The organism is Pseudomonas sp. ME-P-057 (genome assembly GCF_030208975.1).
Classification (GTDB): Bacteria; Pseudomonadota; Gammaproteobacteria; order Pseudomonadales; family Pseudomonadaceae; genus Aquipseudomonas; species Aquipseudomonas lutea.
Window position 1 is genome coordinate 1 of sequence record NZ_JARVSX010000014.1, and the last position, 56,994, is coordinate 56,994.

The following is a 56,994-nucleotide window of genomic DNA, read 5'->3' on the forward strand; positions in this document are numbered from 1 at the left end:
TTGGCCTCTTCCCGGCTGAAGCCAGTCCTACTAACACCGCGCGAACCCTGTGGGATCGGCTTTAGCCGGGAAGCCGTCGGTTGTAACACCGCTAAATCCTGAGTGCCCATATTGACGAATTCCCGGCTGAAGCCAGTCCCACTAACACCGCGCGAACCCTGTGGGACCGGCTTTAGCCGGGAAGACGTCGGTTGTAACACCGCTAAATCCTTTGTGCCCATACTGACGAATTCCCGGCTGAAGCCGGTCCCACTAACCCGGCGCCTGGCCACCTGAAACAGCCTCACTAACACCGCGCGCATTCTGTGGGACCGGTTTTAGCCGGGAAGCCGTTAAGCGCTTAGTCGGCTCACTCGGGCTTGAACCACCGGGGATGCAGGGTCGGGAAGTGCTCGCGCAGCCAGTCGGCAAAGGCGTGGACCTGAGGCGCGAGGTGGGTGCGGCTGGGGTAGAGCACCGAGACCTTGCGCTGTGCCGGGCGATAGGCCTGGAGCACTTCGATCAGTTCGCCGCTGGCGAGAAACGCATCCACGGTGATGCCTGGCGCCTGGATGAGGCCAAAACCTGCAACCCCGCAGTGAACGTAGGCGTTGGATTCGTTGACCGTGATCGCCCCGCGGCTCCGGTACGGCCGGTCCTCGCCGTCCTCATGAAAATACCAGGGCAGCGGCCGGTTGCTGTGCCCCGACAGGAAATCAACACCGCGATGCCGAGACAGGTCTGCGAGCGTTGTCGGCTCGCCGTGTGATTCAAGGTAGGCGGGTGCGGCACAGGTCACCATTTCAACCGTGCCGATCTGCCTGGCGATCATGCTTGAGTCCCGCAAATCGCCAATGCGCAGCACGCAGTCAACGCCCTCCATCACCAGGTCCACCGCGCGGTCGGTCACGCCCACTACCAGTTCGAGGGCGGGGAAAGCATCGGTGAACTGCTTCAGGCTTTCGATGAAACCGCGTTGCGAGAACGCGGTGGGAATGTCGACCCGCAGCCGCCCGTGCAGGGTGGCGCCGCTGCGATCGAACATGGACGTGGTGGCCGAAATGTCCGCGAGCAGCCCCTTGACCCGCTCGTAGAACTGCTCGCCCTCAGCAGTCAGCTTCACCGAGCGCGTGGTTCGCTGAAACAGCCGCACACCCAGCGACGCCTCCAGGGTCTGGATCGACCGCGTGATGTGTGGCCGCCCCAACTGAGTGGCTTCAGCCGCTTTGGTGAAACTACCCAGCTCTGCCAGCCTCGCGAACACCTGCATTGATTGCAACAGGTCCATGGGTTCGCCCTCGTACTACCTAAAAAATCAGCATGATTGTTGCGGCGCAGGATAACAATCCTTTGCCCTGACGAGCATTTATCCGCCCAGGCAGACGGGGAACAATGCCGCCCAACACGCCTGCGGTCGACTTCGACCCGGCGGCAATCACTGGAGATAACACATGAAAGCATGGCTTCTGAAAGACTTCGGGCTGGACAACCTTGAACTGGGCGAAGTGCAAACGCCCGTCCCGAAGACCGGCGAGCTGCTGGTGAAAGTCGGGGCCGTGTCCCTCAATTTCCGCGACAAGGCGATTGTCGACGGCATTTACGAGCCCCACACCGTCCCCAAGCCGCTGATCCCGGTCAGCGATGTGGCGGGCACGGTGGTGGCAACGGGCGAGGGCGTCAGCCGCTTTGCGGTGGGCGACCGAGTCAACTCGCACTTGTACTCGCGGTGGCTCGACGGCATGCCTGCCCACGATGAACCGGACTACTGCTTTGGCTCACCCTTGCCGGGCGGTCTGGCGGAATTCATGATCATCCATGAAGACAGCGCGGTGCGTGCCCCCGCCGACATGACCGATGAAGAAGCCTCGACACTGCCCATCGCCGCCTTGACCGCCTGGTACTCGCTGGTGGATTACGGTCAGGTTCAGCCCGGCCAAACGGTGCTGGTGCAAGGCACCGGCGGCGTGTCGATTTTCGCCGCACAGATCGCCATGGCGCTGGGTGCCCGGGTCATCATCACGTCCAGCCGCGACGAGAACATTGCCGCGGTCGTCAAGCTGGGCGCAATGGCGGGCATCAACTACCGGACCACGCCGGACTGGGCCGGGGAAGTCATGAAGCTCACCGAAGGCAAGGGTGTCGATCTGTTGCTGGACGTGGCGGGTGGGGAGGGTGTCAACGCCTCGGTTCAAGCCACCAAGGTGGGCGGTCGTATCGCTCAGATCGGCTTTCTGACGGGGCAAACCACCGGCTTGAACCTCATGCCGCTGATCTTCCGGCAAACCACCTTGCGCGGCATCGCGGTTGCGCCGCGCAGCGCTTTCGACCGGATGAACGCGTTCCTAGACGGCCATCGCATTCGCCCAGTCATCGACCACGTGTACCCCTTCGAACAAGCGCGCGAAGCTTATGAGCATCTGGCGCGAGGACCGTTCGGCAAGGTCGTGATCAAAGTGAGCTAAAGTTGCAGATGGCATCGAGCGCCCAGCCCGGTGCCACGCCACTTTGCACGCTACTCATCGGTCTTGAGTTTGACTTTGATCCAGCCTTGCTCATGCAGGTCGAACGCAGCGAAGGCGCTGATTGCGTCCGTCAGCGGCTCGCACTGGGTGAGCACGCTGGCTGGATCGACCTTGCCGGCCAGGGTCAGCTCGATGAGTTTGGGAATGTACTTGCGGTGGTGGCAGTTGCCCATGTTCATGCGCAGGTTTTTGTTCATGGCCGCGCCGATGGGGAAGCTTTCAAAACCCTGCGGATACACGCCGATGATCGACAGTGTGCCGGCTTTGGCCAGGCCTTCCACGGCCCATTTCAAGGCTTGCGAGGGCGCATCCCCCGGCTGCCATTGCTCATGACCGTGAGGGTGCCCGCCGTGGCCGTGATTGGCGTCAATGCCCACGGCGTCGATGGCACGGTCAACACCGATGTCATCGGTCAGCCGGTTGAGTGCCGCGATGGGGTCTTCCTCTTCGAAGTTGATGCATTCTGCGCCCAGCTCGCGGGCTCGATCGAGGCGATCACTCAGGCCATCGATGGCAAATACCCGACCGGCGCCCATCAATCTGGCGCTGATGATCGCGAACAGGCCAACCGGGCCGCAGCCAAATACCGCAACCGTATCGCCGTCCTCGATCTCCGCCATCTCTGCACCAAACCAGGCGGTGGGAAAAATATCCGACATGGCAATTGCCTGGTTGTCAGTGATGCTGTCCGGCAACTTAATGAGGCCGACATGCGCATACGGAATGCGCGCTTTCTCCGCTTGCAGGCCATGGAAAGGCCCTGTGGCTTTCGGGCCTCCGAAGAACGAGGTGCCGGCTTTCTTGCCGTTGGGGTTGGCCACGTCACACTGCGCAAAGTAGCCGGCGCGGCAATATGCACAGTTGCCGCAGGCGATGGTTGACGGGATCAGCACCCGGTCGCCAACCGCCAGATTGCGCACTTCCGGTCCCAGCGCCTCGACGATGCCGACGCCCTCATGGCCCAGTATCGTGCCGCTCTGCATGTCCGGCGCGCTGCCGCGAATAAAATGCAAATCCGTCCCACAAATGGCCGACGCGGTAATGCGCACGATCGCGTCAGTTGGTTCCTGAAGGGTAGGTTCCGGCACATCATCGAGCCTGATGTCGCCGACTCCGTGAAACACCACTGCTTTCATGGCAAGTCTCCCAACTAGGTGATTGATGTTGGGTGGAGCCTGTCGCGTGGCCCGTGGTTTAGCCGAACTCTCGCCGGGCAGACAAACGGCACGGGTGCTCCTCACCCGCCACACGCAGGCGGTCTGGGGCGGGTGGTGATTGAACGCTTTGGCGCGCCACCGCACTAAGCTGTAGCGGTCGACTGGCGACTTCTTAAACGGACATCAAGCCCTTATGTCTTCATATGATCAGGAAATGCAGGACCGGCAGCACCCGGTGGACGAAGACATTGCGCTTCAGCGCCGGATCTGGAAATTCGAACGCGTGGGCTGGTATGTGTTGCTGCTGGTCGTGTTGCTGACACTGGGCGGTTTGTTTTCCCGGGGACTGCTCAGCGACGCTACGGCGACCTCCGCGCAGAAAGACCTCACCGTCGAGTATCAACGCTTCCACCGCAGCGGCGGGGTCGACGCAATGGTGATTCATAGCCACGGCCAGCCCGGCAAGCCGCACACGGTTTTTGTCGACGCCGCCTTGCTGGAGGCGTTCAGTGTCGACTCCATGCAGCCTCAGCCCATCGGCTCCGCCGCCAATCGTCAGGGCTTGAAGCTGACCATGACCGGCGACGAGCGGGGCGACAGTTCGCTGTACCTGACATGGCGCAACGACGGTCTGGGTCTGGTAGCGGGTCATATCGCGGTGGAAGGCGGCGGCGAAGTGTCGCTCAATCAGTTTATTTATCCCTAGGTAAAACGTATGGATGCGGTGTTGCGCGCAGGCGCCATTTACTTCGTGTTGCTGGTGTTGTTTCGTGTCTCGGGTCGGCGGTCTTTGGGCGAGATGACCTCCTTTGATTTCGTCTTGATGCTGATCATTGGTGAAGCGACCCAACAGGCATTGTTGGGAGACGACTTTTCAGTCACCAATGCCGTGCTGGTGATTGTCACGCTGCTCTGTATCGACATCGGCTTTTCTCTGCTCAAGCGTCGATCAAAGCGCATCGGCAAGTTGATCGACGGTGGCCCGACAATAGTGGTGGAGAACGGCACCTACCTGCGCCAGCGGATGCATGAGGCCCGCGTGCAGGAAGATGACATCATGCAGGCGGCGCGGCTGGGGCAGGGCGTTGAAACCGTAGAACAGATCAAGTTTGCAATCATCGAGCGCAACGGCAAGATCTCCATCATCGTCAAATGACAACTGCGGTGGCGCCGATTATTGCCGGTCGATGACGGGCGCTGGTCATTGCACTACTATCAAACCCTCAATCGGGTAACAGGAGCTCCAGATGTCTCGTCTCGCAGAATTCCGCAAACTTGAACAACAGCTTGCCGCGCAACTCGCCGAACTTGAAACATTGAAAAACGACAGCGGCCTTCAGAGAGAAATCGAATTCGAGACGAAGTTGCGAGAACTCCTGCAGACTTACGGTTTCGGCTTGAAGGACATTGTGGGCATGCTTGACCCGCGCTCGCAGAACACCCGGACGAACAGTTCAGCGCCCCCCGAAAAGAAACCTCGCAAGGCCCGCGATGTGAAAGTGTATAAAAGCCCACTGACCGGTGAAGTGGTCGAAACCAAGGGCGGCAATCACAAGTTGTTGAAAGCCTGGAAAGCCCAGTTCGGTGACGAGGTCGAAAACTGGCGGGTTTATCACTGACTGAGCTCAGTAAAAGCCGCCGAAATGCGGCTTTTTTTATTGGGCCGGCAGAGCGGGTCTGTCGCTTTGATTCAAGTGGGCCCTTGTTTGAATGAACCCCGCATCCCGGATACCTGTAAAACGTCGAACCTTCCGCCCGGCAGACCGCTCAGATATCAGGCAAGCATTCTTCTCACATGCCAGGGCCTCGCCCCTCGGAGCGCACCATGACTGACGCGAAATCACCCGCCGACGCGACACGCGACCCCCATGCCGCAACGCCCGCTGAACAGGACAAGCCGGACACCCTGCCGGCTCACTCGCCTGATCAGGAGTCCGGACGGCAGAACGGCTTGACGCCTCCCGATTACGATGAATACGGTAACGAGCCTCAGCAGGACGACGATCGGTAAACGCGGATCCACCGCATGCTGCATTGTTCCTGTGGGACCGGCTTCAGCCGGCAAGACGTCGGCGATCATGCCCCAACAATCAATGGCGCCAGGCTGGCCTATTCCCGGCTAAAGCCGGTCCCACAGGATGCAGTAGTGGCCTATTTCCGGCTGAAGCCGGTCCCACTGTAAGCAGTGGTTGCCGGTCTGTATAAGGACCATCCCGCGCTGATCGCCGCCCCTCATGCACGTCACTGATGCGATTGATCAGTGAGTGTTGATCCTGAGTGCGCTGGCTCGCTCGTCGATGGCGGCATTGAGTTCGACACGGCAAGCCTCCCATTCTTCTTTGGGAACATTGGACCGCTTCATGACTTCCACCATCTTGCGGCACGCTGCCTTGTAGCGGGCTTGCGCGGCATTGATCCGGGCGAGAAATGCCGTTCTCGACCAGTCCCTGGCATCGATCGCGGGAAGCACAAGACCGGTTCGGCCACGCGAAGTCCGTTTTGGCCAGGCGCGGACGGCCTGATGCATGCCTCTGGATTCGATGAGAAATTGACCGCGCCTCTCACCCCAGTCGAGCGCCTGCTCGACACTTTCATCGGGGCAGTCTGCGTAATATTCCTCGGCAAGGGCCAGGCCATTGGCCTGGTAGGCGCCGACGAACAGCTGCGTCACGGCCCGGCGTGACGTCCGCGCGGACACCTCAATCTGTGCGCCCCCGTCCGTAACAGTCTTGCGCGTGGTGGATTGCAGCAGGCAATCGGACCAGAGCCAGTATTTCTCGCCTCGTTTTGTCATCGCCGCACCTTTGGACGGATCGGATTTTCGGCCTCAATGCCTTGAAAATCGGCGTCATGACTTATAGCTGACGTCTCGCTTTCCTGCCAAGTGCAAAAGGCGCTGCCGCTGAAAACCTTCCAAACTTTTGCGGTGGTGCGACCGTCACTATGCTGATGGAGAGACTCACAGGGGAAGGGCATCGACATGAGCATCTGGTCAACCACAATGGAGGCGTTCTGCGAGCAGGTTGCTTCTTCGGCGCCCGTGCCAAGCTGCGGTGCGGCCGCTTGCGCGAGTGCAGGGTTTTCACTGGCGCTGCTACTCATGGCGCTGCGCAAGTCGGCGGGTGGGGAGCAAGATCCCGAACTGGCAGGCCGGATCGCCGAGACGGAGGCGCTGCTGGCGGTGATCAAGGCGCACGCCGACAACGACATGAAAACCTTTGGCGCATTCATCGAAGACTGCGCGTCATCGAGCTCCGGCCATGACCCTCAGTTGTCGCTGGACGTGACGTTGGGATCGCTGGCTGCGGCGAGGTCATGCCTGAAGGGCATTGAGCTCGCCGCGGCGGCCATGCCCCGTGTGAAAAAAACCCTCAAATGCGACGTGACGTCCTGCGCACTCATGCTTCATGCCAGCCTCTCGGCGTTGTTGATCAACGTCGACGCCGACGCGGACAACCTGTCCGGTTCCAGGCAGGGTGCGCGCGTGATCGGCGACCGCGCCGAGATTCAGCGCGCAGCGGATGACTTGCTGGCTTCGCTGAGGGTTACGCCCTGAGCGGACCGGCATGCCGGTCAGGCGCCATGAGTGCCGCCACTTGGGCCACCGGCAGCGGGCGTCCGAAGAGGTAACCCTGGGCAAAATCGCAATCGTGGGTGGTCAGCCAGTCGGCCAGTTGCTCATGCTCAACGCCCTCGGCGGTAATCTGCATGCGCAGGCTCTTGCCCAGTGCCAGGATGGCCTTGACCATTTCGCTCTGATTATCCAGCGAGGTGTCGAAAAAGGACCGGTCGATCTTGATCTTGTCGATCGCCAGCTGGGTCAGGTGGTACAGCCCGGAGTAGCCGGTGCCGAAGTCGTCAAGCGCCACGCTGACGCCCATGGCACGCAACCGCTCAAGGTTGAGCCGCGCGCTGCCCACATTCGCGACCAGCGCGTTTTCCGTGACCTCGACTTCGAGATGCCCAAGGGGAAAATCGCCCGTGCGCGCCAGTTCCGCCAGCCAGTCGGGAAAGTCGTCGCTCTCGATCATTGACGACGAGACGTTGACCGCCAGTAACAACCCCGGCGGCCATTTGCGCGCCTCGGCAAAGGCCTGTATCAGCAGCCCCTCGGTGAGCGATTTGATCAGCCCCAGTTGTTCGGTCAGCGGGATGAAGTCCTGAGGCATGATGACCCCGTGCTGCGGGTGCATCCATCGCGCAAGCAGCTCAAAGCCTACCAGTTGCTGTTCCGGGAGGCTGACGATGGGTTGGTAATACGGCTGGATCTGCCGTTGCGCAATGGCCTGACGCAGTTCTGCCTCCAGACGCATGCGTTCACGCAGCGCATTCTCGAAGCTGGCTTCGTAAAAATGGAACACCGCGCGGCCGTTGTTCTTGCCGCGATACATCGCGCTGTCGGCGTGCTGCAACAGGGTTTCGGCGACCATACCGTCCACCGGCGATACCGCAATCCCCATCGTCGCGCTAAAGGCCACGCCTGGCAGCCCGGTCGGTGCCGCGGCGATTTTGGCGAGTATGGTTTCGGCCAGCGTGGCCAGGTCAAGACGGCTGAAACGGCCCGTCACTGCCAGGGCAAACTCATCGCCGCCCAACCGTGCCACGGCGGCCTGCCATCCGGCCGTTGCCTCTCTCAGCGTGTCGGCAACGGTGCAGATCGCGACATCTCCGGCGGCATGGCCATGGGTGTCGTTGATCTGCTTGAAACGGTCGAGGTCGATCAGGAACACCGCCGTGCCCACGCCGGGTTGATCCAGACGGGTCGCCAGCTGTTCGTGAAATACCCGGCGATTCAACAGGCCGGACAACGGGTCATGACGCGCCAAAGAGTCGCTCTGCGCCTGCGCGACGACGAGGTTGTTGTAGCTCTGGTGCAAGCTGCCAATCAGGCGCTTGAGCAGCACGAAGGGGACGACCATTGCCAGCACGGCAAAGCCGGTGGAGGTCAGCACGAAGCGCCAGCGCTCAGCCACTTCGAAGTCGCCATCGTAGGGCAGGTCCAGGACCCCCATGGCGACACCTTCCAGCTTGAACTCCCACGCCAGGGCAAGCAGAAAGATGGAAAACAGGTAAAAGACCAGTAATGCATACAGATGGCTTTGCACCAGGTGCGGGTTGCGAATGAATGACATGGGGGAGGCGCTCAAAGGGCCGTCGGCAGTGCGGCCACTCTGTTGTTATCGGTCATTTGGCGCAGTGCTTGACCCGCTCCCGGCAATTATCTTCGTGCGGTTGCCAGGGCTCGCCTCCCTCGACGGCCGGTACTGGCCGGGTGCTCGCCGGATGCTTCGCGTCGTACGCGAGGACAGGTATGCTGCGCGTCTGATCACCAGGCAGCTATCCGGGTTTGTAGATGAATCAACACGACAGCGATGTTCCCGCTCCACTGCACGCCGCTCAGGAGTTCCCGACGGACACCTCGGAGCGTTTGCAGCTTGCCCTGGACGCAGGTGCCATCATCGGCACTTGGGTATGGGACATCGCCGGGGACACCGTGACGGCGGACGAAAGGTTTTCACGCACCTTCGGCTTGTCCGCCGAGCGCTGCAGGGCTGGGGTGCCCATCGCCGAAGCGTTCTCCTCGATCCACCCCGACGACGTGGACCGGGTAGCGGCCGATATTCATGAAGCGATGCGTCGCGGCGGCCCTTATCGCTGTGAATACCGGGTCCGGCACCATGACGGGCTCTATCGCTGGGTGGAAGCCAATGGCCGTGCGGAGCTCGACGTGCAAGGCCACGCGGTTCGCTTTCCCGGGGTGCTGATGGACATCGAATCCCGACGCGCTGCCGAGGCCGAGCGTGACCGGATGTCCGCGCTGCTGGCGACCTTCACAGCAGCCGTTCCCGGCGTGGTTTACGCCAAAGACCTCGCCGGCAGAATGCTGGTGGCCAACCATGGCACGACCGAACTGATTGGCAGGCCGCCCGAGTTCTACATTGGCAAGACTGACCTGGAGTTTCTCGAGGACAAGGATCAGGCGCGTCTGATCATGGAAACCGATCAGCGCATCATGCGCAGCGCCAGGGCCGAGCAGATCGAAGAGCACGTCAACATGCCGGACGGCACCGCTGCGGTGTGGCTGTCTTCGAAAGCCCCGCTGCTGGATGATCGCGGCGCCGTGATCGGCCTGATTGGCTCGTCCATCGACGTCACCGCGCGCAAAAAAGCCGAGTCGGCGCTGCTTGAGCTGAACAAGACGCTGGAGGCGCGCATCACCCAGGCAATCGCCGAGCGTGAAATGGCCGAGGCCGCCCTGCGCCAATCGCAGAAGATGGAAGCGATCGGGCAGCTCACCGGCGGCATCGCCCACGATTTCAACAACCTGCTGGCAGGCATCACCGGGAGCCTGGACCTGATCAAGCTGCGGGTGAGTCAGGGCCGTTCGGCAGACGTCGCGCGTTACGTCTCCGTGGCTTACGGTGCCGCGCAGAGGGCGGCAGCGCTGACCCATCGGTTGCTGGCCTTCTCGCGCCGGCAGACGCTACTGCCGAAGAACACCGACGTGCACGTGCTGATAGCCGAGATGGAGGAGCTGATCCGCCGCACAGTGGGGCCGGCGATCGAGCTGAAGGTTGAGCTCAACGCTCGGGCCGCTACCTGCATGGTCGACCCGGCCCAGGTCGAGAACTCGCTGCTTAACCTGTGCATCAACGCGCGGGACGCGCTGGGCGAGGGCGGGCTTATCTCCATCGCGACCTGCAACCAGCAACTGGATGAAAAGCCCGGGCTTGACCCGGAGTGGGTGCCGGGCAATTACCTCGCCATATCAGTGACCGATAACGGCACCGGCATGAACCCCGAGGTGCTGTCCAGGGTATTCGAGCCGTTTTTTACCACCAAACAAGTGGGCGCGGGGACCGGCCTGGGGCTGTCGATGGTTTACGGGTTCATCAAACAATCAGGTGGCCAGATCCAGATTCAATCCGAACCGGGTCAGGGCACCTGCGTCTGCCTGCTGCTGCCGTGTCACGCAGCCGCGCCCGAGGTCATTGACGCACCGCAGGAGCAGGCCAGTGTAGAACCCGCTGCGGCGGGTGAAACCATCCTGGTGGTGGACGACGAGCCGACCGTGCGCGTCTTCGTTGCCGAAGCCCTGACGCATCTGGGTTACACCGTGATTGAAGCGGCCGACAGCCAGGCGGGCCTTCAACTGCTGCGGTCGGACACGCCGATCGACTTGCTGGTCACCGACATCGGCTTGCCCGGAGGGATGGACGGGCGCCAGATGGCCAGCGCGGGGAGGGCGTTCCGACCGGATCTGCCGATTGTGTTCATGACCGGCTACGCCGAGCCGGCCGGCGACGGACAGGCGCGGCTGGATGGCAGCATGGCCTGGATGCACAAGCCTTTCCCGCTGGAAGCGTTGACGTCGAACGTGAGAGCGTTGCTCGGGGCAGATATCAGGCTTCAGCCGTAAAGCGGGCCGTTGATGGCATTGGCCTGAGCCGGGATGAAGACCAATGGTGGGACCGGCTTCAGCCGGGAAGAGCACTATTTGTGGGACCGGCTTCAGCCGGGAAGATCACTATTTGTGTGACCGGCTTTAGCCGGGAAGAGGACCTTATGCACACCGTCAATTTCGCGGAGGCAATGGTGCCGTCTTCCCGGCTAAAGCCGGTCCCACAGTGGAACACTGCGGCGGATGTACCGGCCCCTTCGCGGGCAAGCGCGCTCCTGCACCGGGTCCGCGCCGCCGTCGGCGCCAACGCATGGGTTGCAGGCCGCCGGGTTCGCCAGCAAGCCGGCTCCTACAGTGATCATGTCCGCCGGGCGCAATCGGTATCGGGCCAGGCCCTCATCAAGTACACAGGTTGGCCGGGCAACACCGACCTCAAGCCAAGCCAAGACCACCTGTAGGAGCGCGCTTGCCCGCGAATGACGTCGGGTCAGGCAGACACGCGTCGCGACGACAACTCGACGTAATGCGGGGTGCGAAACGGGGCTTTGGTGGGACCGGCTTTAGCCGGGGAGGGGACTTTATGCACACCGTCAATTTCGCGGAGTCAATGATGCCGTCTTCCCGGCTAAAGCGGGTTCCACAGTGGAACAGTGCGGCGGATGTACCGGCCCCTTCGCGGGCAAGCGCGCTCCTACACCGGGTCCGCGCAGTACCCACCCTCGGCGGCGGCGCATGGCTTTTGCATCGTATGCGCCCTCGGCGGCAACGCATCGGGTCTGCGCCGTGCGCGCCCTCGGCGGTTGAACAGGCCTGATGATTTTGGACATTTCAACCGGGCGCCATGACGGGCCGGCTTAGCTCAAATCGTGCAGCTCGCGCTTCAGAGCAGGGCCCAGGGCCCACTCTGAAAAGCGCACCTGCAACCCCTGGCGCTGTGGCGTGCAGCAAAAAGGGCCAACCTCATAAACGTCTGCATCGGGGAAGGGGGCGAGCCGAAGCAAGGGCCACTTCACGCCATCGCTGGAGTACTGCAAGCGCAGGACACCATCGGCGACGGTAACCCTGAGCCAAAAATCACGCGGATCACCGCTAAACGAGCCCGGCGCCCAGTCGGACCGGCCCTCGGTGAGCACGCTGCTGATCATCGGGTCGCCGTCGTTGAACTCGATGCCGGCTTTGATCCACGTCCGTTCATCCAGCCTGACCATGAGCCCGGCCTGATCGTAAAGCTCGCGAAAGTCGGCATTGATCCTGACCTGCGCAGTGAAGCCACCGGCTGCCTTGACGCCGAAGAAGTGCCCGCTGTCGCGCACAAAACCGTAGTGGGTTTCGCGCCAGAAATCGGTCTGCAGTCCGGTGGTGACCTGCAATGATCCGTCCGGGTGCGCGACCCAGTGATCAGGTTGATTCAGCCAGGTGAATGCGTCCCAGATGGACGCCCCGACCTGCTGAAGGGGCGGATGGCCTTGCGATTCTGCTACCACGGTAGTCTCCCTGGCTGATGGGCCTTCATTGACGTGATTGGACGTCTGGCAACGTCGTCCCGTTCCAACCGTCGCAGGCGTTATTAGCGCTCTGTGAAACGTTGTGAAGCGCCTCATAAATAACCTGTCGGCGTGCTAGCGTTTTGTCCGGAGCTTCGTCAGCGGGACGATGCCCACCTCACTGACGGAGCAGCGCCGATGTCTACCCCCATAACCCCTGCTGGAGGCTCACCAAGCAACCCGAAGTCATCGACTTCCGCGTTCGACGCCAAGCTGGACATTGCCCGGTCCAGCAAAATCGTCGCCGATTACATGCGCCAGACCGGCAAGTCCGCCATCACCTTGCAGGAACTTGCCAAGGTCGCTGACAACACATCAGGCAAGGTGCCGGCCGAAGTGTCTGATGCAGCGAAGTACCTGCAGCGCCACCCGGATGTCTTCACCGCCATCGAGACCCACGACATGGCGGGCGTCGACAACCTGTCCGGCGTATGGAATTTCGACTGGGCGGCCAACGGCGGGCTGAAAGGCACGGCGACCGAAGCCATTGCCAGGATGCAGGACACCTTCGATCTGGCGATTGCCAAGTCGGCGCAGATCACTGAGATCACTACCGGCAAAAAGGCTGAACTGGACTCGACCAAGCAGCGGCCGAGTAACTGACTTCCAGCAAGCGCTGGTGGACGAGGCATAAAAAAACCCGGGCATTGGCCCGGGTTTTTCGTGACGCAATGCCTGATCTTATGACGTCCAGGTCTCGCCGCCCGGCCAGTCCTTGGTCGGGATGTCGCTGATGGTGCCGTCTTTTACCCCGTCAATCCCGTAGCGCTCGATCGAATCGCCCAACACCTGGGCGAAGTCATCGGCCTTGGCCTGCTGCTGACCTTCTTTGACCAGCCCCGGGATGATCGCCCCCAGCACCGCAACCCCAGCGCCGAGGAAACCCAGCACGCCCGCCGCCGACGCGACCGCCGGCATAAATCGGGTGATGCCCAGCAGCGCCATGCTGCCCTCGACCGCCGAGGCCGAGCCTGCGAGCACGCCCAGCGACCCGGCCGTGATGTTGAAGCCGCCCGTCAGCGCGTCGCCGCGACGGATCGCCTGAACGCCGTCGAAGATGCTGTACGCGCCCGCCGCAATGCCCGCCAGGCCACCGATGCCTTTGGCGCTCTCCTCGAAGTTCTTCGCCACCGCCTTGTAGTTCTTGCCGTCCTTGACGTTTTCCTTGGCCTTGTCCAGCAGGTCACTGGGCAGCTTGCCGTCTTGCATGTCCTTGATGGTTTTCTCGCCGTTGGCGATGGCCCCGTCCAGGTATTGCTGATACGCCTTCGACCCGCCTTCGATGAGTACCGTGGCGGTTTGCACGGAGCCGGTGGTGATGTCAACGACGTTTTTGGTGGAGAGCTTGCCGCCGTTCTGCGTCCCACGCGCGATGGTCACACCGGCCAGGAACAGCCCGCTCACGACATGCAGGGTGCCGCTGCTGTAGGCGCCTTTGGCATCACCGGTGGTGTCGAAATCCGAGAGCTTGTCCATTTTGTCCAGGGCTTTGGTGCCCTGGCGGAGCATGTCCCAATTGCCACGGAAGCCGGCCACCACTTGGTCGGTGGTCGCAACGGTGCCGTCTTTGTTCATCATCAATTCAGGAGAGTCGCGTCGCACCTGATCAATGCGCTCGCGCAGCTTGTCTTCGTCCAGATCCGCGCCGCCGTCTTTGCCGTAAGCGGCTTTGAGGTCGTCGAAGGTCGCGCCGGTGAACGCGTTTTCCTGGACGATGCTGGAGAAGTTGTCGTTGAGCTGTTTGTCGAATTGATTGGTGAACTCCGGGTCCAGCGCGCCGTTGTACAGCGCCACTTCCAGGCTGAATGTGGCCCCGGCGGCGTCAGGCGTCTGGGTCTTCAGCAGTTCACGCAGCCGCTCGCCCGAGGCCAGCGAATCCTTGTAGTACGTCTTGAAGGCTTCGTTGTGTGAAGATTTGCCCACCGCCGCCTGTATCTCGGCGTTGTCGTCGATGCCCAGCATCAACTGGTAGCTGTTGGCGGTGGCGTAGAAACTGGCCAGCGCTTCTGGCTGATTGGTCTTGCCGTCTTTGGTCGCGGCGTCCCAGGCCTGGTCGAGCGCCTTGCCGGACTTGATCTCGTCCTCGTAGGTCTTGGTCACCGCATCCTTGAGGCCGGGACTTGCCTCGAACAGCGACTTGACCGACTCGTCACCCTTGGTCTTGATGAACTCGGCCGTTGGCGCATCCTTCTGCAGAATGGCGATGTGGTCGTTGATGTCCTGCAACACCTTGTCCGGCTCCCAGAACGCGCCGGACCCATTGGCAATCGCCACCTTGCCGTAGTCATCGCCCCACATGCCGGCCTTGGCGCCGTCGACCACCAGCTTCTGCGCGTTCTGAAGATCCAGCAGCACAGCGGCCTTTTCCTCGGCGGTGTAGTTTTCGGGGTGCTCGAAGACGTCTTTGCCCAGTTTGCTGGTGTCGACGTTGTGCGTCACGTTGCCCGACACCACGCTCGACACCAGCGCGCTGAGGCCGGTGGCGTCGGCCGGTGCCGAGTTCTTCAGCCAGGTCTGAATGTCGGCCTTGCTGGCCTTGCCATCGGCGCCACCGGCCAGTAGCTTGCTGGAGGTGTCGAGTATCTTGAAAGCCCCCGGCTGCGACCAGAAGTCCAGCGCGGCTTTTTCCTTGTCCGAAAGCTGAGGGTTGGCGTCTTTGTAGTCTTTGATGTTCTGCGCGGTGAGGGTGTCGCCGGCATCGGTCTTGCCGCGGATGGAGTCGTACTTTTGCTCAAGGATCGCCGCGTAACCGGCCACTTCTTTCGAGCCGGCGTCGGCGTCGGGCTTGGCCTTGAGAAAGTCCTTGTAGCTGGCGATGTCTTCGCTGGCCGGGGCCTTGGGCAGCGACTCGAAGCCGTATTTGCCAAAGTCCTGCAAGCGCCCGGCTTCGGTGCCGTGCCTGGCTTCGCCGCTCTTGGTGAAGCCATCGACGCTGGTGTTGGCCACGTCCTTGCCGCTCAGTACTTTGCCATTTTCGTCGTAGCCAACTACCCGGTCCATGACCTGAGCCGCGCGGAAGGCAGCGTTCGGGTCGGTCTCGAAGTCCCCGACGCGTTCCTTCAATGCGTCTTTGACGCCGCTCTGGTTGCCCAGATGCTTGAGCAGCGGGTTGGCGTCGATGATGTCCTGAGCCGAGCGCTTGTCATCCTTGGGCAGTTCCCAGACGATGCCGGCGCTTTCACCTGCCTCGCGGGCCTTGGCGTCGCCACCGACGTTATTGGCGCTTTCCATCTTGCCCTTGAGGCTGTCGAAACCGTCCTTGCCGAAGTCCTGCAGGCGACCGGCCTCGGTGCCGTGTTTGGCCTGGCCACTTTTGGTAAACCCATTGATGCGGTTGTCATCGACATCAGTGCCGGCCAGGCGCTGGCCGTTTTCGTCGTAGCGCACCACGTGGTCGAGCACCTGTTCGGCACGGAAGGCGGCGTCCGGGTCGTTCTCGAAGTCGCCAACGCGTTCCCTGAGCATGTCCTTGACGCCACTCTGGTTGCCGAGGTTTTTCAGCAGCGGGTTGTCATCGATGATCTGCTGCGCCGAGCGGTTATCGTCTTCGGGCAGTTCCCATTCGATACCGGCGTCTTTGGCTTTCGCACGGTCGACGGAATTGTCCCAGGTGGCCTGGCCTTTGCCGGCGACCTCGGTGACGACCCGGGTTATATCGAGTGACGGGATAGACATGGCAGGCTCCTGAAGTGGGTGTTCACTAGTACGTTGTCCATTACGGGTGTGGGCCGCCGAGAGCAGGGTCGCGCAACAGTCGCGGCGCTGCTCTCAACGCTGTGCTAACGCTTGTCTTCGCCGTATTCGACGTGCAGCTCGTCATCCAGCCGGTTGCTGGACGAGCCGTCGTGTTGCGGTGTGTCGTCGAAGTGCTGCCACTCCGCGCTCTGGAAGCGAAACAGGCTGTCGTCCGGCGGGGCTTCGCGTTCGCCGTATTCGTGGAGCGAGTAGTGCAGGTACTCGACCTTGTCGCCCCAGTCGCCCTGAAGCAGGCCGTCAGCGGCCAGGTCGCGGTACCAGTCGTTTTCCTTCTCGCTGGCTTTCTGTTTCTTGTTGTGGTCCACGAAGAACCCGATGACCCCGCCGATCACGGCCAGGACCACGCCGACCAGGAAGAAAGGCCCCGTCAATGCCGCTGCCGAACCTGCTCCCACCAACGCCGCCGCGCCGAGCACGCCGGCCGATGCCCCGAAGGCGCCGGCGGCGATCTGCAGCCCGCCAGCGGCTTTGGCCAGCGGGTCACCGGATTCAATGCCGCTTTTGATGGTGAAGGCGCCCAGGACGATGTCGGCAAACCCGCCCACCACGTCGCTGGCCGGGCCGAGCACTTTGATCACCGAACCGGCGATCTTGCCCGCCTTGCCGGCGCCCAGCTTGGCACCGCCGGCGCCGGTGACAGCGTCATCGAGACGCTGGGTGATGCCGCCCTGGACTTTCTCCGCATCGGCGAAGGTGCCCGCGCCGTCGCCCAGCACCGACGAAATATCGGGCGTGATGTCCAGCGCGCTGCTGATCTTGGTCTTCATGGCGTCGGAGAGCTTGGGGTCGCGAACGTCGACCATGGTCGGGGCTTTGTCCTTGCCCCAGATTTCCGGAAGCGTCTTGTCGAGCCCGAGGAAGTCGACCATGCCGCCTTTGCCGACCAGGTCGGCAATCGCGTCGCCGAGCTTGACGAAGTGGCTGCCCGCGCCCGCGAAGCTGAGGAAGTCCTTGGCGATTGCCAGCCGTTGCAACGGCGTTTCGGCCAGCTTGCCGCCGTTGCCGGCAAGCTGGTAAATGCCCGAAAACAGTGAGACGCCGGCGCCCATTGAGCCGAGTACGCCTTTGTTGTTCAGCGCATTGAAGACCTCGCCCAGCTGACCGCGATCAGCGATCGCCACATAGGGCTTGGAAAGCGCAGTCTTGATGTCCGCCTCGGAAATGCTGCCATGGGTTTTGTAGGCTTCGCCCAGCTCTGCCAGCGCTTTGCTCACCGCTGCGGATTTCTTCTTGTCGCCCAGTCCTTCTTCAAGAAACTTCTCGATGGTTTCCTGGGTGCGGCGGGGCAGGTCAAGCAGCTCGCCCTTGAGCACGCTTTTCAGCAGGCCGAAGAGGTCCTTGGTGGCCAGCTCCTTGTTCTCGTCGGAGACCTTGCCCGGGTCGCTGATCAGGTCGTTGAGGTCGCTGGTCAAGCCGTCGGCCTGGATGTTCTGTGCGGCTTTGGTTGCGGCGTCCGGGTCGAACAGCGACAGCGCGGTCAACGTGTCGCTCAGGTCCTGTTGCGCCTCATGGGCCTTGCCTTGTTTCTGCAGGTCCTTGAGGTAGGTCACGTAGTCCGGGTTGGCGGTCAGGTCGAGAAGCTTTTGTTTGACCGCGTCCTTGTTCGGGATGCGATTGATCGCACCGTCCATGCTGGCCTTGTAATCCGCAGTGACGCCGGGGTCGGAGAACAGGGTGCTGATCCGCTCCTGCAGTTTGGGGCCGTCGATGATGTCGTGCATGTCGGCGGACGAGAGCTGGGTCTGGTGGTCGTCGAAGACTCGCCAGGTGCCGCCGAAGAAGCCGGGATCTTCTTCATAGCCGGTCAGGCCGCGGCCGTTCTGATAGGCCGCTTGCGCTTCCAGCGCGCGCACCAGCTGAGCGCGGGGGTCGTCCTTGCCGATAGAACCGTCCTGCACGCCCTTGCGGTACTTGTCGAGCAGCTCCTGGGTGGCCAGTTCGCTGACGGTCAGCTCGGGAGACTGGTCATCCTTGGGATCGGCCTTGACGCCAGTACCGAGGTTGAGCACGTCCAGCTCGGCTTCGGGAGGCAGGTTGGCCTTGGCGCGGGTATCGTCGACACCGGTCTTGGTCCAGGCATCCCACTTGGCGACGACGTCGTCATACAGCTGCGGGCTCAGCGCCTTTGAAACGATGACCTTTCCTTCGCTGGTTTCGTAGCGGATCAAGCCGTTGCCCAGGTCGTCCGGCGAGCCGAAGGTCATGTCGACGTTTTTCAGAAAGTCGTTGGGGCCGGCCAGCTTGTAGCCTTCGGCCTCACTGGTGTGGATCTGGCTCCAGGTCTCGTTGGCGGTGCTGGCGCTTTTGAACAACTCGGGGGTGAGGTCTTTGGAGACCACTACGCGGCTGCCGTCTTGCAGCTCGTAGGTGAGGGTTTCGCCCTCCTGGCCGACGGTCCAGTAGAAGTTTTTGTAATCGTTGAGCGCTGGCGCCTGAGTGCCTTGATCGGCAAGGGTGGCACCGCCGGAAACGGCGGTGTTGATGTCGCCGGACTTGGCCGGATCGTTGATGACCTCATGCAGCGACTTCAGGTAATCGAACAACTTGGGATTGTCATCGCGTGCGACGATGACCTTGCTGCCCCCGTTGTCGTAGCGAATCAGGCCCGGACCCACTTCGTCGGCGGGCCCCACGGCGGTGCCGGCGTAGGGTGGCCAGACTTCGTTGTCGGTGGCGCGACGGTAGCCTACATGTTCGCTGGCGTTGACCGCGCTCAACGTCTTGTAAGCCTCGGACACTTGCTTGAACGCCTCCAGATTGTTCTGTTCGGCGAGGATCACGTGCTTGCCGTCCTGGGTCACATACCGAATCAGGCCCGGACCCTCTTGATCGGGCGGGCCGATAAAGCGGTAACTGCCCAGCGTGTCCGGCACCGCCGTGTCTGCCGTCCCCAGCTCGTAACCTTCGGCGAGGCTTTTGTTGATGCCCTGCAACGCCGCACGGTCTTCGACGACCTGCTTGTACAGCGTCGGGTTGGTGGACTTGCTGACCATCACTTGCTGGCCGTCCTGGGTGACGAAGCGGACGGTGTCGGCGGCGAGGGTGCCGGGCTCCTCGATGGTTTTGTAGTCCTTGAGCGCAGGCGCCTTTTCATCGGCGGTCGCAGGTCGATACTGATCGGCCAGCCTGGCGCTGGTCTTCAGAACAGCGGCGAACAGGTTTTTCGGCACGGTGGCGAGCGGCCGCGATTTCAGCTCGGGGGTGCTATTCAAAGGGCGTGTCGGCATGCGATTGAACTCCTGCTTTTTATCGGTAGGGCACAACTAAGAGGCGGGGCACAGCGCCAGGCTGTTCACTGGCACGTCGCGCCGGCATCTATCAAAAACTGGATAAACAGTGTGCGTTGAAGTGTGAGCGGCACAGCGGTTAATTATCGGCACTCCGATATGACGTGACGATGAAGTCCGGGCAGCGAGCCGACCATACATGGATATGGGCGACGATTCAGCGCAACGTTCAACCGGCAAATATAAAGGGCCCCGGAACAATGGACTGACTTCAAAACAGTTCAGGCGTTGAGTGCGTTATGGTTGCGCATGAATTCGCAGGTGGGCTCACAACAAGGCTGAAACCCTAGCAGAGTGCTCCGGAAATCGGCGCGTGCCGCCGGCTTTTTCACAACAATTCACAGCGGGAGCCCATTGGGTCTGGGCCGGCGGGCCGATCTCCATGAGCACCATGGCCAACTTTGCATTCGCCACAAATATGGCGCCACTCCTTTGACTGAATAACTTCATTCTAACTAACGGGGGAAAGCAGAGTTTCATCAGATTCGATCAATAACAACGGTCTCGGCCTTTGTTTACAGGTACAGGCAATATGACATTGCGGCTCAATAAAGTAGCGCAGTGAATCGAATCCCGGTATTTCACAAGTTTTCACAACAACTAAAAAATGCTCCCGCCTACTATTGATTGGTGCAACGCAAGTGCTGAAGTTTATTTGTAACAATTCGGCTTTATGGTGAGGCACGCACTAAGCAAGCGCCGCAATGCGGCTGAAGACATTCCCCCATCCCTGTAAGGAGATACACAATGAGTGAAGTCCCTCCAGCAAGCTCCGGCGGCGGCGCAGATGCAGCGATCGCAAAAATGGAAGCCACGTTCAATATGGCTATCGAGAAGTCGGCAAAGATCACTGAGCTGACCACGGCCAAGAAAGCCGAGCTCGACGCGACCAAACAACGGCCTCAGAACTGACGCCGTGATGCGAGCAGCCGCCCGGCTGCTCGCATTCCATCTGCCTCATTGAGCTACACCTTTTCGGCGTCCGACTCGCCTCTTGCCTGCGCACTCGACCCGGGTAACACGGTATGACCGCCCAGATTTCCCTGACATCGCTGCCTGATCCGTCGGCACGCGTCACACCCATTCCACTGCTGAGCATCACCTACGGCCTGCACCGAGGGGTAAGCCTGGCGCTTGAAAACCCTGTTTATACGGTTGGCAGCGCTGGCGATGTGGATTTGCTCCTCAGCGACCCCGGCATTGCCGCGCGGCATCTGGCGTTGCGCTTCGCAGCAGGTCAGGTGGCTGTCGAAGCGCTTGGCGGCGACGTCATCGTCGTCGCGCGCCACGGTCAGGAGATACGCATTCCAGTGGGCAGCGGCCACCGCGCCCGACTGCCCCTTACGGTCAGGGTCGGCGCTGCCGTGCTGACCCTCAGCCCACCGCCGGCTGGCGCACGGGCTGCAGATACGGCCGCACCCATCTGGCGGAATAAAGCGCAGTGGGTTATTGCCCTTGTGCTGATGTGCCTGTGTGTCGGCGCATTCGCCTATCGCGGACAACCGCAAGCCTCGCAAGCTTCGCCTGGCCTCTCGACGCCCGACGGCAACCGCACCGCGCACGGCCCCAATGACGACCGGAATCGGGCGAGTGCCGCTCAGGCAAAGGTCTGGCTGGAGCAACAGCTCGATACCGCCAGCCTGACCCACATCACTGTCAACGAAACCGGCGACCAGTTAAGCGTAGAGGGCCGCTACGACCCTGCGGACAAAAGCCGCTGGACAAGCGTGCAACAAGCGTTCGACGCACGGTTTGGCCAGCACGTGGTGCTGCATTCGAATGTCTCGCCGCGCACCGAGGTGGCCAAACCCCGGGTGCGCTTCCAGGCCGTGTGGCTGGGGGAACACCCTTATGTGGTCAGTGACAGCGGCAAGCGCCTGTACCCCGGCGCTGTGCTAGCGGACGACTGGACGCTGGAGCGGATCGAGAACAATCAGGTGATCCTGGCACGCGGTGCGGAAAGGTTCGCCTTCACCTTATGAGAATCGATCCACGGCCGCTGTTGCCGACTCCGTCCGACAAAACCTCGTCCGTCGAGCCTATTCAGTCCGCGAGCCAACGCCAGGGCGCGCGCTTCGACGCGGTTCTGAACAAGCGCGAAGTGCTCGCCCGGCGTGCGTTGCGCGGTGACGTCGAGCGCTCGTCCGGCACCGACGGCGTCAATCCAGAGCTGTTTTCCACCACTCGCTCGCTGGAGATTCTCGAATACGTGCTGGAGCACGTACTGCCCGGTCTCGACGCCGAGCCGCAGATCAAGCTGTTGGCGGGCGACCTGATCAGTGAAGAGATCGACCTGCGCCGCACGCTGGAGCAGCAACGCGCCGAGGTGCAGGCCTGATGCGCGCTGAACATCTGACCCGGCAAGAGCAGGATTGCGTCGACCTGCTCAAAGGCATGGGCGAACTGTACCGCCGCGGCGGGCAGTCGCAGCGCGGTCTGGTGATGCTGCTGATTGCCGTGCACCTGGCACCGAATGACCCGCACCTGCTGCGCAACCTGGCGATGGCCTTCACCGACAGCGACCAGCCCGAACGCGCCCTCGGTGCCCTTGAGCAACTGGAGCAGATGCAAGGCGTCTCGCCGGGCCTGTTGCTGTTGCGCAGTCGCGCCTTGTGGCGCACCGGTCGTACCGAAAGCGCCCGCGACTGTTTCAAGGGTTATCTGGCTGCCAGGAGGGCCGCGCAATGATCATCCTTAACCGGCTCAACGGCCTGGCGCGAATTGCCGCCCGACGCAGCGACGTCATCATCGTCGCGTTCATGCTGATGGCCATCGTGATGATGATCATCCCCTTGCCGACCTGGCTGGTGGACGTGCTGATCGGCCTCAACATCTCGCTGAGCATCCTTATTCTGATTGTTGGCTTTTACATCTCGCACTCGGTGGAATTTTCCGCGTTGCCGCCGCTGATCCTGCTCAGCACGCTGTTCCGCCTGTCGCTCTCCATCACCACCACGCGCCTGATTTTGCTGGACGGCAACGCCGGCCATATCGTCAAGGCGTTCGGCGATTTCGTGATTGCCGGGCAAGTCGTGGTCGGGTTGGTGGTGTTCCTGATTATCACGGTCGCGCAGTTCGTGGTGATCACCAAAGGCGCCGAACGGGTGGCCGAAGTGGCCGCGCGTTTCACCCTCGACGCCATGCCCGGCAAGCAGATGAGCATCGATAACGACCTGCGCAACGGCGACATCGATCAGCCGGAAGCGCGCCGCCGCCGCTCACGCCTGGAGCAGGAAAGCCAGATGTTCGGCGCCATGGACGGGGCCATGAAATTCGTCAAGGGCGACGCCATCGCCGGGCTGGTGATCCTGGCGGTGAACCTGCTGGGCGGCATGCTGATCGGCATGCTCGAGCGCGGCATGTCCTTTGGCGACGCCGTCCACACCTACTCGCTGCTGACGGTGGGCGACGGCCTTATCGCGCAGATCCCCGCGCTGCTTATTTCAGTGGCGGCAGGCACGGTGGTGACCCGGGTCAACAACGACAACGCTGACGGCAATCTGGGCACCGAGATCCTTCACCAGTTGGGCGCCAGCTACATGGCCCTCGGGCTGACCGCGCTGATCCTGCTGGGCGTCGCGTTGTTGCCAGGCTTCCCGTCAATGGTGTTCATCGGTCTGTCGATAATCTTCGGGTTTGCGGCGTTCGTCATGTACCGCCGCGGGCAGGTGCTGCCTGCCGTGTCCGTCCCTGAGGCGGTCGAAGTGCAGGCCGTTGAAGAGGAGCAGCCCGAGCCGGTGCAGATGCTTGGCAAACCACTCGACAGCCGCGTGCTCCTGAGCCTGGGCGCAGGGCTGGCGCAGGCCGCCCCTCAAGTGCCGCTCGGTCAGCGAATAGAAGCGCTGTGCCACGCGATACGCGCCGACCTGGGCATCGAGGTGCCTGTACCGCAGATCTATCTGGATCCGGCAATGGCGGCCAACCGCTTTTCCATCGAACTGGAAGGCGTACCGGTGAGCGAGGGCGAGCTGCCCGGCGATTACTTGCTGTTGACCGATGATCCGCTGCACGCGCAGTTGCTTGAGGTGCCGACACTGGACGCCGAATCGCCGTTGAACCGGCGCCCGGCGCAATGGACCGAGCGGCACCACGAGGACGCGCTGCAGGGCGCCGGCATCGGCTTCATGCGGGTCGATGAAGTCCTGCGTGCGGTGCTGGAACGGGCCTTGCGCCGCTACGCGGCGGACTTCCTCGGCATTCAGGAAACCCGTGGCGTGCTTGAGCGCCTGGAAAACACCTACGGCGAACTGGTCAAGGAAGTCCTGCGGATCCTGCCGTTGCAGCGGGTGGCCGAGGTGTTGCGCCTGCTGATCGCCGAGGGCGTGTCGATCCGCAATCAGCGTGCGCTGCTCGAAGCCATGGTCGAGTGGGGCGCGCGCGAGCCTGACGCCCTGCGCCTGGCCGAGCAGTTGCGCGCTTCACTGGCGCGCCAGATCAGCCATCAGTTCGCCGATCAAAACCGGGTGATCAGCGCCTTTGTCCTGACCCCGGGGCTGGAAGAACAATTGCGCAACTCGCTGCGCCGTCAGGAAACCACCCGCGATGCCTTCCCGGAACATCACAACCGTGCGCTGCTGGTGCAGTTGCGGCATGCGTGCGAGCGCCTGACCGAGGATCAACACGCCGTGTTGCTGGTGCACCCGGAGTTGCGTCGGGCCATGCGCCGCCTCGTCGTACGCGGCGAGCTGGAGTTGGCCGTGCTGTCGTTTCGCGAACTGGCCGGCGAATACAACCTTCAGGCGATCGGCACCATCAGCCTCAATGAAATTACCCAGCGCCGCAGTGCCAGCGGCGTTCCCATTACCTCCATGGCGAGTGCTTCATGACGCGTTACTCCGGTTTTTCTGCACAGGCGGCTGTTGGCCTTTGCCTGGCAGCTGTCACGACGTTGGTGGCGCCCGCCATCGCCTGCGCCCAGACCATCGCCAAAGGCAGCACCGGCACCCTCGACCTGGCCTCCGGTGAAGGACGCATCCTCAGCTTCAAGGCACCGGTGGATTCAGTGCTGGTGGCGGAACCGGGCATTGCCGACCTGCAAGTGGTGTCGCCCGGTGTCATCTATGTGTTCGGCAAGGCGCCGGGCGAAACCAGCTTGATCGCACTGGGGCCGGACGGCGAACAACTGGCCAGCCTCAATCTGGCGGTGAACAGCGCGACCCAGGGCATCAGTCGCTCGTTGCAGGCCCTCAACCCGGGCAGCTCGGCGCGCGTCAGCGGGGCTGGCAACCGCGTGGTGGCCAGCGGCAGCGTGAAAAGCGTGGGAGAAGCGACCGATCTGAATGCCCTGCTGGGCGCGCAGGACCAGGGTTTCAAAACGGCCATCAACGACGCCTCTTACGCGGGCTCGGCGCAGGTCAATATCCGCGTGCGCTTTGCCGAGGTCTCGCGGTCGGAGCTGTTGCGCTACGGCGTCAACTGGAACGCACTGTTCAACAACGGCACGTTTTCCTTTGGCTTGCTCACCGGCGGTTCCCTGGCCGCGGATGCCGCCAGCGGTGCGTCCAATGTGATCAGCGCCGGGTTGGCCTCCGGCAACGTGAACATCGACGCCATGCTCGAAGCGTTGCAGAACAACGGCATTCTTGAAGTGCTGGCCGAACCGAACATCACCGCCATGACCGGGCAGACCGCAAGCTTCCTTGCCGGTGGCGAGGTGGCAGTACCGGTGCCGGTCAACCGCGATCTGGTCGGCATCGAATACAAGCAGTACGGCGTCTCGCTGCTGTTCAGCCCGACGGTGCTGCCGAACGATCGCATCGCGTTGCAGGTGCGGCCGGAGGTGAGCAGCCTGATGAGCACCAATACGGTCAGTGTCGGCGGTTATCAGGTGCCGTCGTTCAGGGTGCGGCGCGCCGACACGCGGGTAGAAGTCGGCAGCGGCCAGACCTTCGCCATTGCCGGTCTGTTTCAGCGCGAGAGCAGCCAGGATGTCGAGAAAGTGCCGATGCTTGGCGACATGCCGATCCTTGGCAATCTGTTTCGCTCCAAGCGGTTCCAGCGCAACGAAACCGAGCTGGTGATCCTCATCACCCCTTATCTGGTGCAGCCGGTGCGTTCGCGCACCCTGGCCACGCCGCTGGATGCGATGCCAAGCGCTGCCAAACCCGGCGCTGCGACCACGGCTTCCGCCGGGCCCCGCAACGGCGGGCTGTTCGGGTTTTACATGAAATGAAAGGGGCGGCCATCAAGATGCGTGCAGGTACATCACGGCGCCCCTTCTGCACGGGGCTTGAACCGATGCGGCCGGGGCGAGCGTTGTGGCTGGCTGTATGGCCGGCGACAGCACTAAGCCTGGCCATGCTCAGTGGTTGCCAGACGCACCTGGCCCCCGCGACGTATTCGCCGGATTACCAGGCATTGACGCGGGCGGGCGGGCGGGTCGAGCTGATCCCCGTGGAATGCCTCAAGCCGTCACCCGAGTATCAGTTCGAGGCTGACGAAGAGCACCGGGTACCGTTATTGCCACCGGGCTGTGCCAACAACCTGACCTTGCTGCAGATGGTCGAGCAGCGCTCGGACCTGATGCAGGGCAGGGTGAGCGGCCCGACCATGGCGGCGCCTGTCGGTCGTGCAGCGCAGGTGTACATCGACGGCTATGACCGCGAAGAACTGCGCCGCCGCGAGTCGCAGCAGCAGGCCCAGGCCGACAAGCAGGAGAACCAATGACGGCCCGATCAACCGCGCTACGCTCAGTGGCTGTCAACCAGCCCCAACGCTCGGGCCTGGGCCTGGACGTCGTTGAGGGCCTTGATGCGGCGCGCCTCGACCAGCAATTGCTGGCGATCAGCCTCGGGAATCTGGTCCAGCCGCAGGTTGCTGATGTCTTGCTCGGTGCCCGCCAACACCGTGATGAGCAACACGTTGCGCTGGTGGCCGGGCAGGGCGCGGGCCGACTCGTTGACGCTGCGAACAGTGTCCAGCGCCCGTTGCGACTCGCCGCCCAGCGCGTACGCCAGGGCCAGATTGCTGCGGATGTCCAGGTCGTTGGGCAGCTGCCGCAGGCTGTCATTGAACGCGGCCTGCGCCTCGCGGGCATGGCCCTGCAGAATCAGCGCAATGCCCAGCCGATTGAAGGCCTGGGGCTCGCCGGGTTGGGCAGCGGCCTGAGTCAACACCGTTACCGCGCGCTCCAGCTTGCCCTGGCGCAATTGCGCGGTGCCAAGCCCCAACAGCGCGTCGGCGCTGTCCGGTTTCAGTTCAAGGGCTTGTTGGTAAGCGCGCTCGGCGCCGCGGGCATCACTGAGGGTCAGGCGGGTGTCGCCGAGCTTGAGCCAGGCTTGCAACGGGGCATGGGGTTGCTGCGTGGCTTTTTCATACAGCCCGGCCGCGGTCGCCGGGTCACCGCGCTGCTCCAGATCGGCAGCCAGGCGCATGAACCGCTCGGAACCGTCGTCGCTGGCAGAGGGCGTCGTGGTGCAGGCGGCGAGGGTGACACTGCCGAGCAAGATCAACGTGGCGGCGAGGCGACTGGGCATGGAAAAAGCTCTTTGGTCGAGAACGGCGAGGCATGGGCTGCAACGGGTGGCGGACTGGAAACAGGTCACCGGCACGCCCGAACGGAGCGCCATTTTAGCGAGTTGAAAACGAATAGCGACCGTTATGTTCGTCCTCGGATCACCGCAGGCGCCCGCACGCTGGCTTGCGAAGCGGACGTGCGCCATGACTGATCGTCGACGCCTGAAAGGGATGTTCTGCTGGCTGATCGCAGCGCTGCTGGCGGTCAACGTCCACGCCGAGGATTTGCCTGCCGATGCCAACCCGGACTGGTTCGCCCAGCCGTACGCCTACGTGCTCGTCGAGCAGGACGTGCGCGGCGCCCTGGAAGAATTCGGCCACAACCTGGGCCTGCTCGTGGTGATGTCGGACAAGGTCCGCGGCAAGGCCCGCAGCAGCCTGCGCGCCGAATCGGCCGGCGACTTCCTGACCCAGCTGTGCGACACCAACGGCCTGAGCTGGTACTACGACGGCAACATCCTTTACCTGAGCGGCGACGGCGAAACCGGCACCCGGCTGTTCAAGACCCCGGGGCAGAGTCCGCAGCAGCTGGAAGCGTACCTGGACAGCCTCGACGTGTACGGCAAACAAATGAGTTCAAGACCGGGCCCCGACGGCGACGAGCTGTTCGTCTCCGGGCCACCGGCCTACCTGAACATGGTTCAGCAGCACGTCGACCATCTGCAGCCGCCCGCTGCCGTTGCCGCACCCGTTGCCCGCGAGCGAGGCGTGCGGGTGTTTCGCGGCGGCGTGGTCACCACTGAGGCCGCGCACTGAGATGAGCCGTTGAAATGAACAACTTCACTGATTCTCCCCACCCGAAAACCACCCGCTAAGGAGCACTACCATGTCCGTCAGCCCAATCGACAGCACCACCAGCACGCCCGCCACGGCCGAAGTGAAATTCAACGCGGCGGTGGACAAATCCAAGAGCGAGATGAGCGACGACGAGCTCACCGAAGCCCTGATCACTCAAGCGGTGACCATTGGCGGGCAGTTCATCATCATGCCCAAGGCGCAGGAAATGCTGAACGAAGCCCAGTCCTCCGAAGATGACGAAGAATAGGTCCCGACCATGACTGCCAGTCTTGCAGCACCTGCGGCGGCGGCCATGCCGCCGTCGGGCGGGGCCCTGGATGCTCAGGCCTCTCAGAACCTGTTCGAGCACATGGCCGGCAGCGCCAAGGGCATGCCCCAGGGCGCCAGCCCCCACCAGATCGGTGAAGGGCTGATGGAACGCCTGAACGGTTTTATCGACCGCTCGCGCAGTTTTTCCGAACGCGCCGAAGGTCTGCAAAACGGCAGCGGGTCAGGTGCCGCTTCGCCCTCGCCGGCGACGCAGTCCGTGGCCGCCGGGGACAAACCTGGCGCCGCGCAGAACCTTGCCAGCAACGGTGAGGCGCCGAAAAAAGTCGGCGAGCAACAGGTCGATCAAATCGTCCATTCGCTGGGGCGGATGTTCGACTATTCCATCGAAACGCAGATGGTGGTGCGCGGTGCCACGCAGATTTCCGGTTCCGCCAACACGCTGCTCAAAGGTCAATAACCCATGCCCAACCGCTGTCGCGCCGTGCGTTTGATGATTGTCGTAGCCATGGCCAGTCTGCTGCAGGCTTGCGACATCAACCTGTACACCAACCTGAGCGAGCGCGAAGCCAATGCAATGGTCGCGGTGCTGTTGCGCGACGGCATCCCGGCTTCGCGCAAGGTACAGGACAACGGCCAGCTGACCGTGGTGGTCGACGAGAAACGCTTCGGCGAAGCCATGTCGGCCCTCGAAGATGCGGGGCTGCCCGGCCAGTCCTTTTCCAACATGGGGCAGGTGTTCAAGAGCAACGGTCTGGTCTCCTCGCCGGTTCAGGAGCGCGCCCAGATGGTCTACGCGCTGGGTGAGGAACTGTCACACAGCGTCTCGGAAATCGACGGCATCGTCTCGGCCCGGGTGCACGTGGTCCTGCCGGACAACGACCTGCTCAAGCGGGTGATTTCGCCGTCATCGGCCTCGGTGCTGGTGCGCTATGACCCGGCCACTGACATCAACCCGCTGATTCCGCAAATCAAAACCCTGGTGGCCAATGGCATTTCCGGGCTGAGTTACGACGGCGTGTCGGTGACGGCAATCAAGGCCGTGGCGCACGGGGCGCGTGCCGTCGCCAGCAACCCGCCACGCCTGGCGAGCTTTATGGGCGTCTGGCTGCTTGAAGATGACCTGCCGCGAGCGCGCTGGATGTTCGGCCTCTTGCTGGTGTGCACACTGGGGCTTGGCGGTGCGTTCGCCTGGCAGCATTGGCAGCGGCGCCGGGCAAATGCCGTGTACGTGCTGGAGGACGCCACATGAGCGATGCCTTCAGTGCGCAGCGTCAGGCCTGGCAGGGCATCATCGAACAACCGCTGGCGTTCGTCGCCGATCGCTGCGTGCGCGAATGCCTGCCTGCGGAGCTGGACGATAAACAATACCGGGCGCTGCGCGATGCGCCGCGGTTCGACGCGCGTCTGCTGCAACGCCTGAGCGGCCATTTCAACCTGCTCACCGCCGCCCTGCAGACGCCACCCCAGGATGAAGACCTGCCGGTTTTGCTGTTATCGGCCGAGCAGTTCCAGCGCTTGCCGCGCCTGTGTGGCGCCATCTGGCATTCGGCAACCTTGAGCCGCGAGATCCGCAGCCATGTCGTCAATCAACTGCGCGGGGCGCTGGGCAACGAGGTGTTTGCCCAGGCGCTGGCCCATCGCTCACTGGCCGGCGCGGCTGACTTGCTGCGCCAGCCTGCCGACCTGGTCCAGGCCATTGACCGCGACGGTGCCGCCTGCGTGCTCGCGTGGCTGCAACAGCAACCGGCGGGACTGGCTGCCTGGCTGAGGCTGCGTCTGGACGTGCCCTTGGGCGAAGAGGCCGCGGCAACGGCGACGGCAACGTTCGACCCGCACATCGTTCGTCGGGCCGCCGCCACTTTTAACGACGTTTTTTCCACTGCCGCCGGGGAGCCTGCCTGATGAGCGCATTACCGAACCGGCCCGCACTGCGCATCCTTCGCGCTGAGCAAGCCGACCTGTGGATCGACGGCTACGCCTTCATTGAGGCCGCCGAGGCGCATGCCGTGAGCATTCGCCAAGACAGCGAACAATGGTTGCAAGCCGCTCGCGAGGCCGGCTTTGAAAGCGCGCGCCTGCAGGGCGCCGAAGAGGTCAGCCTGTTACTGACCCGGACCGCGCAACAGGTCGATGCCTGGCTGAGCGGTCTGGAAGCCTCGCTGGCCGATCTGGCGTTGGGCATTGCGCGCGAGGTGCTCGACGACATGGACGATGCCGAGCGCATCCTGCGTTGCACCCGCAAAGCCCTTGGCGCGTTTCGTCAGGATCAGGCGTTAACGCTGTGGGTTGCTCCGGCGGATGCCCGGGCCGTGCGCGAGCGCCTGCACGCCGGCATCGATCAGCTACCGGCAATCGTCGTTGAATCTGACGAGCAATTGCAGCCGGGCCAGGCGCGCCTGTCCAGCCCGGTCGGTTCGGTGGAGCTTGGGCTGGACGCGCAGCTGACCAACTTGCGCCGCAGCCTGTTGCCGTTTGCCGATGAGGCGCATGTGTGAACGTAGACCTGCAGGCGATTGTCCCGCGTTTGAGCGCGCGCCTTCACGAAGCACGGGTGCGCCCCATGAAAGGCACCGTGCGCAGCATTCGCGGCGTGCTGTTGCGTGCCAGCGTCGCCGGGGTGCGCATCGGCGAGCTGTGCCAGCTGCGCGATCCCGCTACGGGCCGGAGCCTGGCAGCGGAAGTCATCGGCTTCGAGCAGGATGAAGCGATTCTGTCGCCGATTGGTTCAATGGAAGGCCTGTCGACCCGCACCGAGATCATCGCCACCGGCGAAACCCTCGGCGTCAGCGTCGGCGACGGCCAATTGGGCCGGGTCGTCAGCCCCATGGGCGACTACCTGGATGGCGACGGCATCGCGCCACCGGGTTTGATGCAGCGCTATCCGCTGCATGCCGAACCGCCAGCGCCGTTCTCGCGCCAGTTGATCGTCAAGCCGATGGCGCTGGGTGTGCGTTCCATCGACGGCCTGCTGACCCTGGCCCAGGGGCAGCGCATGGGGATTTTCGGCGAGCCGGGGGTAGGGAAATCGTCGCTGCTGGCGAGCATCGTGCGGCACACCGATGCCGACGTGATCATCATCGGCCTGATCGGTGAGCGCGGCCGCGAAGTGCGTGAACTGCTGGACGTGCAACTCGATGCGGCGGCGCGCGCGCGAACCGTTGCCGTGGTTGCCACCTCGGACCGGCCTGCCGCCGAGCGAGTGCGGGCGGCGTTCGTTGCCACCTCATTGGCCGAATACCACCGCGATCAGGGGCGCAACGTGTTGCTGTTGATGGACAGCCTGACCCGCTTTGCCCGTGCGCAGCGGGAGCTGGGCCTGGCGGTGGGCGAGCCGCCGACTCGGCGCGGTTATCCGCCATCGTTTTTCTCGGCCTTGCCACGCCTGCTGGAGCGCGCCGGCCCTGCGTCCGTGGGCAGCATCACCGCGCTGTACACCGTGCTGACCGAGGGTGATGCGGCGATGGACCCGGTGGCCGAAGAAGCGCGGTCAATTCTCGACGGGCACATCGTGCTGAGTGCGGAACTGGCCCAGCGCAATTACTTTCCGGCGGTCGACGTACTGCGCAGCCGCAGCCGCTTGATGGATCAGGTCTGCGGCGACGAACAACGTCAACTGGCCCTGCGCATTCGCGAGCTGATGGCACGCCGCAATGAAATCGAGATGCTGGTGCGCGTCGGCGAATACGCACCCGGCAGCGACCCGCTGGCCGATGAAGCCATTGCCCGGCATGACGCCATCGAAGCGTTCATGCGTCAGGGCGCCAACGAGCCGAGCAGTGCCGAGCAAACGCTCAACCATATGCGCAAGGTGCTGGCATGAAGCACCTGGAGTCCCGATGAAAACCACCGATTTACGCAACCTGCAGGCACTGCGCCAACTGCGTGAGCAGCGCGCCTCCAACGCCCTGGCCGCACAACAACAGCGCTGCCGCGACACCGGCCAGGCCCTGGATGATGCCCGCGAAAAACTGCGCCTGCACCGTGAAGGCCTGGCAGCCAAAGCTGAAGCGCTATTGGGCAGCTTCAGCGAAGGGTTGAGCATCAATGCCTGGCAGGCCGCTCAGGCGCAGCTGGAAGAATTGACGGACAGTCAGAGACAGCTTGAAGGGTCTGTGGAGCAGACCGAGCAGACGCTCCGCACCCAGGAACGCGAGCGCGAGCTGTTCCGCACGGCGCGCCTGGCTCGTCAGCGTCAGGCCGAGGCCTGCGATGCGTTGCTGCTGGGGCGGGTGCAAAGCGAGCAACGCGCGGGAGAGCACCGCGACGATGACGAATCCGTGCCTGCCACCCGCCCAAGGGGCAGTGCATGACCTGTCAACACCGCGAACCTCTGGCGCCGCCGAACGTCGCGTTACCGCTGCAGGGGCTGGAACAACACGACCCGCAGTGGCTCGCCCTGCATAACCGGCTGCACCGCCGTCGCCAGCCGTGGCAGAGCGTGTTCGCCGGCCAGCCGGTCAAGGTCACGTGGAGCACCGCGCAACCCTTGCTGCTGCCCACGCACGATGTGCGCTTTAGCCTGGGCGACGCCTCGCTGGTGGTGCGGATGCCGGCGCAATGGCTCGAAAGCCTCGACGGTGTGTCTGCCGCTGTAAAAAGCGAGGCCACCCCGATGCTGCTGGAGTTTGCGCTGCTCGACCTGATCGAGCCGGTCGAACGTTTGAGCGGCCAGACCCTTGAGGTCGTCGAGCTTGCCCACGAAGGCGAACCTGACCTGATTGCCCATCCGCTGCACGTCACCTTGCTCGTGCAGCTGGGCGAGGACGCAGCGCTGCCAGTGCCGCTGCACCTGAGCGTCGAGGCGGCCCACCTGATGGCCGATTTACTGGAACAACACGCCAGTGCCGACAGGCATCGCGTCAGTGCGCTGCGCCTGCGGCTGGCCGTCGAACACGGCGAGACGCTGCTGAGCCTTGGCGAACTGCGCAGTCTGCGCGTCGGGGACGTGGTGATGCTCGATGGCTGCCTGGGTGATTGCCCCGAAGATGGGCCCGGCCATCAGGTTCGCCTGGTACTCCCCGGCAGGCTGCACGCCCGCGCCACATCAAGCGGCGAGGGCATCCGCCTGCTGGAACCATTGATTGCCACTCACTTTGCCAAGGACATCGATATGACTGAATCCGCCATCGGGCCGGACCTGGACAGCACGCTGGATGAGCTGCCAATGAAACTGGTGTGTCAGGTCGGCAGTGTCGAACTGTCCCTGGCCCAGTTGCGCGAACTGGGTGAAGGCAGCCTGTTGCCGCTGTCTGCGCCCACTCGCGACGGGGTGGACTTGATGGTCAACGGCCGTCGCATCGGTCAAGGGCAGTTGGTGAAGATCGGCGACGGCCTGGGCGTGCGTCTGCTGAGTTTTACCGCGCCATGAATGGTTATCAGCCCAATCTGGTTGAGATCATTCTGGTCGTTGCCACCATCGGGCTCATTCCGCTGGCGGTGGTGACGCTGACCGGCTTCATGAAGATCTCGGTGGTGCTGTTTCTGATCCGCAACGCGCTGGGCGTGCAACAGACGCCGCCGAATCTGGTGCTGTATGGCATTGCATTGATTCTGTCGGTGTACGTGACCACGCCATTGATCGGCGACATGTACCGCCAGGTCGAAGGGCGCGACCTGAAGATGGAGAACGTCGAGCAGGTCAGGGAATTCGGCGATGCGCTCAGACCGCCGTTGCAGGCGCACCTGTCGCGTTTCGCCAACGAAAGCGAACGCGGCTTCTTTGTGCAGGCCACTGAAACCATCTGGTCGCCGGAAGCGCGGGCCGACCTTCGCGACGACGACCTGGTGGTGCTGGTGCCGGCCTTCGTCAGCTCCGAGCTGACCCGTGCTTTCGAGATCGGCTTTCTGTTGTACATCCCGTTTCTGGTGGTGGATTTGCTCGTCGCCAACGTGTTGATGGCGATGGGCATGTCGATGGTCTCGCCGACCCTGATCTCGATACCGCTGAAAATCTTTCTTTTCGTCGCGCTAAGCGGCTGGTCACGCCTGATGCATGGCCTGATCCTCAGTTACGGGTGAGCGCATGGGCCAGGATGTTTTTCTTTCGTTGATGAACAAGGCGCTGATGACCGTGTTGCTGCTGTCGGCGCCGGCTCTGGGGGTGGCCATCGTGGTCGGCCTCAGCGTGGGGTTGCTCCAGGCCCTGACCCAGATCCAGGACCAGACCCTGCCGCAGGTGGTCAAGCTGGTGGCGGTGTTGCTGGTGATCGTATTCGTCGGGCCGTTGCTGGCCAGCCAGGTGGCCGAACTGGGCAGCGAAGTGCTGGACAACTTTCCGTTGTGGACGCGCTGACCGGCCATGGATGCGAATGTTGCCAACGCCTTTCTGGAAGTCGCGTACCCGGTCATCAGCTCCGCTGCGCTGGCCGCCAGCCGGGCGATGGGCGTGGTGGTGATCACGCCGGCGTTCAACCGCCTGGGGCTCACCGGCATGATTCGCGGCTGCGTCGCCGTGGCCATTGCCGTGCCGATGTTCATGCCGGTGTTTGGCGCATTTACCGCGCTGCCCGAGCACGGCAGCTTTTTGCTGGCCGGCCTGATGCTCAAGGAGCTGCTCATCGGCATCCTGATCGGTCTGTTGTTCGGCATACCGTTCTGGGCGGCGGAGGTGGCCGGTGAACTGGTGGACCTGCAGCGCGGCTCGACCATGGCGCAACTGGTCGACCCGCTGTCGTCCGGCGAGTCCAGCGTCATGGCCACGCTGCTGACGGTCATGCTGATTGCGCTGTTTTTCATGTCCGGCGGTTTCATCATGATGGTCGACGGTTACTACCACAGCTACCAGCTGTGGCCGGTCACCGCGTTCACGCCGCTGTTCGCCAGCTCGGCGCTGATGGCCGTGCTGTCGATTCTGGATCAGGTGACCCGCGTCGGCGTGATCATGGTGTCGCCGCTGATCATCTGCCTGCTGGCGACCGATCTGATGCTGGCGTACCTGTCACGCATGGCCCCCAGCCTGCACATCTTCGACATGTCGCTGCCGGTGAAAAACCTGTTCTTCACCGTGCTGATGGTGATCTACATCACCTTCCTGATCCCGGTGATGCTCGACCAATTGGCCGAGTTTCGCGGCACGGTGGAATTCCTCAAAACCCTGGCGACGTCGTTATGAGCCTTCCTCGGCGTGGCCTGACGTGCCGGAGCGCGCATGGGCGATAGCAGCGAAGAAAAATCCCAGCCGGCCACGGACAAAAAACTGCGCGACGCGCGGCAAAAAGGGCAGGTCGCCAAGAGCCAGGACCTGGTCTCGGGCATGGTCATCCTGTGCTGCACGTTATGCATCGCCATTCTGTTGCCGCGGGCACAGGCGCAGGTTACGGCGCTGCTCGACCGGGTGGCGCTGATCTACATCGAGCCGTTCCACACGGTATGGCCCCAGGTCCTGGACACTGCTGAACAACTGTTGCTGGCCCTGACCTTGCCGGTGGTCGCGGTAACGGTCGGCGTGGTGATCCTGACCAATATCATCACCATGCGCGGCGTGGTGTTTTCGGTGGAACCGATCAAGCCGGATTTCAAGCGCATCAACCCGGCAGAGGGCTTCAAGCGCATTTTCTCCATGCGCAGTTTCGTCGATTTTCTCAAGGGGCTGGTCAAGCTGATGCTGTTGGCCGCAGCGTTTTACGTGGTCGGACGCCATGCATTGCAGGCGCTGATGGAATCTTCACGCTGCGGCGCCGACTGTATCGAGTCGACGTTTTACCTGGTTCTTAAACCGTTGATGTTCACCGTGCTGGCGGCATTTTTGCTGGTCGGCGGTGTGGACGTCCTCATGCAGCGCTGGCTGTTTGGCCGCGACATGAAGATGACCCGCAGCGAGCAGAAGCGCGAGCGCAAGGACGTCGATGGTGACCCGCTGATCAAAAGCGAGCGTCAGCGCCAGCGCCGTGAGATGCAGGCACTGGCGACCAAGCTGGGGCTGGGCCGCGCCTCGCTGATGATCGGCACCGCCGAAGGTTGGGTGGTGGGCATCCGTTACGTGCGCGGCGAGACCCCGGTGCCCGTGGTGGTGTGCCGCGCCGATCCGCAGGAAGCGCCGGCGATGCTGGCCCAGGCGGCCGCGCTGGGTATTGCCCACGGCATGGACGCCAGGCTGGCCGCCGAGATCGCCAAACGCGCCGTGCCAGGCGATCCAGTGCCGGACACGACGTTTCAGGCGGTGGCGGACTTGCTGGTCGCCGCCCGACTGATCTGAGCCGGGCCGCCGCAATCAATGGCCGCTCTGGCACAGGAGCCCCGGCTGACCCTGTTTCAGCGCGTCCAGGCGGCGCACGTCATCAAGGAGCGGTTCGATCCAGAAATGCGCGCCCTGGCGCCGGGCTTCCTCCAGCGCAAGGTTGAGCAGGCGGCTGATCGCGACAGGCGGCGATTGACCCTGATCGAGCAGCAACCGCGCCTTGGTGCGCAGCAGTTGCGGCAGGAACCAGCGCTCTTCGCGTGCCTCTGCGGTCTGCACGGTTTGCTTGACCAGCTCGATGGCACGGTCCACCAGACCGAGCTGCGCCAGCCCCAGCGCGTATTCGCAGCGAATCAGGCTGAACAACGGCGTGCCGCCCTGATCCTGCAGCTGCTCCATGACATTGCCCAATGCCGGCAGGCTGGCCTCGGCGGCGCCTTGGCGGATCGACAGGATATGCTCGAAGCAGCGGGCAAACTGGCGCCACAAATACAAATCATGGCCAGCCATGCTGTCGACCAGCAACGCCAGGTACTGCTGCGCTTTGTCCTGCTGACCGAGCAGCAACGTGGCGGGGATCGCGCCCAGACAGAGCGTGTGCCAGAGCGTGGCCGGGTGATTCAGCCTGACCGCCTGGTGGACGTTATCCTCAAGCGTGGTCAGCGCACCGACCTGATCGCCCTGCAGGAGCTGGATCTGCGCCTTGAGCGAGCGCGCGGCGATGCGCTGGTCAAAATGCAGGTCGATCAAATGCGCGTCAGCGGACAGCGGCGCGCTGAGCGATTCCAGCACCGACTGTTTCGCTGCCTGCAGCCGGCCCATGTGAAACTGCGCCGTGGCACGCATTCGCAAACCGAGCAACTGACGTTCCCCGCGCTGGCCGCTTTGGCTCAGGCTCAGGTAACGGTCCGCCAGCGCCAGCGCGGGCTCGTACTGATTGGCGCAGCAGTGATCGGTCCACAGGCCCCAGAGCGCCCGCAGCCGGTGTTCGGTGTCGTGCAGCGCCGCCGCGTCGTCGGCCACCTGCTGCCAGGCCTGGCGCAGCGCCTTGCCGCCACCAAAGGTCAACACCATCAGGCTTGCAGACGCCGTCAACAGCAGCATGCGCGAGTGCGCCGGGACGGGCAGCTGTTCGCCGGCAGGCTCCAGCCCTCGATTGACCCAGCCGTAGCATTCCGCCGTCAGCGAAAGGCGCAGCCACAGCGGCAGACTCACCAGCGTCAGCTCGATGGCCAGGGCGCGGTGGCCCCGCGCCGAGTACGCCCATTGCAGGGCGGTGCGCACGCCGTCGACATCCGCCGCGTAGCGCGCCAGCCATTGCGCCGCCGGTGTTGTGGTCAGCGCCTGCACCGAGCCCTTGAGTTCGGCGAGCATCCACAGGGCGTGGCGCAGCGCGGTGTGATCGGTCTCGGCGTGTTCCCCGAGTTTTTGCGCGGCATACAGGCGCGTGGTCTCAAGCAGCCGGTAGCGGGTCATGGAGCCTTGCTCCCGGGCGACCACCAGCGACTTGTCCATCAGGCTTTCCATCAGCGCGGCCGGGTCTGCGCCAGCAAGCTCGGTCACGGCCTGGACGGCGCGCAGGGAGAACAGGCCGTTGAACACCGAGAGTTGCCGCAACAGCGACTGCTCTGCCGGTGACAGCATGGCGTGCGTCCAGTCCAGCGCGGCCGCCAGCGAGCGGTGCCGGGGCAGGGCGGTACGACGCCCGGTCATTTGCAGACGGAAGCTGCCGTCGAGTATCTCCGCCAGCGACTGCATGCCGAACGCCCGCACCCTGGCTGCGGCGATCTCGATGGCCAGGGCATTGCCGTCCAGCTTGCTGCAGATGGCCGCCGCCGCAGCAGCGTCGTGCTCGACGAAGACATAGGACGGGTCATGGCTTTTGATCTGCTCGACCAGTAAGGCGACGGCGGGGTAGTTCAGCGCATCTTTAGCGTTCACCGGCAGCGAGGTTGGCGGAAAGGGCAACGGCTCGACTTCATGCACAGACTCGCCCGCGGCGCGCAGCGGTTCGCGGCTGGTGGCCAGCACTGCGCAGTGGCGGGCATGGCGCAACAGCGCTTCCACCGCCACGGCCGCCTCTTCAAGCACGTGTTCGCAGTTGTCCAGCACCAGCAGCGCCTTGCTGTTGGCCAGACTGCGGGTGATGACGGTCAGCGGATCACTGGTGTTGCAGTCGATCTTCAAGGCGGCAGCTATCACCACGTGCACCAGCCCGCCACGCATCACCGGGGCCAGGTCGATGAAGTACACGCCCTGCGGGTAATGCGCTTGCAAGCGGTGGATCAAGGCCTGCGCAACGGTGGTCTTTCCGGTGCCGGCAGGGCCGGTGAGGGTCACGAAACGGCACGCTTCGAGCTGGCGGGTCAGCGTTTCCAGCAGCGCCTCCCTGCCAAACACGGCTCGGTCAGCGCTGCGTGCAGCGGCAATCGCGCCAGCCGGGACCTCGCTCAGCGATAGCGTGCTGCCCGGTTGCTCGCTGGCGACTGGCTGCGCAGCCGCTAAGGATGGTGTGGGTGAGGCGGGAGCGGTGATGGCGCAGGTGATCGGCGCGACGAAACGATAGCCCCGACCAGGCACGGTGACGATACAGGTCAGGCCGGTGTCGGTTTCCAGGGTTCGGCGCAAGGTCAGCACCTGCGCGCGCAGATTGCACTCTTCGACCACCACCCGGGGCCAGACCAGACCCAGCAGTTCGGCTTTTTCCAGCAGTTCGCCAGGCCGCGTGGCCATGGCCGTCAACAGCAGCATCGCCCGGCTGCCCAGCGCCACCGGTTGGCCATGCTTGAGCAGCAGATGGTGCTGCGGCACCAGAACAAACGGACCAAACACGACAGCGCCCTCCGGGACGGAGGCTTCCATAACGCTGTCGCCGACTGATTTATCAAGATTCATCCTGTCGAAACTCATCACATACCTGGGGGAAAGGGACTTGAATCCCGACACGGCGTGTCCGTAGCGTGCCGTGATCGAAGGGTTATGTAACAGTTTCGTACAGGTTAGTGACTGTTTTGGTGCAGGGGGAGTACCGCAGGGCAGCGTTTTTTTGACGGTAACCGTCGGAGAGGGGCCGACATTGACCGATAAACGATTCACAACCCCGCGCGACTCATGGACTATAGGCGCCATTTGACGGCCTCCCCACGAGGCCAGCAGCTCGTAGCGCCTGGAGCCCCTGAATGACCATCGAAATTGAGGCGCTGATCGCACGCAAGATCGGCTTTGCCTCTCACCAGAACGCCGTGCCACTCATCCGTGAGCTGAGCGTCTGGAACACACACGACACCGACATCGAACACCTCACGCTGACCCTGAGCACCGACCCTGATTTTGTCGAAAGCCGTACCTGGCAAATCGACCGGCTGAACGCCGGTGACCGTCTCGGCATCCGCGAACGTGACATCAAACTCAACGCCGCCTATTTGTCCGGGCTGACCGAGAGCCTGAATGCCGACGTGATCATGCGCGTCTCTCAGGGCGACACCGTGCTCGTCGAGCAACGCTTCCCCACCGAGCTGCTGGCGCGCACCGAATGGGGCGGGCTGAGCGCCATGCCGGAACTGCTGGCAGCGTTTTGCATGCCCAACGATCCGGCGGTGGATCGGGTGCTCAAGATGGCGTCACAGGTGTTGCGACGCGCCGGCAAGAAAGACGGCATTGACGGCTATGAGAGCAAGTCCCGCACGCGCACCTGGGAGCTGGCCTCGGCGATCTGGTCCGCGGTGTGCAGCTTGCGCCTGAGCTATGCCTTGCACCCTGCCAGCTTTGAGCAACAGGGCCAGAAGATCAGACCGCCCAGCGTGGTACTGGAGCATGGCGTAGCCACCTGTCTGGACACCGCGTTGCTGTTCGCGGCGGCGCTGGAGCAGGCCGGGCTCAACGCGCTGTTGGTGATGACCAAGGGCCACGCCTTTGTCGGCGTGTGGCTGCAGCCTCAGGAGTTTTCGCAACTGCTGACGGACGAAGCCTCGGCGGTGCGCAAGCGTCTGGACCTGAAAGAGATGGTGGTGTTCGAAACCACGCTGGCGACCCAGGCACCGGCGCCGGGCTTTTCTCAGGCCATCGTCGCGGCGGAACGCCAGTTGGACGACGAGCAATTCATCATGGCCATCGACGTGCACCGGGCGCGGATGCAGAAGATTCGTCCGCTGGCGTTGCTGTCAGCTGTCACCGTCACAGACGACCCTGCATCGGACACACCGCCGGCTGCCGAAGCACTGGAAGAGGCGCCAGCGCTCCCGGGCTTTGATGTCGAACTCAACGAGGGCAACGAAGGTCCTGCGGGCAAGCTCACCTTGTGGCAGCGCAAATTGCTTGACCTGACCACCCGCAACCGCCTGCTGCACCTGCCCGACAGTGCCAAGGGTGTGCGTCTGTTGTGCCCCGACCCGGCAGCGCTGGAGGACTTGCTGTCCAGCGGCGGGCGTATTCGCGTGCTGCCAGTGCCAGACCTTAAAACCAGCGGTCGCGATGAAGCGCTGTACGAGCAGCAGAATAACGAAAGCCTCGTGGACGAAGTCGCGCGTCAGGCCCTTGCCCGGGGTGAAGTGCTCGCCAGCCTGGAGAAGGTCAAGCTGGAAGCCACATTGATCGACCTGTTCCGCAAGGCGCGCAGTGATCTGGAGGAGGGCGGGGCCAATACGCTGTTCCTGGCCATCGGCTTTCTGAAATGGAAGAAAACCGCCGATGACCCCAAAACCTACTCGGCGCCGTTGATCCTCTTGCCCGTCAAACTGGAGCGCAAAAGCGCCTTGTCGGGGGTGACCCTCGGGCTGCTCGACGAAGAACCGCGTTTCAACCTGACGCTGCTGGAATTGCTGCGCCATGACTTCGAGCTGGCGATCCCCGGGCTGGAGGGCGATCTGCCTGGCGACGACAGCGGGATCGATGTTGCCGGCATCTGGAACACCGTGCGCCGGGCGGTGCGCGATGTGCCCGGCTTTGAAGTCAGCACCGAGCTGGTACTGGGGACCTTCTCGTTCGCCAAATACCTGATGTGGAAGGACCTCAACGCCAATGCGGCGCTGCTCCTGCAAAGCCCGCTGGTCAGGCACTTGCTGGAGCCCGGCGAGGCGGACGAGGGCTTCTCCGGGCTGGGCGACTTCCCCAGACCCGAGCAGCTGGATGCCACGGTGACGCCCGCGCAACTGTTTGCACCGTTGCCGGCCGACTCGTCGCAACTGGCCGCCGTGGTGGCCTCGGCCACTACCCGCAGCTTCGTGATGGACGGACCGCCCGGCACCGGCAAGTCGCAGACAATTGCCAACATGATCGCCCACAACCTGGCGCTGGGACGGCGGGTGCTGTTCGTTGCCGAAAAGCGCGCGGCCCTCGACGTGGTGTATCGCCGCCTGGCGGAGAAAGGGCTGGGCGAGTTCTGTCTGGAACTGCATTCCAGCAAGGCCTCGAAGGTCGAAGTGCTCAAGCAGCTGGAACGCGCCTGGGACGTCAGCGACGCGCTGACGGCCGAGGAATGGGAACGCGAAGCCGCTCGCTTGCAAACCCTGCGCTCTCGCCTCAACCAAGTGGTCGAGGTGCTGCACCGCCGCTCGGACAATGGCCTCACGCTGCACCAGTCAATAGGCCGCGTGATTCGCGACCATGGCCCGCAGACGCCTCGACTGACCTGGCCAGCCAGCACGCAACACAGCGCTGCCGAGTACAGCCAGCTGCTTGATCTCGCCCGGCGCCTCGGACTCAATGGCGCCGCCGCGCGGGAGCTGTCGGGCATGTTCGGTGTGCTGGCGCAGACCCAGTGGTCGAACGCCTGGCAGGCGCAGATCGCCGACGTCGCGCGCCAATTGCCGCCTGCGCTGGATGCGCTGAACACCGCGAGTGAAAAGTTGCTGGGTCTGACCCACTTGCCGTTGCCAGTGGCTGACGCGCCACAGGTCCGGCAGCTCGGCGAGCTGGTGGCGCTGATCGTGGAGACTTATGGGCAAAACCTGTCGTTCGCGTTCGCCCCGGACGCGCTCAAGCGAATCGAGTCGGCCCGTCGGGCGTGTCAGATAATTGAGAGCTATCGGGAGCTTGAGGAAAGTCTGTCGCTGGACTACGCCGATGAGGCCTGCCGCCGTGTGCCCGTCGAACAACTGCGCAGCGAGTGGCGGGAGGCCGAGGGCAAATTCTGGTTCCTGGGCACGTTGGCCAAAAAGAAGGTGGCGAAGACTCTGGCATCGTTGGGCGGTGCGGCGGGTCTGCCCGATGCACTCGCCGACCTCGGCATTTTCGAGCGACTGCGGACGCAACTGCTGGAACTGGACACGTTGGCCGGCGACCTGCAATCGATCCCTGGCTGGCAAGGCCTGGGCAGCGACAGCGCCCGGGTGCTGCGCGCGGTGATGTTGGCCGAACATCTGCGTGCACAGCTCAGTGCGCTGGCTACCTCACCTGAAGAGCTGATCGCGTTGCGCAGTGCCGTGGCACGGCTGGTCATCGAAGCCAATGAAATGCTCGCACCCGCCGGGCACATCGGTGCCGCGCTGACCGCTCTGCAGCAAGCATTATCGCGCTATGACGCTGCCGCGAGGTCTTTCGCCGAGTTGGGCAATCTGGACAGTCGGGCCAACGCCACGCAACCGAGCGCGGCGACATTGCGCGCGACGTCAGTTGCCATTCAGCAGCACGAAGCGCAGCTAAAAGCCTGGTGCGACTGGTGCCGGGTGCGCGAACAGGCTGCAGAGGCCGGCCTTGGCCACCTGGCACAGGCGGTGGAAACAGGGCAGATGATGCCAGCCGCGACCGAGGACACGTTCGTCACCGCGTACGCGCATTGGTTTGCGACCCAGGGCATCGACAGCGAACCGCTGCTGCGCAACTTCGTCGCGGCCGAGCACATGAGCGACATCGGCACGTTTGTGCGCCTGGACGACGAGTTGGCCAAACTGACCGTACGCTACATCCGCGCCAGGCTCTGCGGGCTCATCCCGTCCAAGAACGACATTCCCAAGAGCAGCGGGTTCGCCATTCTCAAACACGAATTGCAGAAGTCCCGACGGCACAAGCCGGTGCGACAACTGGCGATTGAGATGGGCGATGCGCTGAACCGTCTGGCGCCGTGCATGCTCATGAGCCCGTTGTCGATCGCTCAGTTCTTGCCGGCCGATCAGCCGCCGTTCGATCTGGTCATCTTCGATGAGGCCTCGCAGATCGCCCCATGGGACGCCATCGGCTCCATCGCGCGCGGCAAGCAAGTGGTCATCGCCGGCGATCCACGCCAGATGCCCCCCACTAACTTCTTCAACCGCGGGGCCAACGCAGGTGACGACGACACCGCCGAGGACATGGAAAGCATCCTCGATGAATGCCTGGGCGCCGGCGTGCCGAGCCACAGCCTGAGCTGGCACTACCGCAGCCGCCATGAAAGCCTGATTGCGTTCTCCAATCACCGCTACTACGACAGCAACCTCATCACGTTCCCCGCCGCGGAAACCCGCGCCAGCGCCGTCGATTGGCGTAATGTCGAAGGCGTGTACGCCAAAGGCAAGGGCCGCTACAACCAGGCCGAAGCAGAGGCCATCGTCGCTGAAACCGTAAAGCGCCTGACCGATCCTGCGTTTGTGGCGGCCGGTTACTCCATTGGCATCATCACGCTGAACTCCGATCAGCAGAAACTGATCAACGACCTGCTCGACACCGCGCGCAAGCAATACCCGCAGATCGAGCCGTTCTTTCAGGACACCCAGACCGAACCGGTGGTGGTGAAAAACCTTGAGACGGTGCAGGGCGATGAGCGCGACCTGATCATGCTCGGGATCGGCTACGGGCCTACCGAGCCCGGCGCGCCGGTGATGTCGATGAACTTCGGGCCGCTGAACAAGGACGGGGGATGGCGCAGGCTCAACGTTGCCATCACCCGCTCACGGCGGGAGATGCTGGTGTTCACCTCGTTCGAGCCGTCGATGATCGACCTCAACCGCACCAACGCCCGCGCCGTACGCGACCTCAAACACTTTATCGAATTCGCTCAGCGCGGCCCGCGTGCGCTGGCCGAAGCGGTACAGGGCTCGGTAGGCGGTTACGATTCGCCGTTTGAAGAGGCTGTCGCCCAAGGGTTGCGCCGTCTTGGCTGGCAGGTTGTGCCGCAGATTGGCGTATCACGCTTCCGCATCGACCTGGGCATCGTCCATCCTGACCGACCCGGCGATTACCTGGCGGGCGTGGAGTGCGACGGTGCCACGTATCACAGCGCTGCAACGGCACGCGACCGCGACAAGGTGCGCGGCGCCATCCTCAAGGGGCTGGGATGGAATCTGGTCAGGCTGTGGTCAACCGAATGGTGGGTGGACAAGGAGGGCGCCCTGCAGAAGCTGCACGCTGCGCTGAACGAGTTGCTGGAAGCGTCGCGAAAGGACGTCGCTGCGATGCCGGCAACGGATGAACCGCACGTTGAGCCCTTGATGGCGAATGTCGCGACCGAATCCGGCGCTGAGGACGTGGTGTAAACGGCCTGACGGACAGGCTATTAAACTTTGGGACTTCTCGCCGATAGCTACAGAACCAGGCCTCTGGCCATTCTGCAGTGAGAAGTCCCATGCGGCTCAGAAATATCAACCTCGCTCCACGCGCCACTCTTTTCTTTTCGGCAATTATCGCGCTGGTCGTGATTCTGGGTGTCATCGCCATCCTGCAGATGGGCAAGCTGCGCGACAGCGAAAAGGACGTCGAACTCAACTGGATGCCCAGTATCCGGCAAACCGCGCTGATGAACGTCACCATCCTTCGCCTGCGCCTGGAGACCCAGCGGGCGCTGGCCGACCCTCAGACCATCCAACAAACCATCAGCAAGTTCCCTGCCTACCGCAAGGCCTCGAAAGACGCGGTCTACAACTATGAGCCGCTCATCGCGAATGACCAGGAGCGCCAGTTGTTCCTGGCCGTCAAGAAGTCCTACGACGACTACGCCAGTCAGCTGGATCTGCTCGAGCCCCTGTTGAAGGCGGGGGATACGGATTCCATTGTCAAACTTGTTGCGACCGGCATCCGCCCGGTCACCAACCAGATGGAAGGCCAGATCGAAGAACTCGCACGTTTCAATAACGAGGGCGCTGCGCTTGCCGGTATTCAAGCGACTGATGTGTATGACTCCGGCTTTTACATTGTCGTCGGCTTGATTGTATTCGTCGCGCTGCTGACCCTGTTCCTGGCCACTCTGCTGACTAAAACGATCACCTCACCGCTTGGCAACGCCCTCAATGTCGCCGAACGCATTGCATCGAGCGATTTGTCGAAAGAGGTTGAAGTTAGCGGGACCGATGAAGCCGGCAGGCTGTTGAGCGCTCTGGCCACCATGCAGCAGAATCTTCGCACCACGATCATGCAGATCGCTGATTCTTCATCCCAGCTGGCGGCTGCGTCGGAAGAAATGACGGCGGTGACCGAGCAATCGAGTCTTGGCCTGGTGTCCCAGAACGATGAAGTGAATCAGGCGGCAACTGCGGTCACCGAAATGAGCGCCGCGGTGGATGAAGTCGCGCGCAATGCCGAGTCGGCGTCGGAAGAATCCCGGCGCGGCCAGGGTTACACTGAAGTGGGTCTGGAGCGCGTGTCGCAAACGCTGAAATCCATCCAGAAGTTATCGAGCAACGTGCAGGACACCAGTGAGCAAATCACCGGCTTGTCCAACCGTGCCCAGAACATTTCCAAAGTGGTTGAAGTCATCAGGGCCATTGCTGAACAGACCAACCTTCTTGCCCTCAATGCGGCGATCGAGGCCGCTCGGGCGGGTGAACAGGGCCGGGGTTTTGCCGTTGTTGCCGACGAGGTTCGAGCCCTTGCGCACCGCACACAAGTGTCGACGCAAGAAATCGAACAGATGATCCAGGCCATTCAGAATGATTCCGACCAGGCCGTCAAAGCAATGGCCACCAGCCGAGACCTGGCATCCGAATCGTTGAGCGTGGCGGGTGACGCCAGCAGCTCGCTGGACCAGATCGCCACGGCAATCATCGGGATCAACGAACGCAATATTCTGATCGCTACCGCTTCCGAAGAGCAGGCGCACGTGGCGAGGGAAGTGGATCGCAACCTGGTCAGCATCCGCGAACTGGCGTCTCAGAGTTCGGCAGGTGCCAGCCAGACGGCAAGTGCTTGCAATGAAATGTCCAAGCTCGCGGTGAACCTGAACCAGTTGGTCAATCGCTTCAGGGTCTAACAGATTCAGGCGGGCCGGCGAGCGCGTCCGACATCTCTGGATGGCGGACTGCCGAACTGGCGGCTGTACTCTCGACTGAACTGCGAGGGGCTTTCATACCCCACCCGATAACAGGCACTCGCCACGTCCAGCCCTTCGCCGAGCATCAGTCGACGGGCCTCCTGCAAGCGCAGCTGTTTCTGATACTGCAGCGGGCTCATCGCGGTCACCGCCTTGAAATAATGGTGCAGGGTGGAGCTGCTCAGGTTGGCGACCCGGGCGAGTTCTTCGATGCGCAAAGGCTGGGTGTAGTGGTTGTTCAACCAGTCAATGGCCTGCGTCACCCGTCGCGTCTGAGAATCAGCGAGGGCCAGTTCATGCAGACGGCGCCCGTGTGCGCCGCGCAGGAGGCGGTAGTGCAGTTCTCGCAGGGCAAGCGGTGCGAGCATGGCGATGTCTTGGGGTGTATCGAGCAGCCGGACCAGCCGAAGCATGGTTTCCAATAGCGGGACATCGACCTGTTCAAGGAACAGCCCACGCTGCGGCTCGTCCGGCACGCCCAGCAGGGGAGCGTCGGCGATGACCTGAGCGATATCGGCGGCATCGAAATCGAAACGCAGACACAAGTAGGGGGCCTGCGCACTGGCGACCAGCACGCGCCCGGAGACCGGAAGTGTCACCGACACCACCAGGTAGTTGAGCGGGTCGTACCGGTAGCAGTCGTCTGCCACGCCGACTTCTTTCTGACCTTGCACAATCAGGCAGAGCGCCGGCTTGTGCACGGTATGGATCACTTCCGACGGCGCGTCCAGGCGAATGACCTGCAACGGCGCAAGCGCGGTCTCCCACGTTCCGGGCGTGGTGAAGCGTTGGGTCAGCAGGCGAACCAGCTCGGCGCGGTAGAAGGCCATGTTTTGCAGCATGGAAGCGTCGGTCTGTTCCATGTCAGGGCTCTTACTGGGTGGTGATTGTGCATCCGGGGGGGGGCTGACCTGCCTGCGTAACGATGATAGCGGGAGGCAGGCTCGGCATTTTCTAACAGGTTTTCAGGGTGGCCGCATGCCCGTTGCCTATCGGAAATTTCAGGCGACACCCAATCCTGTAGAAGCGCGCTTGCCCGCGAAGGCAATATGTCAGCGACATATCTTCGCTGCACTGACGCGTTCGCGGGCAAGCGCGCTCCTACAATCGTTCGTGGTTTCTCCTGGACACTGTGGTGTTTTCCATGGTTCGTGGTTTGTCCTGAACACTGTGGTGTTTCCCATGGTTGTGCGATTCGTCATGCATCTCAATGCCGATCCGCGCGGGCGTGGGTCTGATGCAGCATTTCCGCTGCCGCACAATCCTGTAGGAGCGCGCTTGCCCGCGAAGGCGGCGTGTCAGCGACTCATCTTCGCCTGAACTGACGCGCTCGCGGGCAAAACAGAAATCCACTCAGACACGAATAGGCAAAGGTTGCGCAGGTTTCGGCACGTGTCGACCTGACCGCTGCCGTTAACCTTTCCGACGTACCCAGCAGCAGCGCCCGCGTATGGCGCGGGCGCTGCTGAACTCAATGCAAAATGCAGGAGCTACGGTTATGTCGAACATTCAGAACAAAGTCGTACTGATCACCGGCGCCAGCAGCGGCATCGGCGAAGCAGCGGCCAGGCTGATCGCTGCCAAGGGCGCCCACGTCGTACTGGGCGCACGTCGGACTGATCGACTGGACACACTGGTCAACGAGATCCAGGCCGACGGCGGGTCGGCCAGCGCGTGCGCACTGGACGTCACCGATCTGCAGTCCATGCAGGCGTTCGTCGCATTGGCCACCACGCAGCATGGCAAGGTCGACGTGATCGTCAACAACGCGGGCGTCATGCCCCTGTCTCCTTTGGCATCGTTGAAGGTCGATGAATGGAACCAGATGCTCGACGTCAATGTTCGCGGCGTACTGCACGGGATTGCCGCTGTCTTGCCCGGCATGCAGGCGCAAGGTTTCGGGCAGGTTATCAATATTTCCTCGATCGGCGGCCTCGCGGTGTCGCCGACCGCTGCGGTGTATTGCGCGACCAAGTTTGCCGTCAGGGCGATCTCCGATGGTCTGCGCCAGGAGACGGACAAGATCCGTGTCACCGTGGTCTGTCCCGGGGTCGTCGAATCCGAGCTGGCCGATACGATTTCCAATGACGTGGCGCGCGAGGAAATGAAAGCATTCCGGCGCGTGGCGATGAGCGCGGATGCCATCGCACGCGCGCTCGCCTATGCCATTGAACAGCCCGATGACGTCGACGTGAGCGAAATTGTGGTTCGGCCGACTGCAAGTCCTTACTGAAAGGTCGGAAGGAAAGCGGACGTTGGTTCGCGGACAGCTCCGGCGCAATGGGGCAACGCGGCCCGGGATAAACAAGCCGACGGGTGTCGGCCTGGTCATGACTCAGCATAAAGATCAGGCGATGCCGATTTTCCATTGTGCTGGCGGGGGCGTGCCGTTGACGGCGAAGTCGCCAACGATGCGGTCCTTGTAGATACGCGGGTTGTGCGAAGCCAGGGTGCGGGCGTTACGCCAGAAACGGTCCAGACCGTTCGGTCGCAAAGTCGCCGAAGCACTGACGGCATCGAATGCCCTGGAGCTGGCGTCGATGATCAGGTCGCTGACAATCGTTTGCGATTGGGCAATTTCCAGTTCGGCGATATCCACCGCCTGCATCAACGCATCGGCGTCGCCGGTCAGGCCGGCGTCATAGGCACGCTGGATCGCTTCGGCGTTTTTCAGCACGATGGCGCCAGCGCTGTAGGCCGCGGCACGAAGGCTGCCGACCACTTGCAGCACTTGCGGGTCCTGAGCGACCCGAGGCGCGTTGCCGTTGCTGAAACTGCGCGTGCGCCTGGCTACCGCATCGGCCACTTCGCCACTCAAGGCGCGCCCGATTCCAGCCAGATTGGCCAAGTGAATGATCTGGAAAAAAGCGGGCGAGTAAGGGAAACGGTCCTCGTTGCTGACGATATTGCGCGGGTCCACGGCGACCGCCCGAAAGTGTGCGGTGCCGCTGGCGGTCAGGGTCTGGCCAAAACCGTTCCAGTCGTCGACCACCTCGACACCTTCGGACTCGCGACGCACGGTAACGAACACGCGCCTGCCATCGTGATCGCTGACCGCGACGTCGATCCAGTCACTGTACAGGCTGCCGGTGGTGTAGAACTTGGTGCCGTCTATGCGCCATTGTTCGCCGTCCAGATAGAGCCGCGAGCTCAACTGCGCCTGGCTCGTCTGGCCAATTTCGCCAGTCGCCGGGCCCACCGTTTCACCCCGTCCCAATCGCTCCAGCCACAGCGCACGGCGTTCCTCGTTGGGGCTGCAGAGCACGCTTTCGGTAAAGCCCAGATGGCCACGCAGCGCCTGCACCAGATTGGAATCGGCTTCGCCGAGCTCGATCAGCAGGTTGGTCAGCTCAGAGATGCTCACGCCGGATCCGCCGTAGGCTTTGGGCACGCGAAGGGCAGTGAAACCTGCAGCCTTGAGCAGCTGGATTTCTTCCACCGGCAGGCGGCGTTGCAGTTCGCGATCAATGGCGCCTTCGCGGAGCCTGATGAACAGTGGCCTGAAGCGCTCGGCCAGCTGTTCATAGTCAGGTCCGGGGCCTGCACCCCAGGCGGCGTTGATTTGATGGGTCATGGCGGTTTTCTCTTCAGTCGGTGCGATGAGGCAAGAAGTCGGCAAACCCCGGGCTTGGCGTCTGCCGTATATCAGTCACTGAGCGGCTCATTTTCAAACGGCGACGGAAAGCTCACGTTTGAGCGTCGCGGGGTGCTGCGGGAAAGGCAGCCCGAGACGTTCACGCAGGGTTTTGCCTGTGGGGCCATCGGCAGGCACCAGGCCACGCCGCTTCAGTTCCGGCAGGATCAGCGCAATGAAATCGTCGAGGCCTTCGGGATAGGTCGGGGGCAGGATGTTGAAGCCGTCGGCGCCGTACCCTTCAAACCAGGCTTGCAGCTGATCGACCACCTCTTGCGGCGAGCCCACCAGCGTCCAGTGCCCGCGCGCCCCGGCCAGACGCAGGTACAACTGGCGAATGCTCAGGCCTTCGGCGGCGAGCTGCAGAATCAGTTGCTGGCGGCTTTTCGAGGCGTTGGTGGCGGGCAAATCCAAGGGCAGCGGGCCGTCCAGCGGCAGGTGCGAGAGATCGACGCCGCCGAGCAGACCCGACAACAGGCTCAGGCCTACCTGGGGATGAACCAGGTCCTGCAGGCGCTGGTGCTTGGCATGGGCCTCTGCCGAAGTCGGCGCGGTAAAGATCGTCACCCCTGGCAGGATCTTGATGTGCTCGGGTTTGCGCCCCAGCACCGCAGCGCGAGATTTTATGTCGCTGTAGAACGCCTGCGCGTCAGCCAGTGTCTGGTGGGCGGCGAAAATAGCTTCGGCGGTGGCAGCCGCCAGCGCCCGACCATCCTCCGAGGCGCCGGCCTGCACCAGCACAGGCTTGCCTTGAGGGGAGCGCAGCACGTTCAAGGGGCCCTGCACATTGAAGTGCTCGCCATAATGATCGGTCCTGTGCAGCTTGTTGCGGTCGAGGAAGATGCCACTTTCCTTGTCCAGCAGCAGCGTGTCGTCCTCCCAGCTGTCCCACAGCTTGTCGACCACCGCATGGAATTCCCGCGCACGGCTGTAACGATCGGCATGGGCGGCCTGGCTGCCGTGACTGGCACCGCCGAAATTCTTCGCCGCCTCCGGGTCGCTGCTGGTGACCAGATTCCAGCCAACGCGACCGCCGCTGATCTGATCCAGCGAGGCGAACTGCCGCGCCAGGTTGAAAGGCTCGCTGTAACTGGTGCTGGCCGTGGCCACCAGGCCGATGCGCGAGGTGACGGTGGCCAGGGCCGAGAGCAACGTCAGCGGCTCGAAACTGAGGCTGGGCGCGATGACGCGGTCGAAGGTCGGCGCGTCGATGCCGCGCACGGAAACACTGTCCGCCAGGAACAGCGTGTCGAAACCCGCCGCCTCGGCCTTGCGCGCCAGCTCAACGAAGTGATCCAGACGCACCCCGGCGTCGGCTTGCGAGCCGCTGTCACGCCATGCGGCGATGTGATGCCCCGTGGCGCGCAGGAAGAGGCCGAGCTTGAGCGTGTCAGTACGTGGGTTCATGAGGTTGCTCCTGGTTCTGGGTCATGGACTAGCAGGCCACCGCGAAGGACAAGCTGCGTCTGGGCGGTGCGCTAACGTTGGGACTGCCGGGGATCGCAGCCAGCAGGCGTTGGGTATAGGAATGCTGCGGCTGCTGCCACAGGGCCTGCGGCGTGGCCTGTTCGACGATGCGGGCGTCGTGCATGACCATCACTCGGTCGGCCAGGTAACGCACCACTGAAAGGTCGTGGGAGATGAACAGGTACGAAAGATTGAATGCCTCGCGCAGTTCCACCAGCAGGTTCAGGATCTGCGCCTGCGTCGAAACGTCCAGCGCCGACACCGGCTCGTCACAGATCACCAACCTTGGCTTGACGATCAACGCCCGGGCGATGCCGATACGCTGACGCTGGCCACCGGAAAACTGATGCGGCAGACGATTGAGGCTATTGCGGGCAAGGCCGACCGCATCGAGCATGGCTTCGCGCGCTTTGGCTCTCTGGCCGGCATCGTTCAGGCCGTGCAGGCGCTGAACCCGGTCAAGAATGGCCTCCACGCTGTGCCGCGGGTTCAGCGCCGCGTAAGGGTCCTGGAAGATCATCTGCAGTTGGCCGCGCCAGGTCAGTCGTTCGGCCTGGCCGAAGCCTGTGATGTCCCGCCCATTGAACGCGATGACGCCCTGACGAGGTTTCAGCAGTCCCAGCAGCGCCTTGCTCAGCGTCGACTTGCCGCATCCCGATTCGCCCACCAGCCCCACGGTTTCTCGCTCGCCGATGCCGAAGGACAAGCCGCTGAGCACGTCCTTTTCGCCATACCCCAGGCTCAGGTTTTCCACCTGCAACAGCGGCGTCGTGTGCGCGGCGCCAGGGCGTGGCGCCTGACCCGGCCGATACAGCGTGCTGCTGACCTTGTAGCAATTGGCTTGACCTGGGGTGCGCAGGACCTGAATTTCCGGCAGCCGGTTGTCGAGGTAATGCTGACCATGATCGCGGCCCAGCGAGGCATTGAGCAGGCCTTGGCTGTACGGGTGCGCGGGGTGGCTGAACAGTTCCGCCGTAGGCCGATGCTCCAGCGCCAGGCCGTCGTGCATGATGATGACCCGGTCGGCCTGCTGCCTGACCACGCCCAGATCATGGGTGATCAGTAGCAGGCCCATGCGCAGTTCCCTGCGCAGGCTGTCGAGCAATTCGAGAATCTGTGCCTGTACGCAGACATCCAGCGCGGTGGTCGGCTCATCGGCGATCAGCAGACGCGGTTCGCACGCGATGGCCATGGCGATCATCACCCGCTGTCTTTGCCCGCCGGACAAGTGCTGAGGGTATTCCTGCAAATGCGCTGCAGGCCGCGGCAGTTGCACCAGGCCGAACAGCTCTTCGGCGCGCTTGTATGCCTGCCGCCGGGTCAGGTCGGTGTGGGTCAGCAAGGTTTCGGTCAGCTGCTCACCGAGGGTCAATACCGGGTTGAGTCTCGACAGCGGTTCCTGAAAGACCATCCCCAGAGCGCTGCCCTGTAACCGGCGCATGCCTCTGGGCGACAACTGCAACAGGTCCTGACCTTCGAACAGGACCTGACCACTGAGTTTCGCGTTGCCCGGCAACAGCCTGAGCAGCGCCAGCGCGGTGGTGGACTTCCCGCAGCCGGATTCACCGACCAGCGCCAGGGTTTCCCCGGCCTCCACGGTGAGGTCCAGGCCCCGTACTGCCTCGACACCCTCGTAACTCACGCGCAGTCCGCGCACCTCCAGCAGGCTCATGGGATGTACCGGCGCAGGCGGGGGTTGAGGGCGTCGTTGAGGCCATCACCGAGCAGGTTGAACGCAAGCACCACGGCAATGATCGCCACGCCCGGCAGGGCAGTGAGGTACCACGCGCTGGCGATCTGTTCGCGGCCCGCGCCGATCATCCCACCCCAGCTGGGTTTGTTCGGATCGCTCATGCCAAGGAAGGCCAGGCCGGCTTCGATGAGGATCGCCGACGCCACCAGAATCGACGTCGTTACCACTAAAGGCGCCAGGGCGTTGGGCAATATCTCGTGAAGGATGATCGAGCGATTGCTGAAACCCTGGCTGCGCGCTGCAGTGACGAAATCCGCCTCGCGCAGGGTGCGAAACTCGGCGCGGATTAGTCGGGCAATGGTCGGCCACGATGAGATACCAATGGCCATCGCGATGACGTTCACCGTAGAGCTGCCGATGGCGACGATGACGATCACCAGCAGAAACGACGGCACGGTCTGGAACACTTCGGTGATGCGCATCAACACGTCGCCCAGACGACCGCCGTGATAACCAGCCAGCGCGCCGACACCGGTACCAATGATCACGCTGATCAACGTGCCGTACAGCGCGATGGTCAGCGACGCTCGGGCGCCATAGGCAATCCCGGCGGCGACGTTGCGCCCCAGTGAGTCGGTGCCCAGCGGATAAGCCGGGTCGCTGCCGGGCCACAGCAGGGGCTCGGCGACCATTTCCGACGGATCGCCAGGGAAGAACTGAGCGGCGCTCAGCGCCATGCCCAGCGTGAGCAGCAAAATGGCAGCGCCGGTCAGCGCCGCCGGGCTGCGGCGTAATGCCGCCCAAAGTGTTTCACTGTGACCGGACCGAATCGATCGAATAACCGTTGACGACATCGCGTGCTCACTCTTCAAAAGACGGGTTAATCCACCTGAATACGCGGGTCGAGCCACGCTTGCAGCAGGTCCATGGACACGTTGATCACCACCACCAGCATCGATGACAGCAGCAAGATTCCCAGCAGCAGGTTGTAATCCCGGGACAACACGGCATCGAGTGTCAGGCGACCAAGGCCGGGCCAGCCGAACAGGGTTTCAGTGACCGCTGCGCCGCCTAGCAGCGCGGCGAAATGCAACCCGGCGAGGGTGGTGAGCGGCAGCAAGGCGTTGCGCAGTACATGGCGGATGGCGACGCGGGACGGGCTCAATCCCTTGGCTCGAGCGGTGCGCACAAAATCCAGACGCGACACTTCGAGCATGGAGGCGCGGGTAAGCCGCGCGTACAGGGCGATGTAAAACGTCGAAAGTGTCAGCACCGGCAGGATGGCGTGGCTGAACCGGTCCAATAGCCAGTCCAGGCCGTGCAGGTCCGGCCCCAGCGTTTCGCTGCCATCGCTGGGCAACCAGCCGAGCTTCACCGAGAACAGCACCACCGCCATCAAGCCGATCCAGAAACCGGGCGTCGAATACAGCAACAGCACCGCCAGCGACAGCACCCGGTCCGGCCAGCGGCCGGCCTTGCTGGCCATGACCGCGCCGGCAGCGACACCCATAATCAACGCCAGAGCCAATGCGCTGACCATCAGCACCAGCGTGTTGGGCAGGCGATCCAGCACCAGTTGGATAACGGGCATGTTAAAGCGCGGCGAAAGGCCCAGATCCAGATGCGCCAGGTGGGTGAGGTAAGCGAGCAACTGCTGCCCTAAATTGAGGTCCAGGCCGAAATGCGAGCGCCATTGCGCGAGTGTGGCTTCGGTGGCGCCGCCCGATTCGCTGGCGAGCACATCAACAGCGTCACCGGGAATCAGCCTGAGCAACAAAAAGTTGAGCAGCAGAATGCCCAACACCGTCGGCACCGCTTGCCAAATCGTGCGCCGGGCCAGGCGCAAAATCCGCAGACGATCAACCATGGGCGACCGCTTCGCCCGCCACGCGCACGTCCGCCAGGCTGCCGTCCAGACCATTGCCGTCGGCCTCGAAACCGGAGACCCGCGCGTTGAACACCGTCACCTGTTGCTGCATCACCAGCGTGATGTTCGGCAGCTCCTCGATCACGATCTTCTGGAAGGCCCTGAACAGCTCGCCGCGTTTCTGCTCGTCGGTTTCCACGGCGGCGGCTTCCAGCAGCCGGTCGACTTGCGGGTTGTTGTAGTGGGAGCCGTTGGAGAACGGCAGGCCCTTGCGAAAGTTTTTCGACCAGAACAGCCGTTGCACACCGACGGTGGGGTCGAACATCGTGCCCATGCCGACCACAGCGAAGTCGAAGTCTCGGTCGCTGTAGATGCGTCTGGTGTACGTCGGGAAGTCCTGTGAGCGCAGTTGTACGTCGATGCCGATCCGGGCCAGGGCCGTGCGGATATAGGCGGCAGTCCGTGCGTAACTGTCGCCATAGGGAAGGGGGTCAAGGGTCAGGCTGAAGCGCGAATTGCCTCTTTTCGGGAGCCCTGCCTCATCCAGCAGCGCGTTGGCCCTGGCCACGTCAAACGGGTAGGGGTCGGGGCCCTCATAGACGTACTGAGGGAAATTCATCGGAATCGGCGACACGCTGACGTCAGCGTATCCGTAATAGACCACTTTCCTGATCACTTCGCGGTCGATGGCGTGGGCGATGGCCTTGCGCACTTCGTGACGGGCCAGCAGCGGGTGGTCCAGGTTGAACTCGAGCATGGTCGGCGTGATGCTGTAGGCGTAGCCACGGGTGGTGAATTGCAGCTTGCCGGACTGGGTGATGCGTTTGAGTTCGCTGAGCGGCACCGGGCTTTGTCCGCCCGCATCGAGAGTGCCGTTCTCGAATGCCGCCAGTCGCGCGGCCGAGTCGGGCAGCACCTTGAGAAACAGCGTATCGACGCCGGGCAGGTTGGCATCCCAGTAATCGGGGTTGCGCTCGTACTCGATGAAACTGCCGCGCTGCCACTGTTTGAAGCGATAGGGCCCGGTGCCGACTGGCGCATTGTTGTGCGGGTTGCTCAGCGGATCGCCCGAGGCATACAAATGCTTGGGCAGGATCGGCGTTTCGCTGCCGGCAAAGGCGCGAATCAGGTACGGTGCAGGCCTGGCCAGTTTGACAATAGCGGTGTGGTCGTCAGGTGTTTCCACCGTGAGCAGATTGGCAAATGTGCTGCCGCCGCGTGGGTGATAACGTTTGATCAGTTCCAGCGAGAACGCCACGTCCTGGGCCGTGAACGGCTGCCCGTCATGCCATTTCACCCCCTGGCGCAGCGCAAAGCGATAACTCAGGCCGTCGGCGGCGGCCTCCCATGCGACGGCCAGGCCGGGCAGCGGCGTCAGGCTCTCGTCATAGCGCAGCAGACCTTCGAGCACTTTGCTACTGGCGGTGATGGTGGTCCCGGCGGTGGTGTTGAACGAACTCAGCGACGGCGGCTCCGGGTTGACCAGCAGATTAAAGACCCGTTTGCCTGTTACGGCTTCGGCAGTGGCTGCGGCCAGTGCGCTGGGCAAGAAAGGCACACTTGCGCCGATCACCGGCAGTGCACAGAGGCCGGCGATGACTTGACGACGAGAAAAGGGCATTGACGTTCTTCCTTGCAGGTATTCAGTGGCGCAGGCCGGCTTGATACAGCAGCGGCAATACGCGTTCGGCGAACTGTTCGAGGTCCGGGGCGA

General features: G+C 63.0%; 48 protein-coding genes and 1 pseudogene (1 of these 49 only partly in view). 32 read left to right on the forward strand and 17 right to left on the reverse strand.

Translation table 11 applies throughout. The annotated features are described in order from the left end of the window. Window positions 1-349: 349 nt before the first annotated feature. Window positions 350-1,249, reverse strand: coding sequence for a LysR family transcriptional regulator (locus QRN48_RS06955; protein ID WP_285349833.1), 900 nt, complete (start codon window positions 1,247-1,249; stop codon window positions 350-352). Window positions 1,250-1,430: 181 nt separating this feature from the next. Here QRN48_RS06955 and QRN48_RS06960 point away from each other — a divergent pair, with 181 nt between their 5' ends. Next, window positions 1,431-2,441: a zinc-dependent alcohol dehydrogenase family protein gene (locus tag QRN48_RS06960; protein ID WP_191943135.1), complete on the forward strand. Its 1,011-nt coding sequence runs from the start codon at window positions 1,431-1,433 to the stop codon at window positions 2,439-2,441. Window positions 2,442-2,491: 50 nt separating this feature from the next. Here the strand turns inward: QRN48_RS06960 and QRN48_RS06965 are convergent, their stop codons facing one another. Further along, entirely contained in the window at window positions 2,492-3,637 is a 1,146-nt protein-coding gene (locus QRN48_RS06965; RefSeq protein ID WP_191943136.1) for a zinc-dependent alcohol dehydrogenase, read from the reverse strand. Window positions 3,638-3,851: 214 nt separating this feature from the next. On the opposite strand from QRN48_RS06965, the gene QRN48_RS06970 reads away from it, so the two are divergent. From QRN48_RS06970 to QRN48_RS06985, 4 genes are all read left to right on the forward strand, one after another. After that, complete coding sequence (locus QRN48_RS06970; RefSeq protein ID WP_037010075.1) at window positions 3,852-4,364, forward strand: hypothetical protein; 513 nt, start codon at window positions 3,852-3,854, stop codon at window positions 4,362-4,364. A 9-nt stretch (window positions 4,365-4,373) separates the two neighbouring features. After that, window positions 4,374-4,814, forward strand: a complete 441-nt coding sequence (locus tag QRN48_RS06975; RefSeq protein ID WP_037010077.1) for a DUF421 domain-containing protein — start codon at window positions 4,374-4,376, stop codon at window positions 4,812-4,814. A 91-nt stretch (window positions 4,815-4,905) separates the two neighbouring features. Beyond that, a complete protein-coding gene (locus QRN48_RS06980; RefSeq protein WP_191943137.1) occupies window positions 4,906-5,277 on the forward strand; it encodes a histone-like nucleoid-structuring protein, MvaT/MvaU family in 372 nt (123 codons plus the stop codon). Window positions 5,278-5,483: 206 nt separating this feature from the next. After that, window positions 5,484-5,669 carry a hypothetical protein gene (locus QRN48_RS06985; RefSeq protein ID WP_191943138.1) on the forward strand — a complete coding sequence of 62 codons (186 nt, stop codon included), beginning with the start codon at window positions 5,484-5,486 and terminating at the stop codon, window positions 5,667-5,669. A gap of 246 nt (window positions 5,670-5,915) precedes the next feature. Here QRN48_RS06985 and QRN48_RS06990 read toward each other — a convergent pair whose 3' ends face one another. Continuing rightward, window positions 5,916-6,452, reverse strand: a complete 537-nt coding sequence (locus QRN48_RS06990) for a hypothetical protein (protein WP_191943139.1) — start codon at window positions 6,450-6,452, stop codon at window positions 5,916-5,918. Window positions 6,453-6,638: 186 nt separating this feature from the next. On the opposite strand from QRN48_RS06990, the gene QRN48_RS06995 reads away from it, so the two are divergent. Next, a complete protein-coding gene (locus QRN48_RS06995) occupies window positions 6,639-7,214 on the forward strand; it encodes a cyclodeaminase/cyclohydrolase family protein (RefSeq protein WP_285349654.1) in 576 nt (191 codons plus the stop codon). On the opposite strand, the gene QRN48_RS07000 is transcribed toward QRN48_RS06995, so the two are convergent. Beyond that, a complete protein-coding gene (locus tag QRN48_RS07000) occupies window positions 7,204-8,790 on the reverse strand; it encodes a putative bifunctional diguanylate cyclase/phosphodiesterase (protein ID WP_191943141.1) in 1,587 nt (528 codons plus the stop codon). The two genes, QRN48_RS06995 and QRN48_RS07000, sit on opposite strands and share 11 nt — an antisense overlap. A 221-nt stretch (window positions 8,791-9,011) precedes the next feature. On the opposite strand from QRN48_RS07000, the gene QRN48_RS07005 reads away from it, so the two are divergent. Next, a complete protein-coding gene (locus tag QRN48_RS07005) occupies window positions 9,012-11,078 on the forward strand; it encodes a hybrid sensor histidine kinase/response regulator (RefSeq protein WP_191943142.1) in 2,067 nt (688 codons plus the stop codon). An 836-nt stretch (window positions 11,079-11,914) separates the two neighbouring features. Here the strand turns inward: QRN48_RS07005 and QRN48_RS07010 are convergent. Further along, complete coding sequence (locus QRN48_RS07010; RefSeq protein ID WP_285349835.1) at window positions 11,915-12,493, reverse strand: DUF1349 domain-containing protein; 579 nt, start codon at window positions 12,491-12,493, stop codon at window positions 11,915-11,917. Between the two features lie 249 nt (window positions 12,494-12,742). On the opposite strand from QRN48_RS07010, the gene QRN48_RS25310 reads away from it, so the two are divergent. Beyond that, window positions 12,743-13,207 (forward strand): hypothetical protein, encoded by a 465-nt coding sequence (locus QRN48_RS25310; protein ID WP_285349656.1) that lies wholly within the window; start codon window positions 12,743-12,745, stop codon window positions 13,205-13,207. Between the two features lie 78 nt (window positions 13,208-13,285). On the opposite strand, the gene QRN48_RS07020 is transcribed toward QRN48_RS25310, so the two are convergent. Together QRN48_RS07020 and QRN48_RS07025 are read right to left on the reverse strand one after the other, a co-directional pair. After that, window positions 13,286-16,279, reverse strand: a complete 2,994-nt coding sequence (locus QRN48_RS07020) for a type III effector HrpK domain-containing protein (protein WP_285349659.1) — start codon at window positions 16,277-16,279, stop codon at window positions 13,286-13,288. Between the two features lie 104 nt (window positions 16,280-16,383). Continuing rightward, window positions 16,384-19,587 carry a hypothetical protein gene (locus QRN48_RS07025; protein WP_285349660.1) on the reverse strand — a complete coding sequence of 1,068 codons (3,204 nt, stop codon included), beginning with the start codon at window positions 19,585-19,587 and terminating at the stop codon, window positions 16,384-16,386. Between the two features lie 807 nt (window positions 19,588-20,394). On the opposite strand from QRN48_RS07025, the gene QRN48_RS07030 reads away from it, so the two are divergent. From QRN48_RS07030 to QRN48_RS07060, 7 genes are all read left to right on the forward strand, one after another. Continuing rightward, a complete protein-coding gene (locus QRN48_RS07030) occupies window positions 20,395-20,559 on the forward strand; it encodes a hypothetical protein (RefSeq protein ID WP_162835389.1) in 165 nt (54 codons plus the stop codon). Between the two features lie 113 nt (window positions 20,560-20,672). Beyond that, window positions 20,673-21,629 (forward strand): SctD/MshK family protein, encoded by a 957-nt coding sequence (locus QRN48_RS07035; RefSeq protein ID WP_285349662.1) that lies wholly within the window; start codon window positions 20,673-20,675, stop codon window positions 21,627-21,629. Next, window positions 21,626-21,985, forward strand: coding sequence for a hypothetical protein (locus QRN48_RS07040; protein WP_285349664.1), 360 nt, complete (start codon window positions 21,626-21,628; stop codon window positions 21,983-21,985). The genes QRN48_RS07035 and QRN48_RS07040 overlap by 4 nt, the downstream gene beginning before the upstream one ends. Beyond that, window positions 21,985-22,335 carry a tetratricopeptide repeat protein gene (locus QRN48_RS07045; protein WP_037010100.1) on the forward strand — a complete coding sequence of 117 codons (351 nt, stop codon included), beginning with the start codon at window positions 21,985-21,987 and terminating at the stop codon, window positions 22,333-22,335. The genes QRN48_RS07040 and QRN48_RS07045 overlap by 1 nt, the downstream gene beginning before the upstream one ends. After that, complete coding sequence (sctV, locus tag QRN48_RS07050) at window positions 22,332-24,473, forward strand: type III secretion system export apparatus subunit SctV (RefSeq protein ID WP_285349666.1); 2,142 nt, start codon at window positions 22,332-22,334, stop codon at window positions 24,471-24,473. Before QRN48_RS07045 ends, sctV begins: the two co-directional genes overlap by 4 nt. Next, window positions 24,470-25,819, forward strand: coding sequence for a type II and III secretion system protein family protein (locus tag QRN48_RS07055; RefSeq protein ID WP_285349667.1), 1,350 nt, complete (start codon window positions 24,470-24,472; stop codon window positions 25,817-25,819). Before sctV ends, QRN48_RS07055 begins: the two co-directional genes overlap by 4 nt. Window positions 25,820-25,884: 65 nt before the next feature. Continuing rightward, window positions 25,885-26,313 (forward strand): hypothetical protein, encoded by a 429-nt coding sequence (locus tag QRN48_RS07060; RefSeq protein ID WP_285349838.1) that lies wholly within the window; start codon window positions 25,885-25,887, stop codon window positions 26,311-26,313. A 23-nt stretch (window positions 26,314-26,336) separates the two neighbouring features. Here the strand turns inward: QRN48_RS07060 and QRN48_RS07065 are convergent, their stop codons facing one another. After that, a complete protein-coding gene (locus tag QRN48_RS07065; protein WP_285349669.1) occupies window positions 26,337-27,122 on the reverse strand; it encodes a tetratricopeptide repeat protein in 786 nt (261 codons plus the stop codon). A 211-nt stretch (window positions 27,123-27,333) separates the two neighbouring features. Here QRN48_RS07065 and QRN48_RS07070 point away from each other — a divergent pair, with 211 nt between their 5' ends. The 13 genes from QRN48_RS07070 to QRN48_RS07130 all read left to right on the forward strand — a co-directional run bounded on the left by QRN48_RS07070 (window position 27,334) and on the right by QRN48_RS07130 (window position 36,424). Continuing rightward, window positions 27,334-27,918, forward strand: coding sequence for a type III secretion protein (locus tag QRN48_RS07070; RefSeq protein WP_285349840.1), 585 nt, complete (start codon window positions 27,334-27,336; stop codon window positions 27,916-27,918). Between the two features lie 70 nt (window positions 27,919-27,988). Further along, a complete protein-coding gene (locus tag QRN48_RS07075) occupies window positions 27,989-28,207 on the forward strand; it encodes a hypothetical protein (protein ID WP_037010105.1) in 219 nt (72 codons plus the stop codon). Window positions 28,208-28,216: 9 nt separating this feature from the next. Continuing rightward, on the forward strand, window positions 28,217-28,687 hold the full coding sequence (locus tag QRN48_RS07080; RefSeq protein WP_285349671.1) for a hypothetical protein: 471 nt from the start codon (window positions 28,217-28,219) through the stop codon (window positions 28,685-28,687). A 3-nt stretch (window positions 28,688-28,690) separates the two neighbouring features. Beyond that, window positions 28,691-29,479, forward strand: coding sequence for a type III secretion system inner membrane ring lipoprotein SctJ (gene sctJ / locus QRN48_RS07085; RefSeq protein ID WP_285349673.1), 789 nt, complete (start codon window positions 28,691-28,693; stop codon window positions 29,477-29,479). Continuing rightward, window positions 29,476-30,132, forward strand: coding sequence for a type III secretion protein (locus QRN48_RS07090; protein ID WP_285349675.1), 657 nt, complete (start codon window positions 29,476-29,478; stop codon window positions 30,130-30,132). The genes sctJ and QRN48_RS07090 overlap by 4 nt, the downstream gene beginning before the upstream one ends. After that, window positions 30,132-30,725, forward strand: coding sequence for a FliH/SctL family protein (locus tag QRN48_RS07095; RefSeq protein ID WP_285349676.1), 594 nt, complete (start codon window positions 30,132-30,134; stop codon window positions 30,723-30,725). Before QRN48_RS07090 ends, QRN48_RS07095 begins: the two co-directional genes overlap by 1 nt. Continuing rightward, entirely contained in the window at window positions 30,722-32,050 is a 1,329-nt protein-coding gene (locus QRN48_RS07100; protein ID WP_037010112.1) for a FliI/YscN family ATPase, read from the forward strand. The genes QRN48_RS07095 and QRN48_RS07100 overlap by 4 nt, the downstream gene beginning before the upstream one ends. Window positions 32,051-32,066: 16 nt before the next feature. Next, a complete protein-coding gene (locus QRN48_RS07105) occupies window positions 32,067-32,540 on the forward strand; it encodes a hypothetical protein (RefSeq protein ID WP_285349678.1) in 474 nt (157 codons plus the stop codon). After that, the gene (sctQ, locus tag QRN48_RS07110) at window positions 32,537-33,598 is read left to right on the forward strand and encodes a type III secretion system cytoplasmic ring protein SctQ (RefSeq protein ID WP_285349680.1); all 1,062 of its coding nucleotides are present in this window, start codon (window positions 32,537-32,539) and stop codon (window positions 33,596-33,598) included. Before QRN48_RS07105 ends, sctQ begins: the two co-directional genes overlap by 4 nt. Beyond that, window positions 33,595-34,248 carry a type III secretion system export apparatus subunit SctR gene (gene sctR / locus QRN48_RS07115; protein WP_037010116.1) on the forward strand — a complete coding sequence of 218 codons (654 nt, stop codon included), beginning with the start codon at window positions 33,595-33,597 and terminating at the stop codon, window positions 34,246-34,248. Before sctQ ends, sctR begins: the two co-directional genes overlap by 4 nt. A gap of 4 nt (window positions 34,249-34,252) precedes the next feature. Further along, window positions 34,253-34,522, forward strand: a complete 270-nt coding sequence (locus QRN48_RS07120; protein ID WP_037010118.1) for an EscS/YscS/HrcS family type III secretion system export apparatus protein — start codon at window positions 34,253-34,255, stop codon at window positions 34,520-34,522. Window positions 34,523-34,528: 6 nt separating this feature from the next. Next, window positions 34,529-35,341 (forward strand): type III secretion system export apparatus subunit SctT, encoded by an 813-nt coding sequence (sctT, locus tag QRN48_RS07125; protein WP_037010121.1) that lies wholly within the window; start codon window positions 34,529-34,531, stop codon window positions 35,339-35,341. Between the two features lie 36 nt (window positions 35,342-35,377). After that, a complete protein-coding gene (locus QRN48_RS07130) occupies window positions 35,378-36,424 on the forward strand; it encodes an EscU/YscU/HrcU family type III secretion system export apparatus switch protein (protein WP_285349683.1) in 1,047 nt (348 codons plus the stop codon). Between the two features lie 15 nt (window positions 36,425-36,439). On the opposite strand, the gene QRN48_RS07135 is transcribed toward QRN48_RS07130, so the two are convergent. Further along, the gene (locus QRN48_RS07135) at window positions 36,440-39,301 is read right to left on the reverse strand and encodes an ATP-binding protein (RefSeq protein ID WP_285349685.1); all 2,862 of its coding nucleotides are present in this window, start codon (window positions 39,299-39,301) and stop codon (window positions 36,440-36,442) included. Window positions 39,302-39,585: 284 nt separating this feature from the next. Between QRN48_RS07135 and proA the strand changes: the two genes are divergently transcribed. The 3 genes and pseudogenes from proA (at window position 39,586) to QRN48_RS25320 (ending at window position 46,559) form a co-directional block, all read left to right on the forward strand. Then, the gene (gene proA / locus QRN48_RS07140) at window positions 39,586-44,850 is read left to right on the forward strand and encodes an anti-phage protein ProA (protein ID WP_285349687.1); all 5,265 of its coding nucleotides are present in this window, start codon (window positions 39,586-39,588) and stop codon (window positions 44,848-44,850) included. Between the two features lie 89 nt (window positions 44,851-44,939). Beyond that, a pseudogene (locus tag QRN48_RS25315) lies at window positions 44,940-45,704 on the forward strand (MCP four helix bundle domain-containing protein); the annotation flags it as partial. A 66-nt stretch (window positions 45,705-45,770) separates the two neighbouring features. Next, complete coding sequence (locus QRN48_RS25320; protein WP_497293386.1) at window positions 45,771-46,559, forward strand: methyl-accepting chemotaxis protein; 789 nt, start codon at window positions 45,771-45,773, stop codon at window positions 46,557-46,559. Window positions 46,560-46,564: 5 nt separating this feature from the next. Here QRN48_RS25320 and QRN48_RS07150 read toward each other — a convergent pair whose 3' ends face one another. Further along, window positions 46,565-47,482: an AraC family transcriptional regulator gene (locus QRN48_RS07150; protein ID WP_285349690.1), complete on the reverse strand. Its 918-nt coding sequence runs from the start codon at window positions 47,480-47,482 to the stop codon at window positions 46,565-46,567. Window positions 47,483-48,117: 635 nt separating this feature from the next. Here QRN48_RS07150 and QRN48_RS07155 point away from each other — a divergent pair. Beyond that, window positions 48,118-48,852: an SDR family oxidoreductase gene (locus tag QRN48_RS07155; protein ID WP_285349691.1), complete on the forward strand. Its 735-nt coding sequence runs from the start codon at window positions 48,118-48,120 to the stop codon at window positions 48,850-48,852. Window positions 48,853-48,966: 114 nt separating this feature from the next. On the opposite strand, the gene QRN48_RS07160 is transcribed toward QRN48_RS07155, so the two are convergent. From QRN48_RS07160 to QRN48_RS07190, 7 genes are all read right to left on the reverse strand, one after another. Beyond that, entirely contained in the window at window positions 48,967-50,193 is a 1,227-nt protein-coding gene (locus QRN48_RS07160) for an acyl-CoA dehydrogenase family protein (protein WP_285349693.1), read from the reverse strand. Between the two features lie 93 nt (window positions 50,194-50,286). Further along, window positions 50,287-51,660: an LLM class flavin-dependent oxidoreductase gene (locus tag QRN48_RS07165; protein WP_285349694.1), complete on the reverse strand. Its 1,374-nt coding sequence runs from the start codon at window positions 51,658-51,660 to the stop codon at window positions 50,287-50,289. 28 nt (window positions 51,661-51,688) lie between these two features. Further along, window positions 51,689-53,392 carry a dipeptide ABC transporter ATP-binding protein gene (locus QRN48_RS07170; RefSeq protein ID WP_285349697.1) on the reverse strand — a complete coding sequence of 568 codons (1,704 nt, stop codon included), beginning with the start codon at window positions 53,390-53,392 and terminating at the stop codon, window positions 51,689-51,691. Then, on the reverse strand, window positions 53,389-54,267 hold the full coding sequence (locus tag QRN48_RS07175; RefSeq protein WP_285349699.1) for an ABC transporter permease: 879 nt from the start codon (window positions 54,265-54,267) through the stop codon (window positions 53,389-53,391). The genes QRN48_RS07170 and QRN48_RS07175 overlap by 4 nt, the downstream gene beginning before the upstream one ends. 26 nt (window positions 54,268-54,293) lie before the next feature. Continuing rightward, window positions 54,294-55,280, reverse strand: coding sequence for an ABC transporter permease (locus QRN48_RS07180; RefSeq protein ID WP_285349701.1), 987 nt, complete (start codon window positions 55,278-55,280; stop codon window positions 54,294-54,296). Beyond that, window positions 55,273-56,901, reverse strand: a complete 1,629-nt coding sequence (locus tag QRN48_RS07185) for an ABC transporter substrate-binding protein (RefSeq protein WP_285349702.1) — start codon at window positions 56,899-56,901, stop codon at window positions 55,273-55,275. The genes QRN48_RS07180 and QRN48_RS07185 overlap by 8 nt, the downstream gene beginning before the upstream one ends. A gap of 22 nt (window positions 56,902-56,923) precedes the next feature. Further along, window positions 56,924-56,994, reverse strand: partial view of an LLM class flavin-dependent oxidoreductase gene (locus QRN48_RS07190; RefSeq protein WP_285349704.1) — the final stretch only. The gene runs 1,078 nt beyond the window's last position; 71 of the gene's 1,149 nt are visible here — the last part of the coding sequence; its start codon lies beyond the right edge, outside the window — the gene reads right to left on this strand; its stop codon occupies window positions 56,924-56,926.

Excerpts from the sequence above, each read along its gene's own strand:
- QRN48_RS07185 (WP_285349702.1), bottom strand. The coding sequence starts at position 56,901 with ATGCCCTTTTCTCGTCGTCAAGTCATCGCCGGCCTCTGTGCACTGCCG.
- QRN48_RS06970 (WP_037010075.1), top strand. The coding sequence starts at position 3,852 with ATGTCTTCATATGATCAGGAAATGCAGGACCGGCAGCACCCGGTGGAC.
- QRN48_RS25320 (WP_497293386.1), top strand. The coding sequence starts at position 45,771 with ATGACGGCGGTGACCGAGCAATCGAGTCTTGGCCTGGTGTCCCAGAAC.
- QRN48_RS07030 (WP_162835389.1), top strand. The coding sequence starts at position 20,395 with ATGAGTGAAGTCCCTCCAGCAAGCTCCGGCGGCGGCGCAGATGCAGCG.
- sctQ (WP_285349680.1), top strand. The coding sequence starts at position 32,537 with ATGACCTGTCAACACCGCGAACCTCTGGCGCCGCCGAACGTCGCGTTA.
- QRN48_RS07105 (WP_285349678.1), top strand. The coding sequence starts at position 32,067 with ATGAAAACCACCGATTTACGCAACCTGCAGGCACTGCGCCAACTGCGT.
- QRN48_RS07165 (WP_285349694.1), bottom strand. The coding sequence starts at position 51,660 with ATGAACCCACGTACTGACACGCTCAAGCTCGGCCTCTTCCTGCGCGCC.
- QRN48_RS07170 (WP_285349697.1), bottom strand. The coding sequence starts at position 53,392 with ATGAGCCTGCTGGAGGTGCGCGGACTGCGCGTGAGTTACGAGGGTGTC.
- QRN48_RS07020 (WP_285349659.1), bottom strand. The coding sequence starts at position 16,279 with ATGTCTATCCCGTCACTCGATATAACCCGGGTCGTCACCGAGGTCGCC.
- QRN48_RS07035 (WP_285349662.1), top strand. The coding sequence starts at position 20,673 with ATGACCGCCCAGATTTCCCTGACATCGCTGCCTGATCCGTCGGCACGC.
- QRN48_RS07120 (WP_037010118.1), top strand. The coding sequence starts at position 34,253 with ATGGGCCAGGATGTTTTTCTTTCGTTGATGAACAAGGCGCTGATGACC.
- QRN48_RS07000 (WP_191943141.1), bottom strand. The coding sequence starts at position 8,790 with ATGTCATTCATTCGCAACCCGCACCTGGTGCAAAGCCATCTGTATGCA.
- QRN48_RS06955 (WP_285349833.1), bottom strand. The coding sequence starts at position 1,249 with ATGCAGGTGTTCGCGAGGCTGGCAGAGCTGGGTAGTTTCACCAAAGCG.
- QRN48_RS06985 (WP_191943138.1), top strand. The coding sequence starts at position 5,484 with ATGACTGACGCGAAATCACCCGCCGACGCGACACGCGACCCCCATGCC.
- QRN48_RS07160 (WP_285349693.1), bottom strand. The coding sequence starts at position 50,193 with ATGACCCATCAAATCAACGCCGCCTGGGGTGCAGGCCCCGGACCTGAC.
- QRN48_RS07130 (WP_285349683.1), top strand. The coding sequence starts at position 35,378 with ATGGGCGATAGCAGCGAAGAAAAATCCCAGCCGGCCACGGACAAAAAA.
- QRN48_RS06965 (WP_191943136.1), bottom strand. The coding sequence starts at position 3,637 with ATGAAAGCAGTGGTGTTTCACGGAGTCGGCGACATCAGGCTCGATGAT.
- QRN48_RS06990 (WP_191943139.1), bottom strand. The coding sequence starts at position 6,452 with ATGACAAAACGAGGCGAGAAATACTGGCTCTGGTCCGATTGCCTGCTG.
- QRN48_RS07040 (WP_285349664.1), top strand. The coding sequence starts at position 21,626 with ATGAGAATCGATCCACGGCCGCTGTTGCCGACTCCGTCCGACAAAACC.
- QRN48_RS07055 (WP_285349667.1), top strand. The coding sequence starts at position 24,470 with ATGACGCGTTACTCCGGTTTTTCTGCACAGGCGGCTGTTGGCCTTTGC.
- sctR (WP_037010116.1), top strand. The coding sequence starts at position 33,595 with ATGAATGGTTATCAGCCCAATCTGGTTGAGATCATTCTGGTCGTTGCC.
- QRN48_RS07005 (WP_191943142.1), top strand. The coding sequence starts at position 9,012 with ATGAATCAACACGACAGCGATGTTCCCGCTCCACTGCACGCCGCTCAG.
- QRN48_RS07070 (WP_285349840.1), top strand. The coding sequence starts at position 27,334 with ATGTTCTGCTGGCTGATCGCAGCGCTGCTGGCGGTCAACGTCCACGCC.
- QRN48_RS07060 (WP_285349838.1), top strand. The coding sequence starts at position 25,885 with ATGCGGCCGGGGCGAGCGTTGTGGCTGGCTGTATGGCCGGCGACAGCA.
- QRN48_RS06995 (WP_285349654.1), top strand. The coding sequence starts at position 6,639 with ATGAGCATCTGGTCAACCACAATGGAGGCGTTCTGCGAGCAGGTTGCT.
- QRN48_RS07180 (WP_285349701.1), bottom strand. The coding sequence starts at position 55,280 with ATGGTTGATCGTCTGCGGATTTTGCGCCTGGCCCGGCGCACGATTTGG.
- QRN48_RS07075 (WP_037010105.1), top strand. The coding sequence starts at position 27,989 with ATGTCCGTCAGCCCAATCGACAGCACCACCAGCACGCCCGCCACGGCC.
- QRN48_RS07065 (WP_285349669.1), bottom strand. The coding sequence starts at position 27,122 with ATGCCCAGTCGCCTCGCCGCCACGTTGATCTTGCTCGGCAGTGTCACC.
- QRN48_RS06980 (WP_191943137.1), top strand. The coding sequence starts at position 4,906 with ATGTCTCGTCTCGCAGAATTCCGCAAACTTGAACAACAGCTTGCCGCG.
- QRN48_RS06975 (WP_037010077.1), top strand. The coding sequence starts at position 4,374 with ATGGATGCGGTGTTGCGCGCAGGCGCCATTTACTTCGTGTTGCTGGTG.
- QRN48_RS25310 (WP_285349656.1), top strand. The coding sequence starts at position 12,743 with ATGTCTACCCCCATAACCCCTGCTGGAGGCTCACCAAGCAACCCGAAG.
- QRN48_RS07080 (WP_285349671.1), top strand. The coding sequence starts at position 28,217 with ATGACTGCCAGTCTTGCAGCACCTGCGGCGGCGGCCATGCCGCCGTCG.
- QRN48_RS07095 (WP_285349676.1), top strand. The coding sequence starts at position 30,132 with ATGAGCGCATTACCGAACCGGCCCGCACTGCGCATCCTTCGCGCTGAG.
- sctT (WP_037010121.1), top strand. The coding sequence starts at position 34,529 with ATGGATGCGAATGTTGCCAACGCCTTTCTGGAAGTCGCGTACCCGGTC.
- sctV (WP_285349666.1), top strand. The coding sequence starts at position 22,332 with ATGATCATCCTTAACCGGCTCAACGGCCTGGCGCGAATTGCCGCCCGA.
- QRN48_RS06960 (WP_191943135.1), top strand. The coding sequence starts at position 1,431 with ATGAAAGCATGGCTTCTGAAAGACTTCGGGCTGGACAACCTTGAACTG.
- QRN48_RS07155 (WP_285349691.1), top strand. The coding sequence starts at position 48,118 with ATGTCGAACATTCAGAACAAAGTCGTACTGATCACCGGCGCCAGCAGC.
- QRN48_RS07025 (WP_285349660.1), bottom strand. The coding sequence starts at position 19,587 with ATGCCGACACGCCCTTTGAATAGCACCCCCGAGCTGAAATCGCGGCCG.
- sctJ (WP_285349673.1), top strand. The coding sequence starts at position 28,691 with ATGCCCAACCGCTGTCGCGCCGTGCGTTTGATGATTGTCGTAGCCATG.
- QRN48_RS07045 (WP_037010100.1), top strand. The coding sequence starts at position 21,985 with ATGCGCGCTGAACATCTGACCCGGCAAGAGCAGGATTGCGTCGACCTG.
- proA (WP_285349687.1), top strand. The coding sequence starts at position 39,586 with ATGACCATCGAAATTGAGGCGCTGATCGCACGCAAGATCGGCTTTGCC.
- QRN48_RS07175 (WP_285349699.1), bottom strand. The coding sequence starts at position 54,267 with ATGTCGTCAACGGTTATTCGATCGATTCGGTCCGGTCACAGTGAAACA.
- QRN48_RS07090 (WP_285349675.1), top strand. The coding sequence starts at position 29,476 with ATGAGCGATGCCTTCAGTGCGCAGCGTCAGGCCTGGCAGGGCATCATC.
- QRN48_RS07135 (WP_285349685.1), bottom strand. The coding sequence starts at position 39,301 with ATGAATCTTGATAAATCAGTCGGCGACAGCGTTATGGAAGCCTCCGTC.
- QRN48_RS07150 (WP_285349690.1), bottom strand. The coding sequence starts at position 47,482 with ATGGAACAGACCGACGCTTCCATGCTGCAAAACATGGCCTTCTACCGC.